A 55067-nucleotide genomic window follows, 5' to 3' on the forward strand; every position below is an offset into this window, starting at 1 on the left:
GATCAGAGCGATCAGGACGAAGTCGGTTCCGTTCATGGCTCGTCCTGGAGTTTGTCGAGGACTCGGAGGATGTCAGAGGTGTTGAGATCGCGGATGACGACAGTGTGTCCGCGGCGGTTTGCGCGGCCAATGAGCCGTCGGGCATGGCGTCGTCTCCAGGTGACTCGGACATTCGTGAAGGCGCGGACGGTGGGATCCTGGTCGTCGGTCCAGTCGAAGCGGGTGGTCTCGATTATGAGTAGGCGGCTCATGGTGTCCTCTCGGGGTAGTGTATCGAACGTGTATTCGATGGATGATCGTGTGGTGTGGGCGGAGACCCACCCGGATGCGTGCCCGGCGGGGCACTCGTGGGCGGAGCAGGGCGCCTGCCGGCCGATGCGCACCGGCGGCGAGGGCCGCCGGAGCCGCCGGGTCTGGGAGTGCGGTCAGTGCGACGGCACGGTCGAGGATGACGGGGTGTCGTGGCCGACGGTGCCGGTGCGGGTCCGGGACCTCGACCGCACTCCCCTGGCTCGGCCTCAGCAGCGGCGGTGATCACGGGGGATGTGCCAGCCCACCAGCCAGCGGGCGGCGCGGATACGCCACGGCAGGCGGTGGACGGGCTGCGGGCGGAATCGGCTCATGTGCAGATCGTTTCCAAGAGCTCGCGGATCCACTCACACAGCGGGGACCAGTCGATCGCGCCGGTGATGCGGCCGACGCCGTCCGGGACGCTGGTGTCGGGCAGGTCGCTCATGAGTGCTCCAGAAGGGCGTCGAGGTCGTGTTTCGACCGGATGGGTGGGGTGTGTTCGGCCGCACGGTGCGGCAGGCACAAGTCGGTGCCGGCGTGTCGGGTTCGGTGCCCCTTGGTGCCGGGGCCGCGGTCACAGCCGGGGACCGGGCAATGCGCGGTGCGGAATCGGTGGGTCATGCCTGTGCACTCCCCCGCACGGTGAGTTGTTCCCGGGCTCGCTGGCTGTCCGTGGCGACGGTGAGGTTGTCGGTGATCAGCGTGAGCGTGACGAAGGTCAGCCCGTGCTCGTAGTCCTGCAGGACGCTGACGCTGTCTTTCTCGACGAGCAGGGGCTTGCCGTCGACGGTGATGCCGTCGTCGTCGATGACGACCGGGTCGTGCAGGTTGTCGTGGGTGTTCACTGGTCCTCCTGGGAGTTGGTGTTGCGTGCGAAGTGCTGTGCCTGGGCGGCGGAGAGAGCCTCTGCCGGCAGCGTCAGGATCTGCAGGAGTCGGTCGCGTGCCTGCTCCTTGGTGGGGTTGTCGGCGCAGTCGATGGCGCCGACCTCCTCCTGGGCGATCTCACCCAGTGCTTCGGCGAGGATGACCAGGGCGGACATCTTGCTGCAGTCGATGGACTCGACCTTGGCGGCGAAGTGATCGCCTCCGACGAGCTGGGTGAAGGCGTCGGTCTTGCGGTAGGCCTTGAGCACCAGGACCGGTTCGGTGGAGAGTGTGGAGGGGTCGGGCTCGCCGGTGTTCATGCCTTGACCTTCCCGTCGATGTCGCAGGTGAGGCAGCGCCAGTGCCACGTCTCGACGCCGTTGGTGTCGTAGGTGGCGTGCCCGGTGGTGTACCGGCCGCAGCCGGGGCAGTTCTTCTGGTGGTGGTGGTTGCTCACGGGTGTCTCGCTTTCTCGAGGGCGTAGTCCACGGCCTCGCGGTAGGTGTCGAACAGATCGCCGTCGCAGTGGTCGTCGTCGGGGACGGACCACCAGAGGCCGGAGTATTCGCCTCGGAAGACGAGCCATCCGGCGGGGACGCCGAGTATGATGTTCAGGAAGTTCTTCGGGGGGTCGGCCGGGTGCAGCGTGATGGTCGTCTCGTAGGTGTCGGCGACGTCGATCGTCGGGGCGTCGCGCCATAGCTTCGAGGGGTCGGGTACGTCGGGCTCGACGGGGACGCCGTCGGGGTCCAGGCGCCCGAGCTGGCGGAAGTCGCTGCGGTCGGCGCTGCCGGCCGGGGCCACGAAGACATCGCCGAGGACCGGCCCGAGTCGTCGTCCGTCGTCGTAGACCGTGCGGGCGGTGGCGTGCCGGAGGGCGTCGTGGGCGCCGAGAACGGCGTCGGTCAGTCCAGGGCGCAGGTGAGGGGTCACAGGTCCACTCCCCTCTCGTCGCTGATGACCAGCCAGAGAGCGGCCGGCCCCTGTGTGTCCTTCGGGTGGATCCGCGGCATGAGCTTGGTCATGTACTCGCTGGTGTCGTCGGCGACGACCCCTGCATCGACCAGGCCGTCCCAGAGCGGTTTCGCCGTGGCGAGCAGGTTGTCCTCGTCGCGGCGGCGGCCGTCCGGTGCGACGTAGTGCAGCCGGGTGGTGATGTGCTCCAGGCCCTGCGGGATCCCCATGGAGCGGGCCCGCTGGTGGGCCTCAGCGCGCAGACCGTAGCGGTGCGGTTGTGCCTTCGCCCAGTGTCCGCGGTCGTTGAGCGACAGCGGGGGTTTGTCGTAGGACAGCGGCATCGTCCAGGTCGTCATGCTGACCACCGCTTCGCCAGGTGCCGGCGGGCCACGACCTGGGCGTAGAGCATGGCGTCGGAGTAATTGCCCATCGCTGCGCACATGACCTCCTTCCCCGGTTCGTACACCGTCCAGGCCAGGCGGTATTCATCCGAGGGCTTCCCGAACATGCCGGTGAACCTGGCGTGCACGGGCACCTGGATGACTTCCCTGCGCACTCGGGACTTCTTGCTGGGCGGTTTGTCCTGGAAGAACATGTCTCCGAAGGTCATGCGCTACCTCTCATCGGCTCGTTGGGGTCATGGTCGATCGCCGGCATCAAGTGCTTGCCGTCGAAGCGCACGGTTCGGTTCTCACGGCGTCTGCGCCACGCCTGTAGCGCCGGAGACGGCCCGGCGGGCTCGTCTGCAGGGTCGTGGTCGGATTCGGTCTCTGAGGCGGCGAGAGCGGCGCTCACGGCCTCGGCGAGTGCGTGCTCGTCGTGTGGGCAGCGCATCAGACCGGCATCGGACGTCGCCATGCCGTTGTCGTCGCACAGGGCGCAGGCGTCACGCTCGGCACGACGACGCTCCTCGGCTTCGGCGGCGCGGCGGCGGTTGTCGTCCCGGACTGCCTCGGCGGTGTGCCGGGTGGTCGCACAGCCTCGGCACGGCGGCGGGGTGTCGACTCCGGCGTGGGCCGCGCAGCGGGCCCGCCTCGGGTCAGCGATCCACTCGGCGGGGATGTCGGGGGGTGGGGTCGATTCGCTCGCGGGCGCTCCAGACCGTAACGATCCCTCCCCCGTCTTCCCCTCCCCTTCTCTGGATGGTTCTAGGGATGGTTCTAGGGATGGTTCTAGGGATGGTTTGTCGGAAACCCCCTTCCGGCCTGACTGCTCAGATTTTCCGGTCTGGATGTCAGAATCTTCCGGTCTGGATGCTGAGTTCTTCCGCCCTGGTGCAAAACTTTCCGCCCTGGATTTCGTCGCCAGGGAGGAAGGTTTTGCAGGCTCTTCGTCGGCTCTACAGACGGTCAGATCGATGTCCCAGACGACAGGTCGGTATCGCGGATCGAGGTGCCCGACGATGCGCTGGTCGCCTCGGCGGATGACTCCGCGGCTCTCCATGCTCTGCAGGTGTGTCCGGACGGTCCGGGTCGAGCACCGGGCCCGGTACGCGATCCAGGCTTGGGATGGCCAGGCGCACGTGCCGTCGTCGTGGGCGCGGTCGGCCAAGGCGTAGAGCACGGCGAGTTCGCCGTGGTTCTTCACGTCGGCGTTCTCCATGACCCAGGTCGTGACCTTGAGGCTCATGTCGAGGTACCTCCTTTCGTGAGTGTCGTGAGGATGGTGGATATCGCGGTAGCGGACGTCCTGGTGAGGACCAGGGGCCGGCCGCGCTGGCAGGTGGGGCATCCGAACCAGGCGGCGACGTCACGCGGGGTGAACTCGCGCTGGTGCCGGTGCGGGTGCCGTCGCCCGTCATGGACGGGGCGGGAGATTATGCGCGCCATGTCTCAAAAAGGCGGGTCTTCGCCGCCGTCGAAGCCGCTCCCCTGCGGTGGTGCGGAGTTCCACGGGTCGTCGTCCGGGGCGTTCTGATTGCCGAAACCGCCCTGCTGACCACCCGGCGCGCCGTTGTTCTGGTTGTTTCGGTGGTTGCTGGCCTGATTGCTCTGGTTGTGGCCCTGACCTGCGAAGTTGTTATTTCGGGGGTTCTTTTCGGTGAGGCAGGTGGCATATCGGAGTGAGGGGCCGACCTCGTCGACCTGGACCTCGAAGACGGTGCGTTTCTCGCCTTCGCGGGTGTCGTAGGAGCGCTGGCGCAGTCGGCCGGTGACGATGACGCGGTCTCCCTTGGTGAGGGAGTTGGCGACGTTCTCGGCGGCGGCGCGCCAGATGTTGCAGGCGAGGAAGAGTGCTTCGCCGTCGACCCACTGGTTGGTGTGGGAGTCGAACCGGCGCGGCGTGGAGGCGACGCGGAAGTTCGCCACGGCGGCGCCGGACGGGGTGTAGCGCAACTCCGGGTCGTCGACGAGGTTGCCGACGAGGGTGATGGGTGTGTCTCCCTGTGCCATGTCAGACCCCCTCGCGCAGGAGGATGGTGGCGAGGTTGCCGTCGATGCGCTCGGCGAGGGCGTCCAGCTCGACGCCGGGGTCGTAGTGCTCGTCGGAGGTGGTGCGGGTCTCCTGGACGATGTCCCAGAGGTGCGCGCAGGTGGTGACGATCAGCTCCCAAGCGTCATTGCTCCAGGCGACCCGGGAGATCTCCGGGACTCCCCAGCGGCTGGCCGGTGTGCGGACGACCCAGCCGAGCGGGGACCCGATGACACCCATCTGGGTCAGCACCTGGGCGGCGTCGGCGACCGGGATGCCGGGCCCGTCGGCGGCGGGAACGAGGAGCCCCAGGAGCGGGCCGGTCTTGGCCTCGACGATGTGGCAGGCGCGGGGGTCGTCGGAGAATACGCGGTTGTCGGGCCCGTGGGGTCTCGGCGCCCGCGGGCGGAACACCGCGTCCGGGGTGACGACGTGCGGGAAATGCAGCGACTCGAGCTGCGGGTTTCGGTAGCACGACTGCTCCTCGAAGTAGCCGTCATCGTGCCCGGTCTTCCCCGCCCAGTACTCGACAAGGGCGCCCTCAGCGGCGTGTCCCCACCGGAACCGGCTGGCGGCTTCCCCGGCGGGCCTCGGGGAGTCGCGCGGGTCGATCAGGTGGTCGTAGACGTCGTGGAGGGTGCGCCCGTGCGGGTCGACGCCCATGATCGCGGGGATCTTGCTGGCGGAGATGTAGGAGTCGTGCTCGGCGGTGCCCGGCCGGGGCGGGCACCTGAGCAGCTCGGAGGTGCGTGTGGGGGCGGTCATGTTCTTCTCCTGAAGTTCGTGAGGATCGTCCGGCCGGTCGGGGTCGGTGCCCAGCCGGACGAGTGCGGTGCGCCGGACCACCGGATCAGCCCGGCGGCGGCGAGGACCTTCGCCCCATCGGAGGCGGTGCGGTCCTGGGCGGTGATGGAGGTGATGCCGTCGGCGAGGTGGGTGAGGTACTCGCGGTACTGGTCGGAGTCGTCGCTCACCCCATGTGCTCCCGGTTTGCCGCCCACTGGGTCTCGATGTGACTGGCGACCCGGTGCCCGAGCTCGGTCGGACGGCCACGGGAATCCACGAGACCGCGCGCCTGCAACCCGATCGCCGTCGACCCCCTCGCACGAGTGCCGTGGTCGGCGTTGACGAGAGCCTGCTGGGCCGTCGGCGACGGCGGGACGAATTCTGCGTAGTTCGGCGTGGTGCTCATACGATTCCCTTCATCTTCGGCCAGTGCTTGTGCCTGGCCTTGGGGTTGTCGAGGACGTGCTGCGCGATGGCGGCGTGCTCCGGACAGAAACAGAACCCCCGCCCCGGGCTCAGGTGATGCCCCGGCTCGTGACAGCCGAAGTACGCACACGTGCCGTCGGAGGTGCTGATGTACTCGGCGCGCCGGGTGAGTGCCTGCCGGACGGTGCCGCGGAGGCGGTCGGCCTCGCTCATGGCCTCGTCCCAGGTGTTCTGGTTGGTCGCTCCCCAGGGGCTGACGACCTGCCACTGGCCTGTGATGCGGTTGCGCTTGACGTTGACGTAGCCGCTCATGCGACGGCCCCGGCGCGTGGTGCGGTGTAGAGCTGGCGGCCGGTGGTGACGTCGACGTAGCCGACGAGTCCGAGGGCGACGACGAGGGTGTCGAGTTTCGCGACGGTGATGCGTCGGCGCTTGCCGGTGGCGAGGTTGCGGAGGGTGTCTGGGTCGATGCGGAGGATGGCTCCGAGCTCGCTCCAGGTGGCGTGTCCAATGTCGTGGCGTCGGGCGAGCAGGCTGTCCATGCGGGAGCGGATCTCGTCGACGACGATGGGCGGGGCGGGCACGGCGGGGTTGTCTCGGGTGGGGATGCTCATGGGCGGTCGACCAGCCCGACGATGATGACGGCGGCCAGGGCGGCGACGCCGGTGATGCCGACCCAGCCCCAGGCCTGCCACGCCTGGGCGATGATCAGTCCGGCGAATCCCCCGCCGAGGATGGCGGCGACGATCCAGGCGATGTGTGCCTCGATGTAGCGGCCGAGGGGTTCGTGGACCCGGTCGCCGTCGCCGCGGCGGACGATGGCGTCGAGGAGGTCGTTATGCGGTCGCATGCGACACCTCCGTGACTCGCACCTTTTCCCCCGGCTCGTACAGGACCGTGCTCGCGCGAAGGTCGGCGCGGACGTAGGTGCGACCGTGGTATTCCAGGGCCGGCGGGGTCGGCATGATGTCCTCCCCGCGGTTGAGCTTGGCGATCAGGTCGGCGAGGTCGACGCGCAGGGCGGCGGCCCAGAGTGCGATCGCGTTGAAGCGGGCCTTCGAGGCGTCGGCCTCCATCTCGGACAGGGACGAGCTCGAGCACATCGCTTCGGTGGCGACGATGCTCTGGGACAGTCCCTTCTGCTTGCGGATGTAGGCGAGGTACTGCCCGATCTTCTGTGCGTGGTTCATGCTGCTGCCTCCGGCTGCTCGGCGGTGCGGGTGGCGGCCTCGTCGCGTTCGTTGAGGAGTTCGGTGGCCTCTGCGCGGGTGATTCCGCAGGCGGTGAGGACCTTGTTTGTCTGTACGCGGGGTTTGCGGCCGTCCTTGCGTCCTCCGAAGTCGTCGCGGCCTTCGCGGATCTGTTGGTATAGCGTGGACTCCGGGATGGTCAGCAGGTAGGCGGCGTCGGGGACCGACATCATGGCGGTTATCGTGGTAGCCACAGCCTCTGCTCCTTTCGTGGGTGGTGGGGGTTGGTGGCACCGCCGACGCGAACACGGTCCTGGCAGACTGCGTCGGCGGTGCTGGTTTGTACGGGGACGGGGCGCAGCGGTCTCCTCTCGGGAAAACTTCCGGTCCTGGGGCGCACAGCCGGGGTGATGGATCGACACCCCTTCGTTGGCTACGGCGACGACTCTGCGTGGCAGGTGTCAGACGCTTTCGACGTAGGAGCAATGCTGGACCCCTGGCGTTAGTACGCCCCGTCCCCTGTGCCCTACCCCGGTCATGAGCCGGTCCCCGGACTACTCCGGGCAGTAGGGCGAAAGGTTGGGTCTTACTTGCACTATTGAGTTCTCAAACAGCGAGGACACGTGTGGTCCTGGTACCCGGTGAGGGATCTGCACCCTCCCGGCGGATTGCTGAGTCCGTCGGGCACTGCGCTTCCGGGTGTGCCCCTGCCCGCTTCCCCACGGACAGGGACGAGGGGTCAGACGGCGATGGAGTCTGGTGCGGCCTCTTCGAGCCACGGGCCCAGGGCCGTGTCGTGGCCCATGAGGTCCGCGATGTGCAGCCGCATCGGGTCACCGACGAGTGCGCCGTGCCGCAGGGCCCCGAGGTCCTCGGTGCTGATCCACAGCGCGGCGGCCAGCTGCCGCTCGGTGCGCAGATTCCGGGCCCGGGCGATGTCGTCGAGGGCTCCGTCGCGGAACCGGTAGAGGTGCTGATCCATGTCTCCCCCTTTCCGTGGCATAGGAGTCCTGGTGCAGGTCGGTGGCGTTTTGCCTCCGCTGGTTGAACAATGCCATGCGTTGGTGGCAGATGTCAACCTCGTAATCACAACATGGGGATTCGATGGCACGTATTGCCTAGTCATGGCATATATGGCAAAATGCAACTCATGGATTACAGAGCATGGATCGCGTCCCTTCCCGGCGCGCCGACGCAGACCGAGGCGGCCGAGGCGGCGTCTGTCGACAAGAGCACGCTGTCCCGTCAACTGAAGCGGGGTGCGCTGTCCATGGAGGTCGTCTCCGCCCTGGCTCGCGCGCACGGGGTGAAGCCTGCGGACGCACTCGTGCAGACCGGGCACCTGGACGCCGAGGACGTCGAGGGCGTCGGTGTCGTTGAAGCGCTGAAGTATGCGACGAATCGGCAGCTGTTCGACGAGATCGAGCGTCGTAGCGACATGGAGTCGACGACCCTGTTCGGCAAGGGGCCCGGGGTGATCAATCCCCGCCCGGCGCTCGGCGTCGTCCCGCCGGCCTCAGATACCCCCGACGGTGTTTCCGGTGAGCAGGATAAACCTGAGAACGACACCCCCAGTGTCCATAGTGACCGGCATGATCTAGATGAGGTGCTCCGTAAGGCGAATCAGCTGAAGGGAGCAGCTCAACGCCGAACCCCACGAATCGAGGAGCCTGAAAACCCCTAACTCATGAAGAAGTTGAAGGCCAAGGCCAAGGAGCTCGGAGTGACGATCTACGAGACCAACGAGCTCCGCGGCGACCTGAACGCGATCTACATGCACGATGACCGGGTCATCCTCCTGCGAGACGACCTCGACCCCTACACGAAGCGATCCGCCCTGGCGCACGAGCTCGGGCACGCGAAGTACGGGGACGAGCACTCGGATGATCCGCGCCTGGAACGACGCGCAGACCTCTGGGCCGCACAGCTCGTCATCAGCGAGCCGGCCTACAAGGAAGCCGAGCAAGACTACGGGCCCCACCCCGGCGCGCTGGCGTGGGCCCTCGGCGTCACCCGCGACGTCGTCGAAACCTGGCGCACACTGACACTCAAGAGAAGAGAATCCTGATGAAGCTACGACGCAGCGCCGCAGCTATCGCGGCCGTCGCCACGCTCGCGCTCGCATCCTGCAGCAGCGACAGCGACGACACGGCGGGGACGACTCCCCCAGCCACCGAGACCACCCAGGCCAACGACGCCGACGAGCTCCACGCCCTGGGCGACACCGTCACCATCGGAGACACCCTGACGATCTCCGATGCAGAAGTCATCACCGACGGGTGCGAGTTCAGCGACACCCCCACCCGCGACGCGGTGAAGTTCCAGATCCTCGCCACCGTCGAGAACAACACCGGACAGGACATCGTCCAGGCCCTGTGGCCCTCCGACATCCGATTCACCGACCCCGACGGGCTGAGCGTGATCCCGAGGGACATCGCGGCCGGCGAACCGCCATGCTCCAACGAGCACCCCACCGGATTCGTCGACCTCGCCGACGGCGAGACCCGGCGCGCAGCCGTGACTCTGGAGGCACCCGCTGGCGCGACGGAGATGGTCTACTCCACGGACATGATCGACGGCGCCGAGCCAGTCCGCTGGGACGTCTCCGAAGTGATCGAGGACCTGGAGGTAACCCCGTCCACCCCGGAGACCCCGGCGCCGGATGCCGCAGAGGAGCCTGCAGCCGCCGAGCCCCTGGCGCGCGACTACCGCTGCCCGCAGACCGATAACTACGTCACCGACCCGTCAGAGTGCGAGACCCCCATAGCCGTCACGGACATCGCGCCGGACCCCGCCACGATCCCCTTCGCTGACGGCGGAACCTGCCCCGCCTACAAGTGCGGCTACGGCCACGACGAGAACGGCAACCCCAACCCCTCCAGTGGTGAGATCCAGGGCTGGTGGATGGACTGCATCGCGACGAACGACGAGGCCTACTGCCGCGAGAACGACCCCTACACCTAGACCACGAGAAAAGGCCCCCACCGCCGGGCAATGGCGGTGGGGGCCGGAGTGTCCAACACGTATACGCACGTCAGACAGGAGAATTCTAGCATGAGTGTTCAGCGACGCCCGCCGACAGGAGTGAAGCTCAAGAAGGGACAGCGTCCCAAGTGGGTGGTTCGATACCGTCCCTATCCCGGGGCGAAGGAACGGAGCAAGACTTTCACCTACGACGAGTACGACCAGCCGGAGAAAGCGGCGAAAGATTTCGACGCGGATCAGCGCTCCAAGATCGCGCGGGGTGTCTGGGTCGATCCTGCTGATAAGCGGGTCACTGTCGGCGAGCTCACGCTCGAGTGGGTGGATATGGCGCGCACCGACGGGACCAAGAAGGTGCGGACGACGTTCTACAAGAATCTCGGCGACTTGTGTGACATGCCGATCGGCGCCGTGCGAACCTCGCACGTGAAGGAGTGGTTCCGGCAGATCCGCACCGGCAGGCCGTGGGCGAACGGCAGGCCCCTGGCGGACTCCACCGCGAGGCTTGCCCTGGGGCACCTTAAGGGGCTCTTCGCCCGGGCCGAGGAGGACAGGATGATCGAGCGGTCCCCCATCCCCTCGTCGCTCAAGAAGACCGAGATGCCCGACCCCAGGGTTGAGCCCCGGGCGGTCCCCAGCCCCGAGCTGGTCCGTCGGATGTGTGCCGCAGCCGAAGCCGGCGGCACGTTCAAGAAGCCGATCTACGACCAGAAGTCACTCCGCCCCTCCCCGTGGCTGGCGATGACCATACGCCTGGGCGCGGACACCGGCCTCCGGGTCGGGGAGATCTCCGGCCTTCGATGGCGGGACGTGGACCTGGACGCCAAGATGCTGACCGTCGTCGAGCAGCGGACGGTGAACGCGCAGACGCCCGTCGGGCTGAAGACGAAGCGGTCCTACCGACAGGTCCCGCTGTCGACCCTGATGGCGCGCGAACTCGCCAACTGGAAGGCCGACATCGCCCCTCTCCCCGAGGATCCTGTCGTTCCCGGCGCGAAGGGTGGCGGCACGTCTACTGCTTCCCTGACGCGGTACATGCGGCTCGTGGCACGGCTCCTGGACGTTCCTTCGTCGCAGACCCGGTTCCATGGTCTCCGACATCTGTACGCGTCGAGCATGCTGGCGGCCGGAGAGCCGGTGACGACGGTCGCCGCCTTCATCGGCGACTCGGTGCAAACGACGAACCAGACCTACGCTCACTTCCTGCCAAGTGCAGGTGCCGCTGCCCGGGCGTCGCTGAATGCTCTTGCGGGAGCATTGCGGGATGACGCCCCCGCACTGCGGGTGGTGGAGGGCTCCTGACGCTGGTCAAGCGCGGTCAGGCGCCTATCAGTAGCGGTTTGTTGTAGAACCCGCTCAGCGCCAGGACGGACCGGTACATGCCGGGGTGTTTCGACGCCAGGTTCACCGCCGAGTACGCCCCCATGCTCAGCCCCACCACACCGGTGCGTCCCCGTCCCCCGTCCGGCACACCGAACTCGGACTCGAGGTAGTCCGGCAGTTCCGTGGTGAGGAAGGTCTCGTACTTCAGAACAGCGCCGTCGGGCGTGGCGGAGTCCCAGTCGACCCAGAAGGACCGTGGTTCGGCAGCCGGGAAGACGACGGTCGCGTCGTCCGCGGCGACATGGTCCAGCGCGCGGGCACTCCACCCGTCGCCGCCGTCGATGCCGTCGAGGAACTGCACGACCTTGTCGGTCCCCGGGGTGAGCGCCGGCTTGACCACCACGGGAACCTCCTTCTGCATGGCCTCCGACCAGACCTGACACGTCACCGAGACCCCGGTGTGGTGGCGGCAGGAGCCGGGGGTGTCGGCCGCGGCACCGGGCACACCGGCGAGCAGCGCCGCCGCAGCGGCGGCAGTGACAGCGGACAGGACTGTTCGGGTGATCCCCCCCAGGTGACGACGTCATAACGGAAAGATACATCGACACCCCCTCCGGTATGTGGCTTTCGACACATCGGACGGCGCCGCGTACCCTGACACCGCCCGACACAACCCGACATCACGCGACGGGGCACCGGACCGGTCCCCGGCAGCACCAGGAGGACGACGTGCCCGCCAGAGGCAGAAGAATCACGGCACCGAGGCTCACCGCGGTGCGCCTGCCTGAACTCACCGACGCCACGGAGGACGACCTCCACGGCACCGACCACTACGAGGCCCTGCGCTTCACCGGCACCGACCTCGGCGAACGGGACCTGACCGGTGCCGACTTCGTCGACTGCGAGTTCCGGGACGTCCAGGCCGGCGAGGCCCGGCTCCGGGCGACACGGTTCAGTGAGAGCCGGTTCGAGCGGTTGACCGCACCGTCACTGTCAGCCGCGCGGAGCGGCTGGAGCGACGTGCACCTCACCGACTCACGCCTGGGTGCGGCTGAGCTCTGCGACGCCGACCTGCGCGCCGTGCAGGTCCGCGACAGCAGACTGATGTTCGTCAACCTGCGCTCTGCCCGGTTACGGGACGTGAGCTTCTCCGGGTGCACGATCGACGAACTGGACCTCACCGACGCCAGGGCCGACCGCGTCGCCTTCGACAACTGCACCGTGCAGACGCTGCGCCTCGACCACGCTGTACTGGGCGACGTCGACCTCCGCGGACTGGAACTTGCCGGGGTCAGCGGTGTGGAGACGATGCGCGGTGCCGCCATCTCGACGACCCAGGCCGTCGACCTCGCCCCTCTCTTCGCCAGGCACCTCGGCGTGACGGTCGTGGACTGACGGTCCACAGGAAAAAGACCCTGCCCTGCAGGGACCGCCCCTTGAGGGGCGGTGTGCAGGCCAGGGCCTGTTCCTTGTGCCCGTGAGGGCCGGAAGCCTAGCGCTTCTCCTTGATCTTCGCTGCCTTGCCGCGCAGGTCGCGCAGGTAGTACAGCTTCGCACGACGGACCTTACCGCGGGTCAGGACGTCGATGTGATCGATGTTCGGGGAGTGGACCGGGAAGGTACGCTCCACGCCGACGCCGAAGGAAACCTTGCGGATCGTGAAGGTCTCACGGATACCGGAGTTCTGACGACGGATGACGACGCCACGGAACACCTGGACACGGCTCTTGGTGCCCTCGATGACCTTGACGTGGACGTCCAGGGTGTCGCCGGGACGGAAGTCGGGGATGTCGCTGCGCAGCTGTGCGGCGTCGACCTTGTCGAGATAGTGCATGTTAGTTTCCTTGCTGTGTCTTCGATCGGACAGAGGACCCACGACCTGCTCAGACGAGCGGTGCGCGTTCATGCCCACACCATTGAATTTTGGCGTCCACCCCCACCCCGGGACCGGGGAAGGGTTTACGCAACCCGCTCATTATGCCAGCTCGGACGATCAGCGGCCAAACCCGGCCCGCTTGAGCGCGTCGGCCATCGACCCGGCCGCCCGGTCCGGTGTCCGGCCACCGTCGTCGCGGCCACGTCTGCCCCGTCCTGCCGGGGAACCCTTCCCGTCCCCCTTCGGTGCGGGTCGACGCTTACCACCACCGGACTTCTTCCGGGCAGGCTCCCCAGGCTCGTCCCGGAGACGCAGACTCAGACCGATACGCTGACGGTCCACGTCAACCTCCATGACCTTCACCTTCACCACCTGGCCCGAACTGACGACATCGTGCGGGTCGGAGACGAAGGAGTCCGACATCGCCGAGACGTGGACCAGACCGTCCTGGTGCACACCCAGGTCGACGAAGGCGCCGAATGCGGCGACGTTGGTCACCGTGCCCTCCAGCACCATTCCGGGAGTCAGGTCAGAGACCTTCTCGACACCGTCGGTCAGAGTGGCGGTACGGAACTCCGGACGGGGGTCACGTCCGGGCTTGTCGAGCTCGGCGATCACGTCGGTCACCGTCGGCAGACCGAAGGTGTCGTCGGCGAAGTCGCGGGGGTTGAGTCGGCCGAGCACCGCGGTGTTCCCGACGAGCTCGGAGACCGGCACCCCGGTGGCCTCGACGATGCGCCGCACCAGCGGGTAGGCCTCGGGGTGGACCGCCGAGGCGTCCAGCGGGTCGGCCGCACCGTGGATCCGCAGGAACCCCGCGCACTGCTGGTAGGCCTTCGGCCCCAGCCGCGCGACGTCCTTGAGTTGACGACGGGTGGAGAAGGCCCCGTTGTCCTCACGGTGCCTGACGATGTTCTCGGCGAGAGTGGCGTTCACCCCGGCCACCCTGCGCAGCAACGGCGCCGAGGCGGTGTTGACGTCCACACCCACAGAGTTCACGGCGTCCTCCACCACGGAGTCCAGACCCGAGGCGAGCAGGGCCTGGTTCACGTCATGCTGGTACTGGCCCACACCGATGGACTTCGGGTCGATCTTCACCAGCTCGGCCAGGGGGTCCTGCAGCCGCCGCGCGATCGACACCGCACCACGCAGGGCCACGTCCATCTCCGGGAACTCCTCGGCGGCGAGCTCCGAGGCCGAGTACACCGACGCACCGGACTCGCTGACCATCACCGGCGTCGGACGGGCACCGGTCGCCGTGGCGACGGTCCCGGCGACCTCCCGGGCGAGCTTCTCGGTCTCCCGGGACGCCGTGCCGTTACCGACGGCCAGCAGTTCCACGTTGTGGCGGGCGCACAGGGTGGCCAGTGACGACGTCGCCGCGTCCCACCGGTTCTGCGGCTTGTGCGGGTACACCACAGCGGTGTCGAGCACCTTGCCGGTCTGGTCGATGACGGCGCACTTCACGCCGTGGGCGTACCCGGGGTCCAGCCCCAGGGTCGCCCGCTGCCCGGCCGGTGCAGCCAGGAGCAGGTCACGCAGATTACGTGAGAACACCTCCACGGCCGCCTCGTCCGCGCGTTCCTTGAGCCGCATACGAACGTCCACCCCCGAGGACACCTGGAGTTTGGTGCGCCACCCGAACCGTGCACACTCCGCGCGGAACCTGTCCGCCGCGTCCCCCCTGGGTTCCAGGCCACGGGCCAGGGCGATCATGCCCTGGTAGATCTCGTCGTCGCCGGCGTCCAGTGTCAGCTGCAGGACGCCCTCGGACTCACCGCGCAGCAGCGCCAGTGTCCGGTGGCTGGGCAGTGCGGTGAACGGTTCGGAGAACTCGAAGTAGTCGCGGTACTTCTGCGCCTCCGGAGTGTTCTCCTTGCCGGCGACCACACCGGCGGTCATCGACCCGGTGGTGTAGAACCTCTCGCGGACCTCCCCGACCAGGTCCGCGTCGGTGGCGATCTCCTCGAGCACGATCGCCCGGGCGCCCGTCAGAACAGCCTTGGGGTCGTCGAAACCCTCGGTGACGAAACCGGCCGCCAGCTCGGCGGGATCGGTGGTGCACTCCCCGAGCAGTTGTTCGACGAGAGGTTCCAGCCCCGCCTCACGGGCGATGGTGGCCTTGGTCCGGCGGGTGGACTTGAACGGCAGGTACAGGTCCTCCAGTCGCGCCTTGGTCTCACAGCCCAGGATCAGGTCGCGGAGGTCGTCGGTGAGCTTTCCCTGCTCGTCGATCGCGGCCAGCACGGTCTCCTTGCGCTCCGCCAGTTCGCGCATGTAGCGCAGGCGGGTCTCCAGGGTCCGCAGCTGCGAGTCGTCGAGCCCTCCGGTGACCTCCTTGCGGTAGCGGGCGATGAAGGGCACCGTGTTCCCCTCGTCCAGCAGTCCGACGGTCGCCCGGACCTGGGACTCGCTGACCCCGAGTTCCCTGGCGAGTGCCGTGATGATCGTTGGGTCGCTGTTTCCTGCGGTGTGTCGGACGCTCATTCCGACGATGGTAGCGCGGTCGACTGCCCGAACCAGAGTCCGGGCGACCCGTCCGGCGCCACCGGCAGGCACCCGGCGATGATCCGGGTGACATCCGTGACGCCGGGGACGCTGCCGGGGACACTGCCGGGGACACTGCCGGGCGCGGTCCCCGTCCAGTCGGCACTGACCGTCAGCCGGTGGACCTGCTCCCCGACCGGCGGCATGTCGAAGCGCTGCTGGTACTCGGCGATGAGCATGTTGTCCGGTTCGCACGACGACTCCACGCTGACCAGCTCCACGGCGACACCTGTGGCACCCCGGCTGTCCAGGGCGGACCTGATCCTCCCGGCGAGGAGGTCGGTGTGGTCGGGACGCACCAGGACGTTCATGTCGGTGAAGGTGGTCCGGGCACGGTGACGGTTGATCATGGTCGCCACGCTACCCGCGCACGGGCCCGGGCCGGTGCACCATGCAGGGCAGGTGACCCTAGAACGGGTCCCCGGCCCTGTCCCCTGTGCCCGTGTGCCCACGCTGCTCATACTCCTCCCAGAAGGCGAGGCTCTCGTCCACGGCGGCGTCCACCACCTCACGTAACCGGTGGATGGTCACAGTGGAACGCGGAACCAGGGAGCCTGCGCCCGAGGAGGTGATCAACCGGTGCGGACAGGCCAACAGCCAGTCTGTCACCGCACGCTCCACCGCACTGTCCGCGGACGGGCAGTAGGCGTTCTCCACGTCGGGGAACCGGGCGCGCCACGGGGCGTCGTCCACCGTCCACGGCGCCGCGTCGTGGCAGCCCTGCCCGTCCGGACCACCACCGACGCCGCCGGGGCCGTCACCGCCGTCACCGCCGTCACCGTCCGGACCCGACTCGCTTCCTGCGAGGTCACTCTGCCGCTGTCGATCGGCCTCCCGGTCCGCGATCCTCGCCTGCAACCCCGCGTGGCGGTCCATCCTGCGCCAGACGGCGTCCATGTGCTCCAGGGTCATCCGTCCGTCGTCGATGGCGGACCAGTACATCTCGGGCATCCTCCACGATAACTCCGAGGCGTGGCGGAAACGGGTGGCGTAGGCGGCGCCCCGGGTACGCACCATCTCAGACACGGCCGCACGCTCCGCCGCCGACCGCCCCCGCAGGCCGCTCTGGGCCATCCTCAGCTCCATCCGGTTGAACGGATAGACCGTGAGCTCCTCGACCGACGGACTGTTCACCGGCTCAGTCACTGGCATGATCAATCTCCCCCTTGACGACTCCCGTGGCCGGCGAGCTCGCCGACCCTCGGTGTCCGACAGTAGCCACGGACATCCCGCCCCCTGCCGGTGAACTCCGGTGAAACTCCGGGAGCCTGTGGACAACACCACCCCTGGGGAGAAGCTACTCCGTGGAGGCCTCCAGGACGCTGCGGTCCCGGTCGTCGAGGAGACCGTCCTGCTCCAGGGCCTCGATCAGCTCCGGACGCACCGCCGCGGTCCGCAGCAGCGACTGGTCCCGACGCCACCGGTCCACCTTCGCGTGGTTGCCTGACAGCAGCACCGCCGGCACCTCCCGGTCCCGCCAGACGCGTGGTTTGGTGTAGCTCGGCCCCTCCAGGAGACCGTCCTGGAACGAGTCCTCCTCATGGCTCCGGCGGTTGCCCAGCACACCGGGGATCAGCCGCACCACAGCCTCCGCCATCACCAGGACCGCGACCTCCCCACCGATCAGCACGTAGTCGCCGAGGGAGACCTCCTCGACCCTGTAGCGTTGCCCGGCGTCCTCGAAGACCCGCTGGTCGATGCCCTCGTAGCGTCCGCAGGCGAAGACCAGCCGCTCCTCCGTCGCCCAGCGCTCGGCGGTCTCCTGGGTGAAGGGCCGCCCGGCCGGTGTCGGCACCACGAGGACCGGCCGGTCGTCTCCCCCACCCGACCGACCGTCCGACGGCACCTCGGCGCCCGGGACGTGCGGGTGGGCGCTGTCGAGCCGGAGGCCGTCCGCCGCAGGGCCGGTGAGCGCGGCGACGTCGTCGAGCGCGGGCCCCCACACCGTCGGCCTCATCACCATGCCCGGCCCCCCGCCGTAGGGGGTGTCGTCCACCGCCTTGTGCACGTCGTGTGTCCACGACCGCAGGTCGTGGACGGCGACGTCGAGGATACCCCGCTCAATCGCCCTGCCGAGCAGGGCATGTCGCAGGGGGTCCAGGTACTCGGGGAAGATGGTGATGACGTCCAGACGCATGGTGGAAGATCCTACCCGAGCTCGAGCAGCCCCTCCGGTGGGGTCAGCACCAGTGCACCGTTGTCCAGGTCGACGATCGGGACGATGGCGTGACGGAACGGGACCAGCACCGTCGACCCCGCCGTCGGCAACGGTGCGTCGGCGTCGACCGCGACCTCGAGCAACGTCCCCGCCGGCCCGTGGGTCACCCCGCTGACCACGCCGATGTCGACCGGCTCCGGGGTGGCGCCCTCGTACGCACGGGCGTTGGCGGTGTCCTCGTCGACCTGCCCGCAGTCCAGGACGCGGAGCCCTTCGAGCCGGTGGTCGTAGAACCCGTCCTCCCCCGGGTCGACGACCGGGTCGCCGAAGAACCGCAGCCCGCGCAGCGAGTCGGCCTCGGTACGGTCCGACACCTCTTCCACCGTGACCAGCAGCCGGCCCTGGTGGGGCCGGGTCGCCGTCACGGTGAGCGTGCGCTCCCTCCCCCGCTGCCGGCCGGTCAGCACGGTGCCCACGGCGAACCGTCCCCCAGGGTCGTCGGTGGTCGGCTCGACCACCAGCTCCCCCCGCACACCGTGCGGCTTGATGACCCGGCCGATCTGGAGTTGTTCAGTACCTGACATGGAGGTCAGAGTACCGCACCGATCTCCCGGACCTAGATGACGCCCTGGGCGGCCATCGCATCGGCGACCTTGCGGAAACCGGCGATGTTGGCGCCGACCACGTAGTCGCCCTCCATCCCGTACTCCGCGGCGGTCTTCGCGGTGGTCCGGAAGATGTTGCCCATGATGTCGCGCAGGCGCTTGTCGGTGTACTCGAAGGACCAGGAGTCACGCGAGGCGTTCTGCTGCATCTCCAGTGCGGAGGTGGCCACACCGCCGGCGTTGGCGGCCTTGCCCGGGGCGAAGTCGATCTTGCGCTTGCTGAACACGCGGATCGCGTCGTGGGTGCAGGGCATGTTCGCGCCCTCGGCGACGTACTTCACGCCGTTGTCGGCGAGCTTCTCGGCGGACTCGCCGTCCAGTTCGTTCTGGGTGGCGCACGGCAGCGCGACGTCCGCCTCGACCTCCCAGACGTTGCCGCCCTTGTGGAAGGTGGCGCCGGTGGCTTCCTTGGCGTAGTCGGCGACGCGGAGGCGACGGACCTCCTTGATGTCCTTGAGAAGCTCGACGTCCACACCGTCCGGGGTGGTGACGTAACCGGAGGAATCAGAGAACGCGACGACGGTGGCACCGAGCTCCTGGGCCTTCTCGATGGCGTAGATCGCCACGTTGCCGGAGCCGGAGACGATGACCTTCGCGTTGTGCAGTCGCTCGCCGCGGGCCGTCATCATCTCCTGGGTGAAGTACACCGCACCGTAGCCGGTGGCCTCCGTGCGCACGAGGGAGCCGCCCCACTGCAGGCCCTTGCCGGTCAGGGTGCCGGACTCGTGACGGCCGACCATACGGCGGTACTGGCCGAAGAGGTAGCCGATCTCGCGGCCACCGACGCCGATGTCGCCGGCGGGGACGTCGATCTTGTCACCAATGTGGCGACCGAGCTCGGTCATGAAGGACTGGCAGAAGCGCATGATCTCCAGGTCGCTGCGCCCCTTGGGATCGAAGTCGGATCCACCCTTGCCGCCACCGATGGGCAGGCCGGTCAGGGAGTTCTTGAAGATCTGTTCGAACCCCAGGAACTTGATGATGCCCAGGTTCACCGACGGGTGGAAACGCAGGCCACCCTTGTACGGGCCGAGCACGGAGTTGAACTGAACCCGGAAACCACGGTTGACGTGGACGTTGCCCTGGTCGTCGACCCACGGGACCCGAAAGATGATCTGGCGCTCCGGCTCGGTGAGACGCTGGATCAGCCCCATGTCCGCGTAGTGGGGATCCTGGCGCAGCACGTGCGTGAGGCTGTCGAGGACCTCGGAGACCGCCTGGTGGAACTCGGGCTCACCTGCATTCCTCTGGAGGATCTGCTCGTAGTAGGTCTTGACTGTGGCATCGACGTCCATCGTGCTCCCTTCGGTGAAAACTTCTGTACCGGCGATATTTTACCTGCCGGATACAGTCCACTTAACAGGATCGCCACATCAGTGACCCATGCCACATCCCCTGACCTGCTTTATTTCGGGGTCGGCCTGCACAGGAAATACCGCCGAAACACCGGCGAAATCTGGCGTCGCCGCGCTCGCCCCTCGCATCCCACCCCCGACGGGCACCCCCTGGCCCGCATATCGTCATCACCATCTCCCCCGGGGTAACCGAAGATATGACGACGCCGCCCCCACCGTCAGTGACGGTGGGGGCGGCGTCGGGGAATGCTCACGTCCGGGCCTCGACGGCCCTACAACGCGCAGGCGGCCGGTGTCCGGGTCACCCGGACCACGCGGCGGACCCGGACCTACTCTGCCTCGGCAGCCTCGTCAGCCTTCTCTTCTTCCTTCTCAGCGGCCTTCTCGGCAGCCTCAGCCTCGGCGGCGGCCTTGGCCTCCGCCTCTTCCTTGGCCTTCCGCTTCTTCTCGGTGATGGCCTCGGCGGTCGGGGCGTCAGCGGCCTCTGCCAGGGCGGCGTTGAAGAGGTCCAGCTTGGAGGCCTTCTCCGGCTGCTGCTTCAGGGTGCCCTCGGCGCCCGGGAGGCCCTTGTGTGCCTGCCAGTCACCGGTGACCTTCAGCAGGGCGAGGACCGGCTCGGTCGGCTGTGCGCCGACGCTCAGCCAGTGGCGTGCACGCTCGGAGTCGATCTTGATGACGGACGGCTCAGCCTTGGGCTCGTAGGTGCCGATGTTCTCGATCACCTTGCCGGAGCGGCGGGTACGGGCGTCGGCGACGACCACGCGGTAGTGCGGGGTACGGATCTTGCCGAGACGCTGGAGCTTGATCTTGACGGCCATGAATGGTCCTCTTTCCTGTTGACGGTCACCGGGCAGTACTGTCACCCGCGACCGGAACCCCACGTCAGTGGAGTACACCGGCGGCGGGCCGGTTCAACCCTTGGATTTATCCTGCGCGTGACCACCGGACGACCGTGGTCGCGATCGGTGTTACGCAGACCGTTTGACACTACAGGCAGGCAGGTCACACGGACAAATCAGCAGGCGACGTCAGCGGCCCTTCCCGAAGTCCAGGTTGTCCATGTCGATGTTCTCGAAACCTTCGGGCATCTGCTGCTGCATCTTCTTCAGGTCGGCCATCGACGGCATTCCACCGCCGCCGGGCATCCCGGGCATACCGCCCATACCCGGCATCCCGGGCATGCCCTGCGGCGCCTTCGGCTGCGACGGCCCCTTCTTCGCGGGCTTGCGCTTGCCGTTCTTGCCCTTGCGGCCCTTGGGCTTCTTCTTCGTCGCAGAACGGCCCATCCCACCGCCCATGCCGAACTGGCCCGCCATCTTGCCCATCATCTTCTTGGCCTCGTGGAACCGGTTCACCAGCTGGTTGATGTCGGCGACGGTGACACCCGAGCCGGCGGCGATCCGCTTACGCCGCGAGGCGTTCAGGATGTTCGGGTTCGCGCGCTCCTCCGGGGTCATGCCCCGGATGATCGCCTGGATACGGTCGAGCTGCTTCTCGTCGACCATGTCCGCCATGTCGTTCATCTGCTTGCCGCCGGGCAGCATCTTGAGCACGTTGCCCAACGGCCCCATCCGGCGGATCATCAGCATCTGGTCGAGGAAGTCCTCCAGCGTGAGTTCACCGGAGGCCATCCTGGCCGCCGAGTCCTCCGCCTTCTTCTGGTCCATGACCTGCTCGGCCTGTTCGATCAGGCTGAGCACGTCGCCCATGCCCAGGATCCGGTTGGCCATCCGGTCCGGGTGGAAGACGTCGAAGTCCCCGAGCTTCTCACCGGTGGAGGCGAAAAGGATCGGCTTCCCGGTGACCTCACGAATCGACAGGGCGGCACCACCACGGGCGTCACCGTCGAGCTTGGTGAGCACCACACCGGTGAAGTCCACGCCGTCGCGGAACGCCTCGGCGGTCGTGACGGCGTCCTGGCCGATCATCGAGTCGATGACGAACAGCACCTCGTCCGGGTTGACCGCGTCCCGGATGTCCCGCGCCTGGGTCATGAGCGTCTCGTCGATGCCGAGACGGCCGGCGGTGTCGATGATGACCACGTCGTGCTTGGTGCGTCGGGCTTCCTCGATACCGGCCTGCGCGACGGCGACGGGATCACCGTGGCTGGTGCCCATCTCGTGGTCCAGGGAGTCCAACGAGGTTCCCGGGTCCGGGGCGAAGGTCGGCACCTCGGCACGTTCGCCGACGATCTGCAGCTGCTGCACGGCGCCGGGCCGCTGCAGGTCACAGGCGACGAGCATCGGGGTGTGCCCCTGCTTGGCCAGGTGCTTGGCGAGCTTTCCTGCCAGCGTGGTCTTACCCGCGCCCTGGAGGCCGGCGAGCATGATCACCGTCGGCGGGTTCTTCGCCAGATTCAGCCGGCGTGTCTCACCGCCGAGGATTCCCTGCAGCTCCTCGTTGACGATCTTGATGACCTGCTGGGCAGGGTTGAGAGCCTCCGAGACGACGACACCGTTGGCCCGTTCCTTGATCCGCTTGATGAAGGCGCGGACGACCGGGAGGGAGACGTCGGCCTCGAGCAGGGCCAGACGGATCTCACGGGCGGTGGCGTTGATGTCCGCCTCGGTCAGCCGCCCCTTCCCGCGCAGGCCCTTGAGGGCACCGGACAAGCGGTCGGACAAGGACTCAAACACAGTGGTAAATCTCCCTCACGCAATGACTTCTGACCCCACCACCGTACCCGGTGCACCCGGACCTGCCTACTACCGGACGTCGCCCGTCGCGATTCCGCGGCGTCAGTGCTTCTGGTGCGCCCGGTCGGCCCGTTCCGTGGCACGCTGGGCGTCGCCCTGCGCGGAGTCGAAGTCGGCGACCTCCTCGAACTCCTGGTCATTGTCGTCGGTGTAGGAGTAGGCGCTCTCGGCGTGCTGGGTGCTGTCGATGCCGGCGTGCTCGTCGTCCCCGGAGATCCTCCAGCCCATCGTGTACTTCAGAGCCAGCCCGATGACGGCGGTCACGACCGCACAGAACACGACCGCGACAAGGGCGATGACGATCTGGACGATGAAGAGCCGGAGACCGTCCGCCCCGCCACCGGTGAGCAGCCCGCGGTCGGTGGCCAGCAGTCCGACACCCATGGTGCCCCAGATACCCGCGACGAGGTGGACACCCACGACGTCCAGCGAGTCGTCGAACCGGAAACGGTACTTCAGGCCCACACCGAGTGCGGCCAGGGCACCGCCGACCGCTCCCAGGACAATGGCCGTGACCGGGGTCAGGTCGCCGGCCGCCGGTGTCACCGACACCAGCCCCGCCACGACACCGGACGCAGCGCCCAGGGAGGTGGTGTGGCCGTCCCGCACCCGTTCCACCAGCAGCCAGCCGAGCATGGCGGCACAGGTCGCCGCGGTGGTGTTGAGCCAGGCCAGACCGGCCTCACCGTTCGCGCCGAACGCGGAGCCGCCGTTGAACCCGAACCAGCCGAACCACAGCAGAGCCGCACCCAGCATGACCAGGGGCAGGTTGTGCGGGCGCGAGCCCTCCTTCATGAAGGTCCGGGACCGTCCGATGATCAGCGCCAGCACCAGGGCCGCCACCCCGGCGTTGATGTGCACGACGGTGCCGCCGGCGAAGTCGATCGGGGCGACCGCGGCCACCGTGCCGTCGTCCCCGGCGGTGGTCCCGAACATCCAGGCAGCCAGACCGTCCTCCCCGTCCGACAGCAGACCGCCGCCCCACACCATGTGCGCCATCGGGAAGTAGGCGAGGGTCGCCCACACCCCGGCGAACACCATCCAGGTGGAGAACTTCACGCGGTTGGCCAGGGAACCGGAGATGATCGCCACGGTGATCACCGCGAAGGTCAGCTGGAACCCGATGTCGATGACGTTGGCGTAGCCCTGGGCACCGGCGATGAAGGCCCCGTCAGCGTCGGTGACGGAGTCCTTCAGGCCGAAGAGCTCGAAAGGGTTCGAGAACAGGCCACCGACGGTCTGGGACCCGTAGGACATCGACCACCCCCACAGCACGTAGATCACCCCGATCAGGCCGAGGGTGCCGAAGGACATCATCATCATGTTCAGGGCGGACTTCTGCCGGGACATGCCGCCGTAGAACAGTGCCAGGGCCGGTGTCATCAGCAGCACCAGCGCAGCGGACATGAGCATCCAGGCCGAGTCGCCTGTGGCTGCCGCCATTTCCTCGGGTGTCATTTCGGGGAACTCCTCAGGGGTTACGTGGGGTCGTCTCCGGCACCTCGCGCCGGTGTCTCACGCCGAGTAGTTAACGTCCCCGATGTTTCGCCTGTTCACACCCCTTGATTTCCTACCCGTGAAAAACACCGCCGCAAGATTACGGCGGTGTTTCGGTGGCGCCCGGTTCCCAGGCACCCGGTGGCGCAGGACTACCCCAGCAGGGCGTCGACGAACCCCTCCACCTCGAAGGGCGCCAGGTCGTCGGCACCCTCACCGAGTCCGACGAGCTTCACCGGTACTCCGAGCTCCTCCTGGACCTGGAAGACGATGCCGCCCTTCGCCGTCCCGTCCAGCTTGGTCAACGCCACACCCGAGATGTCCACTACCTCCCGGAACATCCGGGCCTGAACGAGCCCGTTCTGCCCGACAGTGGCGTCGAGGACCAGGATGACCTCGTCCACCTTGGCCTTCTTCTCGACGACGCGTTTGACCTTGCCGAGCTGGTCCATGAGACCCACGGAGGTGTGCAGGCGCCCGGCGGTGTCGACCAGCACGACGTCGATGCCGTCCTCGACCCCCTTGGCCACGGCGTCGAAGGCGACGGACGCCGGGTCGGCGCCCTCCTTGCCCCGCACGGTGTCCGCGCCGACCCGGCGTCCCCACGTCTCGAGCTGGTCCGCCGCAGCCGCACGGAAGGTGTCCGCGGCGCCGAGGAGGACCGAGTGCCCCATGCCGACGAGCACACGTGAGAGCTTGCCCGTGGTGGTCGTCTTCCCTGTCCCGTTCACGCCGACGACCATGATCACCGCCGGCTTGCCCTCGTAGGGCATGGCGTGGATCGACCGGTCGAGGTCAGGCTTGCACGCGTCGATCAGGCAGGCCCGCAGCAGGGCCCGTGCCTCCGCCTCGCTGGAGACGCCCTGCGCGGTGATGCGCTCACGCAGGTCCTCGACGACAGCGAGAGTGGTCTTGGTGCCGAGATCCGCCATGAGCAGGGTGTCCTCGATTTCCTCCCAGGCGTCCTCGTCGAGGTCGCCGGCTGAGAGGATGCCGAGCACGCCCCGTCCGATGACGTTCTGCGACTTGGCGAGGTTGCCGCGCAGTCGGCCCAGCCTGCCCTCCACCGGGGCGATGTCCTCGACCGGTTCCGGGGCCGGCTCCGCCTCCGGAGTGGGCTCCGCCTCTTCTTCGAGCTCGGGCTCTGGCTCCGGCTCCGGAGTGGGCTCTGGCTCCTCTTCGGGTTCGGGCTCTGTCTCTGTCTCCGGGGTCGGTTCCGGTTCCGGTGTGGGCTCGGGTTCCGGCTCCGGCTCCGGCTCAGCCACTGCCTCGGGTTCAGGAGCTGGCTCGGGCTCAGGCTCAGGCTCAGGCTCAGGGGCCGGTTCAGGCTCCCGCACAGGCTCCGGTGCGGGCGAAGGCTCAGGGACCGGCGGGGTGGCCGGGGCCTCTCCCCCCAGGTCCTGCCCGGGAAGCACCTCCGGCTCCTTCTTCTCCACCCCGGCCGCGGTACCGGCGCTGAAGTTGAATCCGCCCTGGGCCTGGTAGTTCCCGGACGACGGCTTCTTCTCCTCGATCTCCGTCTTCTTCTCGAAGGAGATCTCCTTCTGCTTTCCCCGGCGCAGGCCGAGGACGATGAGGAGAGCGACGATGACAATGACCGCGACGGCGGCTATGACTATCCAGATAATCGGGTCCATGCCACCAGTGAACCAAATGTCGTCCCGCCCGTGTGCCGGAGGGCCGTGATTGCACGTTCCGCATCCGCCGTCACCACGATGCAGGGGAACGTCCCGGGTCTGGAGTCCTCAGCTCACCCGGGCACCCGAAGAGCGACCTGAGCCGTCAAGGTGGCAGCACCCGTGAAGGCCCCGCCACGCTACTCGCTGATCACCGAGTCGATCGCCGCCTCAGAAGCAGCCTCCGAAGCGGCCGCATCGACGGCCCCGCCATCCGCCTCGTCGTCCACTTCGTCGGGTCCGTAGACGCCGAGCACCATCGCATCCGCGGCCACGAGGTCCCCGGTGACCAGGTCCGGGACGATGCGGGCGATCTCCGCCCAGCCCGGGTACGCCGAGGAGAGCTGCCCGGTGGACCCGAGGCGCCCGTGTGCGTGCATCCGGGCGGCGATCGCCAGGATCATGCTGATCACCGGCGTCAGTGCCCACCGGTTGTCCGGGTTGTCGGTGTCGACGTTGTCGAGCTTGTCGAAACGCACCCGGGCGGACGTGTACAGCTGGCGGTTGGTCTGCCGGATTCGCCGCAGCAGTGCCAGTGCCACGCGCAGAAGCCCCGGGTCGGCGAGCACCTGGCCGAGCTCCTCACGGTGCCGGAACGTCTCGAAGACCGCGATCAGCCGCGAGTTCTCCTCCGACAGCGCCCCGGGGACCACCTGCGATCCGGCGAAGAAGGTGCTCAGCACCGCCTCCTGCTGCTCCGGCGAGAGCTGTGCGATCTGCACCGTGGTCGCGTCGATGCAACTGGTCTCCAGGGTGGCGTCGCGCCCGGTCTCCACGGTCTGGGACAGCGGTGCCCCGCCGATGGAGGAGAGCCGCCGGCCGATCTCGCGGCGCGCGGCGGTGTCGTCGTCGTCCGTGGCGGCGAGCTCGCCGAGGATCTCCAGTGCGGCGATCCAGGCGACTCCCGGCCGCGGGTCCGGCGTGGTCGAGCGCAGCGAGGCGTGCACCAGGCCGGACAGGATGAACTGGGCGGGCCGGTCGGTGGACGGGACCAGCGAACGGGACATCGCCCGCAGGGCCTCGCGCGGGTGGCGCGCCAGTGCGGCGTGCATCGCGGCACCGGCGTCTGCGGTGGCCTCCCCGGTCAGCCACCCGGCGAGCACGTCCCACAGGACGGTGAGGACGTCGGTGTCCTCGGGAAGTTCCTCGGAGTCGCCGGCGAGGTAGGCGGCCAGCTGGGTCCACGGGCCGCCGTCGTCGGGACGGGCGTGACCGGGGACGTCCACACGCAAGGCGCCGGGTCCGGGCGAGGCGGCCGGGTGCAGCGGGCTGAACCGGTCACGGTTGTGGAACTGGACGCTCAGTGGGCCGGCGTCGGTGAACTCCGGCGGCAGCTCCGCGACGCCCGCGCTGAAGGACAGCACGCGGGCGGACATCCACGGTGCGGTCAACGGCCACACCCACGCCGGCGAGTCGGTCCGTGGCTCGACGGTCAGTGTGGCGGGCCCGCCGGTGCCGGCCGGGGCCGTGTAGGTCAGTGTGCGTTTCTCCGCGGGCCGCATGGTGACCAGTCGCACGCTGTGGCTGCGTCCGTCGGCGATGAACTCCAGCTCACAGGATCCCTCGGTCAGCTGGGGCAGCGAGGCCTTCACCGAGGACAGCGACACCGACCAGGTCACCTGGTCGACGGTGCCCAGCCGCAGGGTGCGGACAGGGGCGCCGTGACGGTCACGGATGACCAGCCGCGGCGACTCGACCGGGAGGCCCGGGCGGATCCGGAACCGTGCGGCGGAGTTGATCTCCACTGCCGGGGCGGTGAGCGCCTCGGTCCGCCACATCGGGTCCTCCCCGACGAGCGGCAGCTGGAAGCGCAGGCGGGGCGGTTCCACGACGAGGGGCAGGGCGTCTCCGGCGTCGGTCTCTGCGATGACCTGGACGGACTTCTCCTCCGCGGTGATGTCCACCGACTTCGGGATATAGAGCTCCTTGTCGCCGGGGAACAGCGACACGGTCACCGGGGTCAGGCCGGCCGCCAGGCCGAGCCGTGGGCCCGCCGGGGCCTCGATGTCGAGGCCCTCGACGATGGCGAACTCGTGGCGGAAGGACTCGTTACGCGGCCCGCGCAGGCGGACGAGGTACTCGCCGACCCAGGGGGTCTCGTATGCCTCCGGGTCGAAGACGTCGAACATCCCGCCTTCGGCGGGGACCTCCAGCGGCTCCTCCTCGGTGACCTCCTCCCCGGTCTCGTCGGGCCCGGCCCAGGAACTCACCGAGAGGAACCAGATCTCCGGCGCCCCTGACACCGTCGGGGGGAAGACCGCCTGCAGGCTCGAGGCGTGCACGGGCAGTCCGCCGAGGGTCCGGATCGCCGGCAGGACGTCCTCCGGCTCACGGAACCACACACGCTGACGGGCGTCGACACAACGCACCGTCCCCATCGGCGGACGTGCCACGCCGGGGCGGTCGACGTGCAGGGACGTGGCGTCCGAGAGATCGAGGTCGCGGATGACCCACCCGTCCCACGCCTTGACCGGCCACTCCCCCAGCACCGGCAGTTCCCGGTCGGCGACCGGGTCCACGGCCGTGGAGTCCTGAGGGCAGACGACGAGCACGCGTGAGTGGTGCAGGGACACACGGTCGGTGAGTTCCTTGCCGCGACGGGTGAAGACCATGACCGGGTCGGCGTCGTCGACCACAGGCAGCACCCAGGACTCTCCGTGGGTGAGGTCACGCACGCCGATCTCGCGGACCGGGCGGCGGACAGGCAGGTCAAGGGTCTCGGTGACCGGACGGCCCGGCGCGTCGGAACGGCGGGTGCGGAAGCCGGCGGGTCGGCCGTCGACGTCGACGTGCCAGCGGACCTCTCCCGCTGCGGCGTCGTTCTCCGTGCCGCCGGAGGTGCCTGTTACCCCCGTGGACCCTGTGACCCCTGCGCCGTCGCCCCCTCCGTCGGCGTCCCCGGCACCGCGGACGGTCTCCAGGGGCTGTTCGGGGAGGCGCAGGACGACGCGCTGACGGGCGAGGTCGAGGGCCAGACGCGGACGGTCCTCACGGGTGCCCACCCCCACGCGGTGGCGCCGTGCCGTCGTCCCGGCGGGACGTTCACGCAGTTCCTCGATGACGTCCTCGAGCACCAGGGGCACCACGCGTGCCTCCTCGCCGGCGTCTGCCAGGGTGTTGACCCAGTGGTCGGGGTGTTCGGCGGCGAGCTGGACGACCCTCACCACAGGGGTGATCAGCCGGACCGCCAGGTCCGGCAGTGCGGCGCACAGGGGCCCTGCCTGGAGAGACTCCTCGGCGAGGATCGCCACCACCGCGGCCGCCTCCTCTGCGGGGGTGGGCAGGGCGTCGTCGGCGAGCCGGCGGGTGTCGATGAGCTCGATGAGCTCCGGGACCCAGTCGGTGGCGATGCCGACGTGGGCGAAGAGCCGTCCCTTGTCGCCGTCGGAGCCGGCGGCCGCGGCGTCCATGGGGTCGAGGCCGGCACGGGTCAGGATCTCGGCGTAGTCGATCAGGGCGACTCGTTCCGGGGTCGGCTCCAGGCCCAGGCCGGACCAGAACTCGGACTCGAGCTCCCCGACGACGTTGAGCCGTGCGGCGCGGAACAGCAGCGTGGTCGCGGTCAGGGCCGGGCAGGTCCGCAGCAGGGCGTCCTCGTCGGCCCCGGCACGGACCTGCCGGGAGAGGAACTCCCCGAAGAATATGGTGATGCGTTCCAGTTCGTCTCCGGTGATGTCGAGGTCCACGAAGACTGCGGGGTCACCGCTCAGTTCGCTCAGGCGTCGGGCAAGGTCGATCTGCGTGCTGGACGCCCAGGCGAGGAGATTGTCGGACAGGTCGGCGATGGGCCCCTGTGAGGGGCTCTGTGCGGGGCTCGAGGTGTTGCTCACGTCGAGCCATTCTAGGTGGGGTCGACAGGTTCGGCTGGTTTGGGGTCCATGCGTTGGGAGATCACCCTCGTGACCCCGTCGCCGCGCATGGTCACCCCGTACAGGACGTTGGCGACGTCCATGGTCGGCTTCTGGTGCGTGATGACGATGAGCTGCGAATCCTCACGGAGTTCCTCGAACAGGGCGATGAGCCGACGCAGGTTCACGTCGTCCAGCGCGGCCTCCACCTCGTCCATGACGTAGAAGGGACTGGGCCGGGCACGGAAGATCGCGACGAGCAGGGCCAGGGCGGTGAGCGACTTCTCCCCGCCGGAGAGCAGGGAGAGTCTCTTGACCTTCTTGCCCGGCGGCCGGGCCTCGACCTCGATACCGGTGGTGAGCATGTCGTCGGGGTCGGTGAGGATCAGGCGGCCTGCCCCTCCGGGGAACAGTGTGGCGAACACCCGGGGGAACTCGTCCTCGACGTCGTTCCAGGCCTCGGTGAACAGCGCGAGGATGGTGTCGTCGACGTCCTTGATCACCCCTTCGAGGTCGTTGCGGGCCTTCTCGACGTCGTCGAGCTGGGTGGCCAGGAAGCGGTGGCGTTCCTCGAGAGCGGAGTACTCCTCGAGTGCCAGGGGGTTGACCTTGCCCAGGGAGCGCAGGGACTTCTCGGCGGCCTTGAGCTCGCGGGTGGCCTCGTCACGGTCGAAGTCCTCTCCGGGGGCCTCCTCCAGCAGCTGGGCGGCGGTCATGCCGAGCTGGTCCATGGCCTGCTCCAGGGCTTGTTCGATGCGAAGCTGCGCCTGGCTGCGGGCGATCTCGGCGGTGTGGGCGGTGTTGGTGAGGTGGTTGAGTCGCAGGGTCAGGGTGTTGACCTTGTCCTTGCGTTCGTTCAGGGCCGCCTGCCACCGGCGGTGTGCCTCGTCGGTGCGGGCACGGGTGTTCTCCGCACGCTGCAGTGCGTCTCGGATCCGCAGGTCGACGCGACGGGCCTGTTCGGCGACGACGCGGGCGCGTTCACGGGCGGCCCGGCGTTTCGCCGCGGCGCGGTTGAACTGTTCCCGGGCCGCGGCCTCCTGGCGTGCCTGGCGTCGCAGGGCGTCCGCCCGACCCCGGTGGTTGCCGGCGCGTTCCTCGGCGGTGCGCAGCGCCAGCCTCGCCTCCATCTCCATGGCGCGGGCCTGGGCGAGTGCCTGTGAAGTGGCGTCGCGTTCGGCGGTGGACGGCTCGTCGGAGGTGCCGTCGGTCTCACCGTCGGCGTCGAGTCTGGCGAGCCGGTCGGCGATCTCGTCGGCCTCGGCGGCGAGGGCGTCGCGCCGTTTCTCGGCCTCGTCCCGCTGGGCGACGGCCTTGTCGAGGAGCCGTCGTGCCTGCCCGGCGGTGCGTTCGGCGGCCTCGACGCGCTGCCGGGCCGCGGTGAGGCGGGTGCGGTGGTCGCGCACGGCGGCGGTGGCCCCGGCGGCGGAGGTGCGCAGTTCCTCCGCGGCCTGTTCAGCACCACGGAGGGTGGCCTGCAGGTCGGCCAGTTCCGAGGTGCGTGCGTCGATCTCCGCGGTGGCCTGGTCGATCCTCGCGGACAGCTCCACCGGGGTGGTGCCGCCGGATCCGGCCGCGACCCATCCCGCGCCGACGACGACTCCGGCCGGGGTCACGGCGCGCAGCCGGGGGTCCGCGTAGACGACGCGGCGGCCTTCGGCGACGTCGGCGACGGCGACGACGTCGACGAGCAGTGCCGTGACCGCGGGCACGACGGCGTCGGCGACGTCGACGTGGTCAAGCAGCCAGTCGGCCGGGCCGTCGCCGCTGTCGAGGCGCCAGGACTCGCCGGCGGCACCGGCACCGTCGCCGGCCAGGAGCACGGTACGCCCTTCAGCCGCGTCGACGAGGGCGTCGACTAGCGTGTCTATCGTGTCGGCGTCTTCCCCGGCGAGTCCCGTGGGCAGCACCGCGGCCACGGCCCTCTCCCAGCCGTCACGGACGGTGAGCAGTTCTGCCAGCGGCCGCAACGGGTCCAGTCCCCTGTCCTCGGCGGCGCGCACGGCGACTGCGGCGCCGTCCGACGGGCGCAGCCGGTCCCGCCACGCCTCCACTGAGGCCTCCAGTGAGGCGATGGTGCGCTCCAGGTCGCGTTCGGCGGCGCGCAGCTCGGCGACCCGGTGTTCGGCGACGGTGGACTCCTCGGCCGCGCGTTCTGCGGCGTCCTCCAGTCCGGAGCCCCGGTTCTGAAGGTCGGCGAGGGCGTCGGCGGCGTCGGCCTCCTCCGTCCCGGTGGTGGCCTCCAGCGACTCTCGCTGTTCCTCGACCGACTGCTCCAGTCGGGCGATCTCCTCCTCCGCGGCGGCGCGGCGTTGCTCGATCGACTCCTGCTGTGCCAGCAGCCGCACGATGCCCTCCCGGCGGTCGGCGATCGCCCGGACCTGGGCCAGGTGCTCCTGCTCCGCCGCGCGGGCGGCCTCGTCGCGGGCGGCGACGTCGTCACGGATGCTCTCCAGGCGTTCGGTGGCGACCTCGACCTCCTCGTCGAGCAGCGCCTGCTCCTCCTCCGCCTGTTCAGCGCGGGCGGTGAGTTCCTCGGGGTCCTGGCCGGTCCAGGTGCCGTCGGCGCCGGAGTCCTGTGCACGGTCGGAGGCGATCCGCAGGGTGGCGGCGTTCTTCTCGGCGACGGTGGACAGCCGGAACCACAGGGACTTCGCCGACTCCGCCTCCTCCAGGGCGGTGCGCAGCTCCTCCTCGGTGGTCGCCAGCTCGCCCGTGTGCTCCTCGAGCGCGGAGCGCTGCTCGGCGATGTCGGCCTCCAGGACGCTGGCCTGGGCGTCGGCGTCGTTGAGTTCGTCGGAGAGCCGGCGGACCTTGTCGGCGGTGAGCAGCAGCCGGTTGGACCGTATGGTGGCCTGGACCTGCTCGGCGCGTTGGGCAGCCTCTGCCTGGCGGGCCAGCGGTTTGAGCTGTTTGGCCAGTTCGTCGGTGAGGTCGTGCAGGCGGTCGAGGTTGCCCTGCATGGAGACGAGTTTGCGTTGCGCCTTCTCCTTACGGCGCCGGTGCTTGAGCACGCCGGCGGCTTCCTCGATGTAGGCGCGCCGCTCCTCGGGACGGGACTCCAGGATCTGGGCCAGGCGGCCCTGGCCGACGATCACGTGCATCTCGCGGCCGATGCCGGAGTCGGAGAGCAGCTCCTGGATGTCCATCAACCGGGCCTTGGAACCGTTGATCTCGTACTCGCTGGCACCGTCCCGGAACATCCGGCGGGTCACCGAGACCTCGGTGTAGTCGATGGGCAGGGCGCCGTCGGCGTTGTCGATGGTCAGGGTGACCTCGGCGCGGCCGAGTGCCTTGCGGTCGCCGGCCCCGGCGAAGATGACGTCCTCCATCTTGCCGCCGCGCAGTGTCTTCGCCCCCTGCTCCCCCATCACCCAGGCGAGTGCGTCGACGACGTTCGACTTGCCCGATCCGTTCGGCCCGACGACCGCGCAGATACCCGGTTCGAGTTTCAGGGTCGTCGCCGACGCGAAGGACTTGAAACCCTTCAGGGTCAACGACTTGAGGTGCATGGGCGTGGATTTTACCTCAGCGGGTGTCGAACCCCGTGTAGTCGCCACGCGGCCCCGTCACCGAATCCACCACGTGGTCCACGTGCCCGGGGGTGTCCCCGGAGCGCAACCAGTCCAGCAGGGCGCCAGTGGCGTCCCCGGACCCCTCGGCGACCACCAGCACCCGTCCGTCGGGGTAGTTGGACGCGAAGCCGACGAGGCCGAGTTCCAGTGCCTTCGACCGCGTCGCCCAGCGGAAGCCGACCCCCTGGACCAGTCCGTGGACCCACGCGGTCAGGCGCGTGGTCGGGGCGTCGGTGTGCTGTGCGCGGCCGGTCATGGGGCCAGTTTACCCGCGAAGGGTCTGCGCGGGCACGGCCTCGAAGGTGTCGTCCTTGTCGTCCCAGCACTCGACGTTCTTCAGCTCGGGCAGCATGCTGCGGCGGAAGACCGGGTCGAGGCCCTGCTTCTTCTGGGCGGTGTAGTTGCGCAGCAGCTTCAGTGCGACCGGGCACAGCGGGATGATGGCGCACAGGTTGACCACCACCATGATCGCGGTGAATGTGTCTGCGAGCGCCCAGATCACCGGGACGTCCACGATGGCGCCGAGGAAGACGCACACCACGACCAGCACGCGGAAGCCGAACATGACCGTCGGGTTCTTCGTGAAGTACTCGACGTTGGACTGCGCGAGGTAGTAGTTGCCGATCACCGAGGAGAAGGCCAGGAAGAACAGGATGAACGTGACGGCGTGGATGCCCCACGTGCCCACCTGGGAGGCCATGGAGTCCTGGGTGAGGCTGGCGCCCTGGACGTCCTCTCCGAACGGCGGGTTCGACAGCAGGATGATGAAGGCCGTGACGGAACAGACGATGAGGGTGTCGAAGTAGACGCCGAGGGTCTGGACGAGTCCCTGCTTCACCGGGTGGGACACGGCCGCGGTACCGGCGGCGTTGGGCACCGAGCCCTGGCCCGCCTCGTTGGAGAACAGGCCACGGCGCATGCCGTTCATGAAGGCGGCACCGACAGCGGCACCGGCGACCTCGCGGAAGCCGAGGGCGTGTCCGACGATCTGGGCGAAGACGCCCGGGATCTCGGAGAGGTTCATCAGCACCACGACCAGCCCGAGACCGATGTAGGCGACCGCCATGAACGGCACGATGACCTGGGTGAAGGAGGCGATGCGCTGCACACCGCCGAAGACGATGACCGCGGTGAGTGCCGCCACGGCGAGCCCGATGAAGACCTTGAGGGTCATGCCGTCGTTGTCGGCGGAACGGCCCATGGACTCGACGATGGAGTTCGTCTGCAGGGCGTTGTTGATGAACCCGAAGGTCAAGGTGATGACGATGCCGAAGATGACGGCCAGGACGGGCTTGTTGAGCCCGCGGGTCATGTAGTAGGCCGGGCCACCACGGTAGGCGTTGTTGGCGTAGTCACGGGTCTTGTAGAGCTGCGCGAGGGTCGCCTCGACGAAGGAGGTGGCGCCGCCGAGGATGGCGATGATCCACATCCAGAACACCGCTCCGGGACCGCCGAGTGTGATGGCGACCGCCACACCGGCGACGTTGCCGGTGCCCACCCGGGAGGCGGCGGAGATGGTGAACGCCTTGAACGGCGAGATGCCCTTCTTCGTGGCCGCCCCGGGGTCGCGGCGGAGCATCTCGTCGTCCTCGTACGGTGCTTCGGCGACCGCGCCGAACATCTGGGGAAACAACCGCAGCTGGACCAGGACCGTGCGGACACCGAAGTACAGGCCGGCGCCGACGAGAGCCCAGACGACGACGCTCCACACGCCGTCATTCATGGAGGTGATGAAATCCGTCATTTTTCGGACGTTACTGCGCGGCACCGCGAAGTCTGGCACCGACCCCCCTGAAAGGTGCGACACGTCACGTCGGGGGACTCAGCACGTTACGCGCATGTTACGTGCGTGTTTCGTCGAGGGCGAGGTCACCCGGGTCCGATCCTGCTACTCTTCTCCCCGACAGCGTCGGCGTTGAGAATAGTGTGAGAAGACCTCGAGAAGACAGGGACCGCACCATGGACAGCACAGGCTCGGCCGGCAACACACTGACCCCACTCGTCGTTCCGCCCACGAGCCAGTGGCAGACCTACTTCGTGTTCGGCTTCTTCCTCGTCGGAGGTATCGCCATCACCGTCACGACGAAGGACATCACGCCCGGCTACGTCGCGACGATCTTAGGGGTCGCCCTGCTCCTGGCCTATCTCTCCGTCCACCGGAGGCTGGGTCCGCAGGCCATGCCCCGTTGGCTCACCGCGACGGTGCGTGAGGAAACCGGCATGTTCCGGGTCTCCACCGTCGCCTTCCCGAGCCTGTTGTCCGCCTTCGCGCTCGCCTCAGGCGTCTGGCTGCTGGCGGATTTCGCGGACTCGTCGGCGATCGAGATCCTGCTCTTCGCGACACTCGCCGTGGGTGGCCTGTCGACCTTCGGGGGCAGTGCCGTGTGGCTCACCGAGGGCGGGGTGCTGCGCAAGCGGGTCGGGCTGTTGTACCGCCAGAGCGTCCCGGTCTCGGACACCACGGCCTTCGAGGTGAAGGGCGGTGCGCTGAGGATCACCGGCCAGGGGGACGGCTCAGTCACCACCCGCTTCGTCGGGATCCCGGTACCGGTGCGCACACTGACCGTCACCCCCAACACCGCCCTCGGGATCAATGTCGCCGGCGTCTACCACCGGCTCCAGCCGCTGTGCGACCCTCACCGGTACGGTCAGCGCATCGTCTGACACACCGGGCAGTAGTGGCTCGACCGGTTCATCCACTGTTCCCGCACCATCGCGGTGCCGCATCTCAGGCAGGGTTCGCCCTCACGCCCGTAGGCGTTGAGTGACCGTGAGAAGTAGCCGGACGCCCCGTTGACGTTCACGTAGAGGTCGTCGAAGGACGTCCCGCCGGCCTCCAGGGCACGGGCCATCACCTGCTGTGCCGCCGTGAGGACGCGCAGGACGTCCTGCTGCCGCATGGCGCTCGCCCGTTTCCGTGGGTGTACACCGGCGTCCCAGAGTGCCTCGTCGGCGTAGATGTTGCCGATCCCGGAGACGACGCTCTGGTCCAGCAGAACCCGCTTGACCTCGGAACGCCGCCGGCGCACGGCCCTGGCCGTGCTCACCGGGTCGAACTCGGGGTCCATGGGGTCGAGGGCGATGTGCGGCACAGGGTCGGCGCCGGTCAGTTCCCACCGGCCGAAGGTCCGCTGGTCCACGAAAGTGAGCTCCAGGGGCTCTCCGGAAGCGGTGACAAGCTGCGAACGGATCCGGACGTGCGGCGACACCACGGTCCCGGGAGCCCCGAGCAGCATCTGACCGGACATGCCCAGGTGGACCAGCAGGTTCCCCCGCTCCCCCAGGTCCAGCCACAGGTACTTGCCGCGACGGCACACGCCGACCACCGTGGCGTCACGGAGCCCGGCGACGAGCGCCTCCGCACCTCCGTCCTGGCCGCGGACGGCCCGCGGGTGCAGCACCTCGGTGTGCCGGAATCCGGCACCCAGGACGTGCCCGGCCAGTCCACGCCGGACCACCTCGACCTCAGGGAGCTCAGGCACGGCTCAGCTCAGGGCCTTGTATGCCTCACGGGCGGCCTGGTGCTCGGCCTCCTTCTTCGTGTGCCCGGTCCCCTTCCCCCGCACCGTCCCGCCCACGGTGACCGTGGCGTGGAAGGTCTGGTCGTGGGCCGGCCCCTCCGCCTCCGAGGCGTACACCGGGTCACCGGGGATCCGGAGGTCGCTGAGCTTCTCCAGCAGCACTGTCTTCCAGTCCATCGTCAGGCCGGTGGACGGCGCGGTGGTGATCCGGTTCTCGAAGATCCGCAGTACAGCCTCCCGGGCCGTCCCGAACCCGTGGACGAGGTAGATCGCCCCGAGCATCGCCTCCACCGAGTCGGCGAGGATCGAGTGCTTGTCACTGCCGCCGGTGAGCATCTCACCACGTCCCAGCAGGATGTACTCCCCCATCCCGAGCTCGCGGGCCACGTCGGCCAGGGCGTACATGTTGACCACCCCGGCACGCATCTTGGAGATGTCGGCCTCGGAGCGCTCCGGGAACTGCACGTAGAGCTGTTCGGCGACACTGAGCCCCAGTACCGCGTCGCCGAGGAACTCGAGCCGCTCGTTGTTGGGCAGGTTGCCGTTCTCGTTGGCGAAGGACCGGTGCGACAGTGCCAGGCGGAGCATGTCGTCCGGCAGGTCAACCCCCCATGCCTCCAGCAGCGGGGCGTGGTCGGTCTTCGAGTAGGCGGCGTCGAGTGCCGCCTCCCCGGTGAGACGGCGCTTACGTGCCATCAGTTGCCCCCCTTCTGCTCGGGGAACTTGTCGGCGAGGGCGGCCCACCGCGGGTCCACGGTCTCCTCCTCGCCGGAGATCCCGTCCGGAGCCGGGGTTGCGTCGGAGCAGGTCTGGCCGTAGTCCTCGCACACCGGGTTGAACGGGAGGTTCAGTCCCGCTTCGTCGACCAGCAGCTGGGTGATGTCCACACGGTCGTCCTGGACCATGTGCGGCTCATCGCCCTCCTCGGCGTCGTCCCCGGAGATGAAGTCGGGGGTCGTACCGAAGACGTCGCTGACATGGAGCGAGACCTCCTCGCTGATCCCGGTCAGGCAGCGGGAGCACTGGCCGCTGACCCGGGCGTGGGCCGTGGCGTCCACCAGCAGCGACTCGCCCAGGTTGGTGATGTCGGCCACGACCTCGACCTGTTCCCCCTCGGCGACGCCGAGCATCTCACCGCCCAGGCGGACCGGAGAGGCACCGGAGGTCGTCACATGGTGGGGTGTCCCGACGGACACGAGCGGCTCACGGACATCGAGGAGAAAAGGATCGTTACTCACACCATGTTTCTACCCTCGACACCGGGGGTTGTGCGAATCAGTCCCGGTAGCCGTCCCGGTACTCCTCCCGGTACTCCTCGCGGTAGTCGCCGCGCGGGTCCCGTCGACCGGACTCGCGTCCCGCCGTGTCGCCGTGGCGCACCCCGGAGACACCGGCCCCCTTGCGCAGGGCGGAACGGTCACGGGACACGGTGCGCAGCGTCCCGGTGAGCGACTCCTCGAACTGCGCGAGGGTGGAGTCGACGTAGTGGTCGCATTCACGCCGCAGCCGGTCGGAGTCGGAGTGGGCGGACTCGACGATCCGGCGGGCCTCCTCTTCGGCGACCCGGACGACCTCGGACTCACTGACCAGGCGCTGCTGCTCGGCGATGCCCTCGTTGACCGAACGGTCGTAGGACTCGTTGCCGGCGGTGACGAGACGCTCCGCCTCGGCCTCCGCACGCGAGACGGTCTGCTCGTACTCCGCACGTGCGTCGGACACCAGGCGGTCCGCCTCGGACTCCGCCCGGGCCACGGTGGAGTGGGCACGCTCCTCGGCGTCGTTGACCATGTCCTCGGCCTGCCTACGTGCCTCCTCGAGGATCCGGTCGCGCTGCGCCTCCGCGTCGCGGACCAGGGTGTCCGCCTCGTCCTCGGCGTTGGCGATGATGCCGTCGCGGTGATCGAGGACGTCCTGGGCGTCGTCCATCTCGACCGGGATGGCGGTGCGGACCTCGTCCAGCAGGTCCTGGACCTCGCGGCGCGGGACCATGCAGTTGGACGTCATCGGGACGCCGTACGCCTGGTCGACCATGTTCTGGAGATCATCGAGGCCCTGGAAAGTCTTGTACATGCGTCCCAGCATGCCAGAAATGGTGCGCACGGTACGGATGTGACACGCAGGGGCAGGTCGTCAGGGGTGGGACACCCTCACTGGCCGTACTTGTCGGCCACCGCGGCAGCGACGTTCTGCGGCAGCAGGCCGTTCACGTCCCCTCCGTACCTGGCCACTTCCTTGCAGATCGTGGAGGAGACGTAGCCGAACTGCGGGTTGGTCAGGAGGAAGAAGGTCTCCACCCCCGACAACCGCTGGTTCATCTGCGCCATCGGCAGCTCGTACTCGTAGTCGAGAGAGCTGCGCAGCCCCTTGACCATCGCCGGGATGCCGTTGTCGGTGAGGTAGTCCACCAGGAGCCGGTCCCAGGTGTCCACGGTGATCCGGTCGGCCTCCGGCGCACCGCTGTCCTCGAGCGCCTCACGGATGAGCGTGACCCGCTCCTCGGCGGTGAACAGGCCGGACTTGTTGGGGTTGTAGGTGACCAGGACGGTCACCTCGTCGAAGTTCCGCGCGGCTCGCGTGAAGATGTCGAGGTGACCGTTGGTGACGGGGTCGAAGGACCCGGGGCAGCAGACTCGCATGGGCTAGATCCTACCTCTCGTCCGCCTCCGGCCGTCCCCGCCAGATCGCCATGTCCATCCGGGCGATGCCGTAGGTGCGCTTCTTCAGCTTCTGGTTCGTCTTCTCGAAACCCTGGGGCCACGTGACCTCCGCTGAGTCGACGTGCCGTTCGACGACGACCACGGCGTCCTTCATCAGGGCCGGCACCAGAGCGGCGACCATCGCGTCGACCGCCTCGTCACTGAGCTCGTAGGGCGGGTCGGCGAGCACCATGGAGAACCTGTCGGGAGGCACGGTGGCCAGGAAACTCGACGCCTTGGACTCGACGACGTGCACATCGGGGTGACCGACCACGTCGGCGTTGGCCCGGATCGTCTCGCAGGCCCGGTGGTTGTCGTCGACGAGGGTGACCTCCGCCGCCCCGCGGGAGCCTGCCTCGAGACCGAGTGCCCCTGAGCCGGCGAAGAGGTCCAGCACGACCTCCCCCTCGAAGCCGAACCGGACCTGGAGGGAGGAGAACAGCCCCTCCCTGGCACGGTCGGAGGTCGGACGGGTGACGTCACCCGGGACGCGGAGTTTCCGGCCGCGGGCGGTGCCGGAGATGATGCGGGTCACCGTGGATCAGGCCTCCCTGAGGTCCAGCAGCAGGTCGCCGCCGTCGACACGGGCGAAGTCCTCCACGGCGCCACGGTGCACCACACCGGGGCCTGGTGCGTTGACGGCGCTCTCCAGCTTGGTGGCCTCGACGACGGCGAGGCGGTCACCGGTGGCGACGGTCTGGCCGTCCTCGACGGCGAATCTGACGATCCCGGCAAAGGGGGCGTGAATGTCCATGCCCCGGAGTCTATCGCGTCGGTCAGCTGCGCTCGATGTACTCCTGGTCGCCCTCGGTGAAATCCGCCACCAGGGCCCTGGCCAGCGCCTCGTCGTAGGCCACGAGGTCCTCAGCGTACCGTCGGGCCTCGGCGACGATCTCCGCGTCGGTGGCCAGGTCGAGCAGGCGGGCACGCCGTACCCGCGCACCGGACTGGCGCTCCCCGAGCACGTCGCCCTCTGTCCTGGTCCGCAGGTCGAGTTCGGCCAGGGCGAAGCCGTCCGTCGTCGCTGCCACGGCCTCGAGCCTGCGGTAGGACGCCACGGCGGCCGGCGTCGTCTCCTCGGCGTCCGGGTTGATCATGGTGGTGAGGAAGCACAGGGACGCGTCGCTGCCACGGCCCACCCGTCCCCGCAGCTGGTGGAGCTGGCTGACGCCGAAGTTCTCGGCGTCCATGACCACCATCACGGTGGCCTCGGGGATGTCGACCCCGACCTCCACCACGGTGGTGGACACCAGGACGTCGATCTCACCGGCGGCGAGGTCCTCCATGACCTCGGACTTCTCCGCCATCCTGCCGTGGAGCCGACCGATCCTCAGTCCCTGGAGCGGCCCCGCCTCCAGGCGGTCGGCGACGTTGTCCACCCCGCCGAACCCCTCGATCCTCGGCACCACCACGAACACGCGGTGACCGCCGGCGACCTGCTCGCGGATCACGGTGAACAGTCGGTCCACCCAGGCCGGCTTCCACATCGGCACCACGTGGGACGACACCTCGCCCCGACCCACCGGCGAGGTCTCCAGGGTGCAGACCGAGAGGTCACCGAACATCGTCATCGCCACGGTGCGCGGGATCGGGGTCGCCGTCATCACCAGCAGGTGCGGAGTCCGGTCAACCGGGGACTCCTCGCGCAGCTTGTCGCGCTGCCGGACCCCGAAGCGGTGCTGCTCGTCGACGACGACCATGCCCAGGTCGTAGAACTCCACGGCGTCCTGGATCACCGCGTGGGTGCCGATGACGATGTCGCTGGTGCCGGAGACGATGTCCAGCAGGGTGTCGCGGCGTTCGGAGACCGGCTGGGACCCGGTGAGCAGGGAGACCGTCACCCCGGTGCCGGCGAGCAGCCCGGTGAGGGTCCGGTGGTGCTGGGCGGCCAGTACCTCGGTGGGGGCCAGGAACGCGCACTGGGCCCCGGAGTCCACCACCCGCAGCATCGACAGCAGCGCCACGACCGTCTTCCCTGAGCCCACGTCGCCCTGCAGGAGCATGCTCATCGGCGTCTCGGAACCCATGGCCTCCCCGATCGTGCCGAGCGCCGCCTGCTGGGCGTCGGTGAGGTCGTAGGGCAGCGAGCGGGTCAGGGCCGCGTACCGGGAGTCGTCCCCGACCGGCACCACGGCACGGCCCTGGCGGGCGGTGGTGTCCGCCCGACGCAGCGCCATCACCAGCTGAAGGGCCAGCGCCTCATTGAAGGTCAACCGGGTCCGGGCGTCGGCGGGCCCGTCCTCCGGTGGCCGGTGGATGTCGTGGAGGGCGGTGGCGAATCCGACCAGGGGGCGTCCCCCGACCTCCGGCCACGACGGCGCCCCGGTGACCTCGGTCGGGGCGGGCAGCATGTCCGAGGGCCGCCCCATCGCCTCCAGAACGTGGCCGGTGACCGCCATGACCTCCGCCCCGGTGGTGCCGGTGCGGCGGGGGTAGGTGGGCAGCCACGGAACGGACAGCAGCTCCTGGGCGGCGCGCATCCCCCCGGCGACCTCGACGATCGTCTCCAATGGACCGAAGGCTCCGAACGCCGCCTCGTAGGCCTCTCCCTCGAGCGGTCTGCCGTCCGGGCCGGGGCCGGGGTGCAGGGTGATGTAGCTGGGGTTGCGCAGCTGCCACTCGTCGCGGAAGAGCCTGAGCTTTCCGGACAGCATCAGCTTCGCCCCCACGGTGACGAACGGCTGGTGGCTGCGTGCCGCCCCGAACAAGGCCGAGGAGAAGTCCTCGCCGTTCACCCGGAAGCGGAACGCGAGGATCTCCCGGGGCCCTTTTCTCCCGCGGTTGTCCTGCAGCTGGACCCAGGTGACCTCGCCGAGACAGGTCAGCAGTTCGCCTTCGACCAGGGCGTCGGTCCAGCGTTCCCCGGGCACCGGGGCGGGGCCGTCCCCGGTCATCGCCCCGGTGCCGCTGGTGTGGACGTAACCCGTGGGGAAGTTCATCAGGGCCTCACCGAGGGTGGCGAGTCCGGGCTTTCCGGCGAGTTTACGGGCGCGCTCCGGGGAGATGACCAGGCTCAGCGGCCGCGGATCGTCCCACCCGAGCATCTACTCCACCCCCACCTGGACCCGGCGCCCCAGACCAGACACACGGTAGCAGTGCAGTTCCACCGACGGATGCCGCTCCCGCAGCGACTCGACGGCCTCGGCGAACGGGTCGACCCCGTCCAGACCCTCCCGGCCACCGTCGTAGAGCACGGTGACCAGTTCACCGCCCTCGGCGAGGAGTCCCTCGACGAGGGAACGCAGGTCGTCGGGGCCGCCGTCGGTCTCCCGCCAGCGTTGCGCCGACACCGCGTCCGCCATCTCCTCGGCGTTCTCGTCCAGGTCGGCGGTGGGGCTGTAGACCGCCAGCGCCGCCAGACCACCGACGAAGGACTCGGTGTCCACCACAGTGGCCTCCCCGGTCGACGACGACAACCGGCCGAAGAGCTCGGTGGTGTCCTGCCCGTTCGTCAGCACGATGCAGCCGGTGCCGCGACGCTCGAACTCGGCGACGATCGTCCGGGTGTCCCCGGCGGTCGCCCCGGCACCGGCGAACATCTCGCGCAGTCCCCCCTCCGGCGCCAGTGCCAGCACGGGGGCGGACGGGCGCGACGGTTCGGGCTCCTCCACCACCGGCAGAACCTCCAGGACGAGGTCGCTGACCTCACCGGTACGGTAGGCCAGCTCGATCAACGGTCCACCCTCCGCCGTGTGCACGTGCACCCGCCAGGAGCCGTCGGACTCCCCGGGCACGATGACCACGCTGTTGCCCCGGAGGTTCAGCTGTTCACGCAGGACGTCGAGCTGCCCTTCCTCCGCCCGGTAGGTGAACATCACCTCGATCTCGGCGGTGGGGCCGGTGCGCTCCGACGGAGGGTGTGCGGTGTGGGCACCGTGTGTGCCCTCTGCGCCGCCAGCGGGACCTGCGGCGGCGGGGACGGTGGCCGGACCTGCGGCGGAGGCGCGTCGGTTGTCCTCGGGACCGTCCCGCTCAGGCACCGGGGAGTCGACGGCGTCGACCAGGGCGTCCAGGATCACCACGAGACCACGCCCACCGGCGTCGACGACCCCGGCGGACGCCAGTTCCGGTAGCTGCCCCGTGGTGGCGGCGAGTGCCTCCACCGCGGCGTCGCGGGTGGCCCGGACGACCTCACCGGCGGTGGCGGTGGCCTGGTCACCGGCCCCGAGGCTCTCCGACGCCTGTTCGGCCGCGGCGTGCAGCACCGTGATGATCGTCCCCTCCACCGGGGCCGACACCGCCCGACGCACCAGCTTCTCCGCCCGGTGCAGCATCCCGGGCAGTGCCGCGACCGGGAGTTCGTCGCGGTGAGACCCGGCGGCGGAGTCCGCCAGGGCCCTCAGGAACTGGCTCAGCACCAAACCGGAGTTGCCGCGGGCGCCGGTGACGGCACCGGCGGCGAGGGACGAGGCGATGTCGGCGACGCTCGTCCCGGTGTCCACGGCGGAGCGGGCGTCCCCGTGGTCCTGGTGCATGCGCTCGACCGCGGCCTCCATGGTGGCGGTCATGTTCGACCCGGTGTCGGAGTCCGGGATCGGGAAGACGTTGAGTTCGTTGATCTCGTCCTTGTGACGTGCCAGACCGGCGGCGGCCTGCTCCGCCCACCAGGCCACGTGTGCTCCGCTCAACATGGCGTCCCCTGCCCGCCGGTGCCACGGTCCTGTCCGGACAGGTCCCAGTTCACCGGGGTGGCGCCCTGCTCCACGATGAGTTCATTGGCCCTGGTGAACGGGCGTGAGCCGAAGAACCCCCGGTACGCCGACAACGGTGAGGGGTGCGGTGACAGGATGCACCTGTGGCGGCCGAGGACCCCGGCCGTCTCCTGGGCCTGACGGCCCCAGAGGATGCCCACCACGGGGCGCTGCGCCAGATGACCCACCACAGCCCCGGTGATCTCCTCCCAGCCGTGTCCCCGGTGACTGTTCGCGTCACCCGCACGCACGGTGAGGACCCGGTTGAGCAGCATCACACCGGCGTCGGCCCACGGTGACAGGTCCGCCGACTCCGGCCGGGGCAGACCCAGGTCGGACTCGTACTCGGTGTAGATGTTCACCAGGGACTTCGGCAGCGGCCGGGTCTGCGGCGACGAGGCGAACGACAGTCCCACGGCATGCCCGGGGGTGGGATAGGGGTCCTGCCCCAGGATCAGGACGCGGGTCTCGTCGGCCGGCCGCGACAGGGCGCGGAAGATGTTCTCCGGGGCCGGCAGGACGGGTTCTCCGTCGGTGATCCGCGCGGCGGTCCATTCCGCCGCGGCCTCCACGGCCGCGGCGTCCAGTTCAGCACGCCAGGACGGGTGGATGGTCGCCAGGATCCGTCCGGCGATGACGTCGGTCTCAGACAAGGGAATCCCATCCCCCGGTGTAGATCGGCGGCTGGCCGTCGACGGTGACGACGGCGCCGTCACCGGTACCGGCTCCTGCCTCCCGCACGGTGCCCAGGGTGCGGTATCCGGCGGGGACCTGCTGGGCGGTGGTTCCGACCAGGGTGTGGTCCTCTCCCCCGGTGAGCACCCACTCCCACGGGTCCACGCCCAGCACCTCTCCGGCGTAGTACAGCTGGGCGTCCGGTGTGAGCGCGGTGCCGTCGAGGTCCAGAACAACCCCGGACCGCGTCGCCAGTGAGCCCAGGTCGCGCAGCAGCCCGTCGGAGTTGTCCGTCATCGCCGACACCCCGGCCGCGCGCGCCACCGAACCGCGCCCCACCACAAGCTCCGGCGCACAGTGCCGCCGCACCAGGTCCTGCAGGACGGCGTCCTCCGGGACGGCGTCCCGGGACCCGAAGTACCGCAGCACCGCTTCACCGGCGGCGGAGTGGCCGATGACCCCACTGGCGATCACCTCGTGGCCGGGACGGGCCCCGTCGATGGTCATGGCGGGGTCCGGCCCCGCCAGCACCCCCACGGCGGTCAACGACACCACCAGCTGGGTCGAGGAGACCACGTCGCCGCCGACGAGCTCGACGGCCCACGGTGCGGCGCACTCCCCCACCCCGCGGGCGATCTCGGAGACCACGTCGACCTCCAGGTCGGCGGGTGCGGCCAGGGACATCAGCACCGCGGTGGGACGCCCACCCATCGCCTGGATGTCGGCGAAGTTCTGGGTCACCGCCTTGGCACCCACCTCGAACGGGGTGGACCAGTCGAAACGGAAGTGCACGCCCTCCACCAGGACATCCGTCGTCGCGAGGTGACGGGAGTTCGGCGGCGCCGGGTCGAGCACCGCCGCGTCGTCACCGTTGATCTCACTCGGGGCGGCCGCGCGGATCGCGGCGATCGTCGCCGCCTCACCCGCCTGCGCCACGGTGAGCTTCCCTGGTGCCTTACCCGTCATCGGTCTCCTCGTATCGTCACACACCGCACACACCGCGACTGGCCGACAGCGGAACCTCCCACTGCCCCCGGTGATCGGGACTTCCGCCCCGGGGGCCGTAGAATCATCCGCATGTCTTCACGGTCTAAGGTCACCGATCAGGGTAGCAGCACCACCGGACACGGAACCGTCCGACGCAGGGGAGCCGTCCTGGCGCTCGTGATCGCGGTGGTGTTCGTCGTCTTCGTCCTCGTCGGGGCGAAGATCCTCGTGGACCGCAGCGTCTACACCCCGGTCGCGATGGGCCCGGTCGACGCACCGGCCGCCGACAGCGACACCTGCGCCGCGGTCATCGACGACCTGCCCGGCCGTCTCGGGGACTACCGAGACGTCGGCGTCGCCGACCCGGCACCGGAGGGGACCGCCGGCTACCGTGACAGCGGTGGAACGGAACTGTCGCTGCGGTGCGGGGTCAGCGTCCCCGCGCAGTACACGGAGCTCAGTTCCGTCGAGGACAGCGGCGGAGAACAGTGGCTGCAGGTCGCCGACGCCACCCCCGGCTCCGACCTGACCACCTGGTACTCCGTGGGCCACTCCCCCGTCGTCGCCGTGACCACCGAGGGCCGGCTCACCTCCGGCGACCTCGCCGGCCTGGGCGAGGTGACCACCCGCCACGGCGACGGAGACGACGCCCCCGCACCTGCCCCCGCACCGCTGGCGGACCTGCGCACCCGCGACAGCGGCTCCTGCGGCGCCCTGGAGGACGCGCTGCCCGACACACTCGGTGAGTACCGGCGGCTCGACCCCGGCACGCTCGCCCCTGAGGCCGCGGAGTCCGTCGAGGGTGCCCTGGTCTGGGTCGCCGAGGGCCGTGAACCTGTGGTTCTGCGGTGCGGTGTGGACCTGCCGGACAGCTACGAGGCCGGCGCCCAGCTCACCCAGGTCGACGACGTGCCCTGGTTCCAGGACACCGCACTGGCCGAGGGCTCGACGGCGGGCGTCTGGTACTCGATGGGCTACGCCGACACCGTGGCGGTCTCACTGCCGCTCGACGCCGGCAACAGCGTGCTCACCGCCGTCTCCGAGGCCGTCGACGGCAACCTGGAGCGCACCGCCGAGCAGTGACCCCGGCGCAGCTACGCCGCCAGGGCCTGCGCGATGAGGATGTCCAGCAGGTCGGCGTACTCCACCCCGCTGGCGGCGAACATCTTCGGGTACATGCTGATCGGGGTGAACCCCGGCATCGTGTTCGGTTCGTTGAGCACCGGGCCGTCCGGTGTCACGAAGAAGTCGACCCGCGCCAGCCCGGAGCAGCCCAGCGCACGGAACGTCTCCACTGCCAGCCGACGGATCTCCGCCACCTGCTCCTCCGGCAGCGGTGCGGGGATCTCGTAGGTGATGATGTCGTCGAGGTACTTCGTGTCGAAGCCGTAGAAGCCCTCCGGACCGTCCTCGGTGCCCTTCAGCATGGAGGGGTAGGACGCCTGGACCGTGCCGTCCGGGTACTGCAGCACACCGCACTCGACCTCGGGCCCCTGCAGCATCGCCTCGACGAGCACCTTGTCGTCGGCCGCCAGGGCGGTCTCGAGGGCGGCCGGGAAGTCGTCCCAGTCACTGACCTTGGAGATCCCGATGGAGGACCCGCCCCGTGCCGGCTTGACGAAGACCGGCAGCCCCAGCGACTCCTTCTCCTCCTCCGTGAGCACCCGGCGTTCGGTGACGATGACCTCGTCGCCGACCGGGATGCCGGCGTGCCTGGCGACGGCCTTGGTGTACTGCTTGTCCATGCACGTCGCCGAGGCGAAGACGCCGTTGCCGACGTACGGGACGTGCGCCAGCTCCAGCAGGCCCTGGACCGTGCCGTCCTCTCCGTTCACCCCGTGCAGGACGGGGAAGACGACGTCGACCTCGGCGTAGAGGGAACCGTCGCCGAAGCGCAGCTGGCCACCCCGCCGACCCCCCATGTCGAAGGTGACGGCCCTGCCACGGGCCACCTCAGGAAGCTCACGCCCGTGGGCGCTCAGCTGCTCCACGTCCGTGGTGCCCTTCACCCACACGCCGTCGCGGGTGATCCCCACCGGCACGATCTCATAACGTTCAGGGTCCAGGTGGGACATCACGGCACCGGCGGAGATGCAGGACACGCTGTGTTCGGTGTTCTGACCTCCGTAGAGCACCGCCACAGTGGTACGGGTGTGTCCTGCGGAGGTGTCGCCGGCCGGGGTCACGGGAATATTCACGGGGAGATTCACGGAGTCCAAGTGTAGCCGCCTCCGTGGTGTGCCTGACACGGCACCGGTCACTCGGCCTTCTTGGTGCGCCCCATCAGGTCCCGGATCGCGGTCGGCACGTCCCCGCCGTGGTGGCACACCCGCACGACCTCGCGGGTGATGGGCATCTCCACACCGTGGGCCTCGGCGAGTTCGGCGACCGACATGCTGGAGATCACACCTTCGGCGACCTGCCCCTTCGTCGCCGTGCTGGCCTGTTCCAGGGTCTCGCCCATGCCGAGCCGTTCACCGAAGGTGCGGTTGCGCGACAGCGGGGAGTTGCAGGTCGCCACCAGGTCACCCATGCCCGCCAGCCCGGCCATCGAACGCTCCTGTCCGCCGAGCGCCACCGTGAGCCGGGTTATCTCGGTGAGCCCACGGGTGATCACCGTCGCGATGGTGTTGTGCCCCATCCCCATGCCCGCGGCCATCCCGCAGGCCAGCGCGATGACGTTCTTGCACGTTCCGCCGACCTCACACCCGATGACATCGTCATTGGTGTACGGACGGAAGTAGGCCGTGGCCAGTGCGGACTGGACCATCCGTGCGCGCCGGTCGTCCGTGCAGGCCACCACCGAGGCCGCCGGCTGCTGCTGCGCCACCTCGACGGCGAGGTTCGGCCCCGACAACACCGCGACCCTGCCCGGCTCCACCCCGGCGACCTCCGCGATGACCTCGCTCATGCGCAGACCTGTGGAATGCTCGATTCCCTTGGCCAGGCTGACCAGTGTGGCGTCGGACGGAATGAGGTCACGCCACCGCTCCAGGTTCGAACGCAACGACTGCGACGGGACGCCGAGGAAGACGACGTCCGCACCGGCGAGCGCCTCAGCGGCGTCCGTCGTGGCAGTGACAGAGTCCGGGAGCACCGCCCCGGGGAGGTAGGTCGAGTTGCGGTGCTCACCGTTGATCTCATCGGCGATCTCGGCACGTCGCGCCCACAACGTCACCGACGGACACGCCGGAGCTGTCCCGCCGGCGGCGCCCGACCGCGCAGCCGAGGCACCGGCCGTGACAGCTTCCGTGTCCGCGCAGACCTTGGCCACCGTCGTCCCCCAGGAGCCAGACCCCATCACCGCTACCCGAACCATGCTTGTGTGCTCCTCTGTCTCGTCTGTGCCGATCTGTGCCGATCTGTGCCGATGGTGCCGACTACGTTCTCCTCGACCGCCACCGGTATTCTGGTGGGCGGAATAAGTACCGGCACTTCTGCTCCCCAACATTGAACCATGACGCACCCGGTCCGCGGTGACGGCTCGACCGGACCGGTGCGCTCGGGAAGGCGTCACCCTTGATCAGTCACACCGGCACCGGAGACCTGTCAACCTCGCTGGCGTCGAGAAACCTCGACCGGGACGCGTCCGCCCGCCCCACCGGGACGACACCGGCACCCCTCGGCCACGTCGCCCGGATCGGGAGCACCCCGGCCGAGGAGTTCGAACGCCCCGTCTTCGCCGCCGGTGCCGTGCTCTGGCGGCACACCGGCTCCCACGGTCCCGGCACCCCGGAGTCCGCGGGCGGTGAGAACGGTGACGAGATCGAGATCGCCGTGATCCACCGTCCCCACTACGACGACTGGTCCCTGCCGAAGGGCAAGGTGGACCCCGGCGAGAACATCGTCGTCACCGCCACCCGCGAGATCGCCGAGGAGACCGGCTACTCCCCCTCGCTCGGATGGCTCCTCGGCTACATCCACTACCCGCTGGGCAACAGGACCAAGGTCGTCTACTACTGGACCGCCGAGGTGACCGACGGGAGTTTCCGGGACAACGACGAGGTCGACGAACTGCACTGGCTCTCCCCCGCCGACGCCAGGGCGAAGGTCAGCTACGACGCCGACCGCGAGGTGATCGCCGCCGCCGAAGAGGTCCTCGCCCTGGGCTGCACCCGGCGGGTGCTCTACGTGCGCCACGCCAAGGCGATGAATCCGGACAACTGGAACGAGGACGACGACCTCCGCCCGCTGACCAAGAAGGGCCGCCGCCAGGCCGACGCCCTCCCCACCGTCCTGGAGGGCTACCGCCCCCGCTCCGTCTTCACCGCGGCCCCCGAACGCTGCCGTGCCACGGTGGAACCGACGGCCGACGCACTGGGGCTGGACATCGAGACCGACGTCAACCTCGGCGACGCCGTCCTGCGGCACTCCGCACGCACCGTCATGGAGGCGCTGGTGCAGGCCAGCTCCGCCCCGGTGAGCGTGGTGTGCTCCCAGGGCGACGTGATCCCCGCCGTCGTCTCCGGACTGGCAGAGGACGCCGGCTTCGACATCGAGGACCTGCGCACCAAGAAGGGCAGCGTCTGGGTCCTGCACTTCGGGGCGGACGACACCCTGCTCGGCGCGGACTACCTCGCCTCGCCGCTCCCCGTGCGCTGAACGGCGACCGGCTCCCACGACACGCCGAACCGGTCACGCCCTGCACTGTCCAGGCCGAGTTCGCGACGCAGCACCTCGGCCTGCACCGGGGTGTCGCAGAGCACCCGGAAGGTCACCGCGTCGGTGAAGGTGAAGGGCTGCTCCACCCCGGAGTCCATCGCCGCGACCCACAGGCCCGCCAGTTGTGCGTCGGCGAACATCACCGACCCCTCGACGGCCGGGCCGGTGTTCGCGTGGTAGGCGACCAGCGCCCCGGCACGTGTCGGTCCGACAGCACCCCCACCGAAAACCTCACCGAAGACCCGTGTCCAGGTGTCCAACGCCTCCCCCGCCATGTTCTGCGCCTCCCCGCAGAACAGGAAGGACGGGAGGACCGCCGGCCGGGGCCTTCCGGCAGGGTCGGTGAGCATCAGCTGCCAGCTGACCCCGAAGGTGTCGAGCACCCAGCCGTACCGGGGGCTGAACGGGTACTCTCCCAACGGCATGAGCACCGTCGCCCCGTCGGCGACGAGCCCGTCCCACACGGTGTCCAGGACGGCACGGGCCCGGGCGGAGGCGGCACGCCGGTCGTCCTCACCGCCGTCGACGGACCAGCCGAAGAACACCGGGTCGATGTTGACCAGGAAGTTCGTCGCCGGGGAGATCCCGGCGGCCCCGGGACTGTCAGCGGCGTCGGTGAGATGCACGCGTAGTCCGGCGACGGTGAGCTCCACCCCGTCGTCGGTGCCTGCCGTCCCGGCGGCGCCGAGTTCGAGGCCCGCCTCCTCGAACGGACGGAAGACGTCGGTGTAGAAGCGGGCGGCCCCGACCACGCCGTGGTCACCGGTCTGCAGTCGGATACGCGGGATGATGTGCTGGTGGCTGTCCATACCCCCAGAGACTACGGCACTTTCCCCGGGGATATCACCTGTACATCACCGGGATGCCGCCCCGGCACGCTACCGGATGACGGGCTTGAACGAGGGCCTCGACTTCTCGAACGTCTCGATCGCCGCCTCGTCCTGCAGGGTGATGCCGATGTCGTCCAGCCCGTTGAGCAGGCGCCACCGGGTGTCGTCGTCCACCTCGAAGGTGAAAACGTGCTCGCCGAGGGTGGCGGTCCGGGTCTCGAGGTCCACCGTCATCTCCACACCCGGCTGCTGGTCGATGAGCTTCCAGATCAGCTCGATGTCCTCCGCGGGCATGGTGGCGGCCAGGAGACCGTTCTTTGCCGTGTTACCGCGGAAGATGTCGCCGAAGCGGGGAGAGAACACCACGCGGAACCCGTAGTCCAGCAGCGCCCACACCGCATGCTCGCGGGAGGAGCCGGTGCCGAAGTCCGGCCCGGTGACCAGCACAGTGGAGTTCACGAAAGGTTCCTGGTTGAGCACGAACCCGGGGTCCCTGCGCCAGGCCTTGAACAGGCCGGACTCGTAGCCGGTCTTGGTGACTAGCTTGAGGTACTCCGCCGGCACGATCTGGTCGGTGTCCACGTTCGACCGTCGCAGGGGGCACGCCACCCCGGTGTGGGTGCTGAACTTCTCCATGTGGTCCTACTCTCCCTTCCCGGCGCTCTCGGCCGGCAGATCGGCGGGGCTAGCCAGATGCCCCAGGACGGCCGTGGCCGCGGCGACCGGCGGCGAGACCAGGTGGGTGCGTCCCCCCTTACCCTGACGTCCCTCGAAGTTGCGGTTCGACGTGGAGGCCGCACGCTCACCCGGGGCGAGCTGGTCGGGGTTCATGCCCAGGCACATCGAGCACCCGGCGGTACGCCATTCGGCGCCTGCGTCGAGGAATACCCTGTCGAGCCCCTCGGACTCCGCCTGGGTCTTCACCGCGGTGGACGACGGGACGACGATCATGTGCACCGACCCGGCGACACGACGCCCCCGCAGCACCTCCGCCGCGGCACGCAGATCCTCGATCCGGCTGTTGGTGCAGGACCCGAGGAAGACGGTGTCGATGCTGATCTCGCGCAGCGGGGTGCCCTCCTCGAGCCCCATGTACTCCAGGGCGGACTCCGCCGAGATCCGTGCGGTCTCGTCGGTGATGTCCTCCAGGTAGGGCACCGAGGCGTCCAACGGCAGCCCCTGCCCCGGGTTGGTGCCCCAGGTGACGAACGGTGTCAGGGCGGATCCGTCGATCTCCACGACGGTGTCGTAGGTGGCGCCCTCGTCGGTGGGCAGTGAGCGCCAGTACTCCACCGCGTCATCCCAGTCCTGCCCGGTGGGTGCGTAGCGGCGGCCCTTGAGGTACTCGAAGGTGACCTCGTCCGGGGCGATCATCCCCGCCCGGGCGCCGGCCTCGATGCTCATGTTGCACATGGTGAGACGGCCTTCCATCGACATCGCCCGGATGGCCTCGCCGCGGTACTCGATGATGTGGCCCTGTGCGCCGCCGGTGCCGATCTCAGCGATGATCGCCAGGATGAGGTCCTTGGCCGTCACCCCGGGCCTGAGCTGACCGGTGACCTCGACCGCCATGGTCTTGAACGGTGCCAGCGGCAGTGTCTGCGTGGCCAGCACATGTTCCACCTCGCTGGTCCCGATGCCCATCCCGATGGAGCCGAAGGCCCCGTGGGTGGAGGTGTGCGAGTCGCCGCAGACGATGGTCATGCCCGGCTGGCTCGCGCCGAGCTGGGGGCCGACGGTGTGCACGATCCCCTGGTCGCCGTCGCCCATGGAGTGCAGCACCACACCGAACTCCTCGCAGTTCCTGCGCAGCGTCTCGACCTGCAGACGGGAGACCTTGTCCTCGATCTCCAGCAGGTTGCCGGAGTGGACGCCTAGGGTCGGGACATTGTGGTCCTCGGTGCCCAGGGTCAGGTCCGGACGCCGCAGCGGACGGTTGTTCTGGCGCAGACCGTCAAAGGCCTGCGGGCTGGTGACCTCGTGGATCAGGTGGAGGTCGATGTACAGCAGGTCCCGGCCGCCGTCCTTCCCCCTCGTCACGACATGGGCGTCCCACACCTTCTCCGCGAGCGTCCGCGGCGGGGTGGGCGTCGACCCGTCGGGGTGCGTCTGCCGGGTCACAGCATTCACGGTTCTCTCCTCAGTCTCCACGGTCTCCACGTTCGCCGCGGTGTCCACTGCCTCCGGGGGTCGTCTCGGCGCCCCGGAGGTTCCTACGCTGCCCCGCCCGTCGCTGCGTGGCAGCCTGGAAGTTCCACTGGTTGGAATGTATAGTATCAGATCATGGGAAACCCCACCTACACCGAGACGCCCTCCCCGACCTCCGCACCGGTGGCCTCGACGACGACCAGCGGCATCCAGGTCCTCGACCGCGCGCTGCTCATCCTGGGCATCGTCGCACGGCGGCCGCACAGCCTCTCCGAGCTGTGCGAGACCACCGGCCTGCCCCGCGCCACCGCCCACCGGATCGCGGTCGCGTTGGAGAAGCACCGCATGGTGACACGCCTGGAGGACGGTCAGTGGACCGCAGGCCCCGCCCTGGCGGAGCTGGCGCCGAAGTCGTCCACACGGCTCGACGAGGCCGCCGAACACGTCCTCCCCGACCTGGTCGAACGCACCGGGGAGGCCGTGCAGATCTACAAGCTCTCAGGACGCGAACGCGTCTGCATCGCCACCGCGGAACCACGCCAGGGGCTCCGTGACACCGTACCAGTGGGCAATCGCCTGACCCTCACCGCAGGGTCCGCGGCGAAGGTCCTCGTCGCCTACTCCCCGAAGGTGTTCCAGGACGACATCCTGCCGGAGGCCACGTACACGGCAGAGGACCTGGAGCTCGTCCGCGCCGGCCAGATCGCCGAGTCCGTCGGGGAGCGCGACGCGGCCCTGGCCAGCGTGTCCGTACCGGTACGCGACGCCTCCGGCGTCATCGCCGCCCTGTCGATCTCCGGGCCGGCCGAGCGCATGGGCCCCTCACCGGCGGCACGTCACCGTGAGTCGCTGCAGCACAGCGCCGCCGAACTCGAGCGCTACCTGCGCTGACCGACGCCACCGGCCGTCCGTCCGGACCCCGCGTCCGGCGCAGGCCGCACCCCGGAACGCAGAGAAGCCCGGTCCGAGGACCGGGCTGATCGTGCTGTTGTACCCCGTACGGGATTTGAACCCGTGTTACCGGCGTGAGAGGCCAGCGTCCTAGGCCGCTAGACGAACGGGGCAAGGACTACCACATCATTGACCAGCAGGACGCGCTGTCCTCGCTGTGCAACGGGGAGAACTATATAGGACTGACCGCAGAAGCACATAATCACCGCCCTGACGTGCACTGACTCTCCTCAGCCGCCACTGACGCCCGGCGGCTAGGCTGAGAGCCATGACCCCGCTCACCGCCGACCGTCTCCGCGGACTCCGGCTCACCGCCCAGCTCCTGGCCCCGAGCACCGCCCGCCCGCCGTTCACCGGCGCCGCCGGCGACCTCGTCCGGGCCACCGCCTCGCACATGCTCGCCGTGCAGGCGCAGAACCTCCCCGCGGCCGTCACGGCCCTGTCACTGCGCAGCGGGCTGCCCGCTCTCACCGAGGACGCGTTGGGCGGCGCCGGGATCGTCCGCAGCTGGTCCCAGCGCGGCACCCACCACCTCCTCGCCGCCGAGGACGTCCGGTGGGTGACCAGGCTGTGCACTCCCCGGGTCCAGGCGGCGTCGGCGAAGCGCCGGGGCAGCCTCGGGCTCTCCGACGCCGACGTCGACCGGTGCCGGACGGCACTTCTCGAGGCGCTCTCCACCGACCCTGCTCCCCTGCCCCGCACCGCGGCCTACCGGATCTTCGCGGAGGCCGGCGTCGACCCGGACGGGGGCCGCGGACAGCACATGCTCCGTCACTTCGG

General features: G+C 69.1%; 61 protein-coding genes and 1 tRNA gene (2 of these 62 cut by a window edge). 11 read left to right on the forward strand and 51 right to left on the reverse strand.

Annotation, left to right across the window (positions count from 1 at the left end; genetic code table 11):
• Positions 1 to 36, reverse strand: partial view of a hypothetical protein gene (locus tag Q0A34_RS09975; protein WP_291479844.1) — the start only. Its footprint begins 429 nt before the window's first position; 36 of the gene's 465 nt are visible here — the first part of the coding sequence; its start codon is at positions 34 to 36; the stop codon falls past the left edge of the window.
• 252 nt (positions 37 to 288) lie between these two features.
• Here Q0A34_RS09975 and Q0A34_RS09980 point away from each other — a divergent pair, with 252 nt between their 5' ends.
• Positions 289 to 534, forward strand: a complete 246-nt coding sequence (locus Q0A34_RS09980) for a hypothetical protein (RefSeq protein ID WP_291479845.1) — start codon at positions 289 to 291, stop codon at positions 532 to 534.
• Positions 535 to 908: 374 nt separating this feature from the next.
• Here the strand turns inward: Q0A34_RS09980 and Q0A34_RS09985 are convergent, their stop codons facing one another.
• The 17 genes from Q0A34_RS09985 to Q0A34_RS10065 form a co-directional block, all read right to left on the reverse strand.
• Entirely contained in the window at positions 909 to 1136 is a 228-nt protein-coding gene (locus Q0A34_RS09985) for a hypothetical protein (protein ID WP_291479846.1), read from the reverse strand.
• The gene (locus Q0A34_RS09990; RefSeq protein WP_291479847.1) at positions 1133 to 1477 is read right to left on the reverse strand and encodes a hypothetical protein; all 345 of its coding nucleotides are present in this window, start codon (positions 1475 to 1477) and stop codon (positions 1133 to 1135) included. The genes Q0A34_RS09985 and Q0A34_RS09990 overlap by 4 nt, the downstream gene beginning before the upstream one ends.
• Complete coding sequence (locus Q0A34_RS09995; protein ID WP_291479848.1) at positions 1474 to 1614, reverse strand: hypothetical protein; 141 nt, start codon at positions 1612 to 1614, stop codon at positions 1474 to 1476. The genes Q0A34_RS09990 and Q0A34_RS09995 overlap by 4 nt, the downstream gene beginning before the upstream one ends.
• The gene (locus tag Q0A34_RS10000; protein ID WP_291479849.1) at positions 1611 to 2090 is read right to left on the reverse strand and encodes a hypothetical protein; all 480 of its coding nucleotides are present in this window, start codon (positions 2088 to 2090) and stop codon (positions 1611 to 1613) included. Before Q0A34_RS10000 ends, Q0A34_RS09995 begins: the two co-directional genes overlap by 4 nt.
• Positions 2087 to 2470, reverse strand: a complete 384-nt coding sequence (locus Q0A34_RS10005) for a hypothetical protein (RefSeq protein WP_291479850.1) — start codon at positions 2468 to 2470, stop codon at positions 2087 to 2089. Before Q0A34_RS10005 ends, Q0A34_RS10000 begins: the two co-directional genes overlap by 4 nt.
• Positions 2467 to 2724, reverse strand: a complete 258-nt coding sequence (locus tag Q0A34_RS10010) for a hypothetical protein (RefSeq protein ID WP_291479851.1) — start codon at positions 2722 to 2724, stop codon at positions 2467 to 2469. The genes Q0A34_RS10005 and Q0A34_RS10010 overlap by 4 nt, the downstream gene beginning before the upstream one ends.
• Positions 2721 to 3743 (reverse strand): helix-turn-helix domain-containing protein, encoded by a 1023-nt coding sequence (locus Q0A34_RS10015; protein WP_291479852.1) that lies wholly within the window; start codon positions 3741 to 3743, stop codon positions 2721 to 2723. The genes Q0A34_RS10010 and Q0A34_RS10015 overlap by 4 nt, the downstream gene beginning before the upstream one ends.
• A 203-nt stretch (positions 3744 to 3946) precedes the next feature.
• Entirely contained in the window at positions 3947 to 4507 is a 561-nt protein-coding gene (locus Q0A34_RS10020; protein WP_291479853.1) for a single-stranded DNA-binding protein, read from the reverse strand.
• 1 nt (position 4508) lies between these two features.
• Positions 4509 to 5291: a hypothetical protein gene (locus Q0A34_RS10025; protein ID WP_291479854.1), complete on the reverse strand. Its 783-nt coding sequence runs from the start codon at positions 5289 to 5291 to the stop codon at positions 4509 to 4511.
• Positions 5288 to 5500 (reverse strand): hypothetical protein, encoded by a 213-nt coding sequence (locus Q0A34_RS10030; protein WP_291479855.1) that lies wholly within the window; start codon positions 5498 to 5500, stop codon positions 5288 to 5290. Before Q0A34_RS10030 ends, Q0A34_RS10025 begins: the two co-directional genes overlap by 4 nt.
• A complete protein-coding gene (locus tag Q0A34_RS10035) occupies positions 5497 to 5718 on the reverse strand; it encodes a hypothetical protein (protein ID WP_291479856.1) in 222 nt (73 codons plus the stop codon). The genes Q0A34_RS10030 and Q0A34_RS10035 overlap by 4 nt, the downstream gene beginning before the upstream one ends.
• A complete protein-coding gene (locus Q0A34_RS10040; protein ID WP_291479857.1) occupies positions 5715 to 6050 on the reverse strand; it encodes a hypothetical protein in 336 nt (111 codons plus the stop codon). The genes Q0A34_RS10035 and Q0A34_RS10040 overlap by 4 nt, the downstream gene beginning before the upstream one ends.
• Complete coding sequence (locus tag Q0A34_RS10045; RefSeq protein WP_291479858.1) at positions 6047 to 6352, reverse strand: hypothetical protein; 306 nt, start codon at positions 6350 to 6352, stop codon at positions 6047 to 6049. Before Q0A34_RS10045 ends, Q0A34_RS10040 begins: the two co-directional genes overlap by 4 nt.
• Positions 6349 to 6588: a hypothetical protein gene (locus tag Q0A34_RS10050; protein WP_291479859.1), complete on the reverse strand. Its 240-nt coding sequence runs from the start codon at positions 6586 to 6588 to the stop codon at positions 6349 to 6351. The genes Q0A34_RS10045 and Q0A34_RS10050 overlap by 4 nt, the downstream gene beginning before the upstream one ends.
• Positions 6575 to 6928, reverse strand: coding sequence for a helix-turn-helix transcriptional regulator (locus Q0A34_RS10055; RefSeq protein ID WP_291479860.1), 354 nt, complete (start codon positions 6926 to 6928; stop codon positions 6575 to 6577). The genes Q0A34_RS10050 and Q0A34_RS10055 overlap by 14 nt, the downstream gene beginning before the upstream one ends.
• Complete coding sequence (locus Q0A34_RS10060) at positions 6925 to 7182, reverse strand: hypothetical protein (protein WP_291479861.1); 258 nt, start codon at positions 7180 to 7182, stop codon at positions 6925 to 6927. Before Q0A34_RS10060 ends, Q0A34_RS10055 begins: the two co-directional genes overlap by 4 nt.
• Before the next feature lie 485 nt (positions 7183 to 7667).
• Entirely contained in the window at positions 7668 to 7910 is a 243-nt protein-coding gene (locus tag Q0A34_RS10065) for a hypothetical protein (RefSeq protein WP_291479862.1), read from the reverse strand.
• 168 nt (positions 7911 to 8078) lie between these two features.
• Here Q0A34_RS10065 and Q0A34_RS10070 point away from each other — a divergent pair, with 168 nt between their 5' ends.
• The 4 genes from Q0A34_RS10070 (at position 8079) to Q0A34_RS10085 (ending at position 11212) form a co-directional block, all read left to right on the forward strand.
• Positions 8079 to 8612 (forward strand): helix-turn-helix transcriptional regulator, encoded by a 534-nt coding sequence (locus Q0A34_RS10070; protein ID WP_291479863.1) that lies wholly within the window; start codon positions 8079 to 8081, stop codon positions 8610 to 8612.
• Positions 8613 to 8615: 3 nt separating this feature from the next.
• Entirely contained in the window at positions 8616 to 8996 is a 381-nt protein-coding gene (locus Q0A34_RS10075) for an ImmA/IrrE family metallo-endopeptidase (protein ID WP_291479864.1), read from the forward strand.
• Entirely contained in the window at positions 8996 to 9892 is an 897-nt protein-coding gene (locus tag Q0A34_RS10080) for a hypothetical protein (RefSeq protein ID WP_291479865.1), read from the forward strand. Before Q0A34_RS10075 ends, Q0A34_RS10080 begins: the two co-directional genes overlap by 1 nt.
• Positions 9893 to 9982: 90 nt before the next feature.
• Positions 9983 to 11212, forward strand: a complete 1230-nt coding sequence (locus tag Q0A34_RS10085; RefSeq protein WP_291479866.1) for a site-specific integrase — start codon at positions 9983 to 9985, stop codon at positions 11210 to 11212.
• A gap of 16 nt (positions 11213 to 11228) precedes the next feature.
• On the opposite strand, the gene Q0A34_RS10090 is transcribed toward Q0A34_RS10085, so the two are convergent.
• Positions 11229 to 11654, reverse strand: coding sequence for an alpha/beta hydrolase-fold protein (locus Q0A34_RS10090; protein WP_291479867.1), 426 nt, complete (start codon positions 11652 to 11654; stop codon positions 11229 to 11231).
• A 308-nt stretch (positions 11655 to 11962) separates the two neighbouring features.
• Here Q0A34_RS10090 and Q0A34_RS10095 point away from each other — a divergent pair, with 308 nt between their 5' ends.
• The gene (locus Q0A34_RS10095) at positions 11963 to 12628 is read left to right on the forward strand and encodes a pentapeptide repeat-containing protein (RefSeq protein ID WP_291479868.1); all 666 of its coding nucleotides are present in this window, start codon (positions 11963 to 11965) and stop codon (positions 12626 to 12628) included.
• Positions 12629 to 12725: 97 nt separating this feature from the next.
• On the opposite strand, the gene rplS is transcribed toward Q0A34_RS10095, so the two are convergent.
• From rplS to Q0A34_RS10170, 15 genes are all read right to left on the reverse strand, one after another.
• Positions 12726 to 13067, reverse strand: coding sequence for a 50S ribosomal protein L19 (rplS, locus tag Q0A34_RS10100; protein ID WP_244805169.1), 342 nt, complete (start codon positions 13065 to 13067; stop codon positions 12726 to 12728).
• A 159-nt stretch (positions 13068 to 13226) separates the two neighbouring features.
• Positions 13227 to 15596: a Tex family protein gene (locus Q0A34_RS10105; RefSeq protein ID WP_291479869.1), complete on the reverse strand. Its 2370-nt coding sequence runs from the start codon at positions 15594 to 15596 to the stop codon at positions 13227 to 13229.
• A complete protein-coding gene (locus Q0A34_RS10110; RefSeq protein WP_291479870.1) occupies positions 15593 to 16006 on the reverse strand; it encodes a hypothetical protein in 414 nt (137 codons plus the stop codon). The genes Q0A34_RS10105 and Q0A34_RS10110 overlap by 4 nt, the downstream gene beginning before the upstream one ends.
• Before the next feature lie 58 nt (positions 16007 to 16064).
• Positions 16065 to 16808, reverse strand: coding sequence for a hypothetical protein (locus tag Q0A34_RS10115; protein ID WP_291479871.1), 744 nt, complete (start codon positions 16806 to 16808; stop codon positions 16065 to 16067).
• A gap of 145 nt (positions 16809 to 16953) precedes the next feature.
• Complete coding sequence (gene trmD / locus Q0A34_RS10120; protein WP_291479872.1) at positions 16954 to 17793, reverse strand: tRNA (guanosine(37)-N1)-methyltransferase TrmD; 840 nt, start codon at positions 17791 to 17793, stop codon at positions 16954 to 16956.
• Between the two features lie 11 nt (positions 17794 to 17804).
• The gene (gene rimM / locus Q0A34_RS10125) at positions 17805 to 18398 is read right to left on the reverse strand and encodes a ribosome maturation factor RimM (protein WP_291479873.1); all 594 of its coding nucleotides are present in this window, start codon (positions 18396 to 18398) and stop codon (positions 17805 to 17807) included.
• Between the two features lie 32 nt (positions 18399 to 18430).
• Positions 18431 to 19774, reverse strand: a complete 1344-nt coding sequence (gene gdhA / locus Q0A34_RS10130) for an NADP-specific glutamate dehydrogenase (protein WP_291479874.1) — start codon at positions 19772 to 19774, stop codon at positions 18431 to 18433.
• A gap of 389 nt (positions 19775 to 20163) precedes the next feature.
• Positions 20164 to 20652 carry a 30S ribosomal protein S16 gene (gene rpsP / locus Q0A34_RS10135; protein ID WP_291479875.1) on the reverse strand — a complete coding sequence of 163 codons (489 nt, stop codon included), beginning with the start codon at positions 20650 to 20652 and terminating at the stop codon, positions 20164 to 20166.
• Between the two features lie 210 nt (positions 20653 to 20862).
• Complete coding sequence (ffh, locus tag Q0A34_RS10140; protein ID WP_291479876.1) at positions 20863 to 22470, reverse strand: signal recognition particle protein; 1608 nt, start codon at positions 22468 to 22470, stop codon at positions 20863 to 20865.
• A gap of 102 nt (positions 22471 to 22572) precedes the next feature.
• Positions 22573 to 23988 carry an ammonium transporter gene (locus Q0A34_RS10145; protein ID WP_291479877.1) on the reverse strand — a complete coding sequence of 472 codons (1416 nt, stop codon included), beginning with the start codon at positions 23986 to 23988 and terminating at the stop codon, positions 22573 to 22575.
• 191 nt (positions 23989 to 24179) lie between these two features.
• Positions 24180 to 25664, reverse strand: coding sequence for a signal recognition particle-docking protein FtsY (gene ftsY, locus Q0A34_RS10150; protein ID WP_291479878.1), 1485 nt, complete (start codon positions 25662 to 25664; stop codon positions 24180 to 24182).
• A gap of 179 nt (positions 25665 to 25843) precedes the next feature.
• A complete protein-coding gene (locus Q0A34_RS10155) occupies positions 25844 to 29533 on the reverse strand; it encodes a hypothetical protein (protein WP_291479879.1) in 3690 nt (1229 codons plus the stop codon).
• 11 nt (positions 29534 to 29544) lie between these two features.
• The gene (smc, locus tag Q0A34_RS10160) at positions 29545 to 33063 is read right to left on the reverse strand and encodes a chromosome segregation protein SMC (RefSeq protein ID WP_291479880.1); all 3519 of its coding nucleotides are present in this window, start codon (positions 33061 to 33063) and stop codon (positions 29545 to 29547) included.
• A 16-nt stretch (positions 33064 to 33079) separates the two neighbouring features.
• Positions 33080 to 33382 carry an acylphosphatase gene (locus tag Q0A34_RS10165; protein WP_291479881.1) on the reverse strand — a complete coding sequence of 101 codons (303 nt, stop codon included), beginning with the start codon at positions 33380 to 33382 and terminating at the stop codon, positions 33080 to 33082.
• A gap of 9 nt (positions 33383 to 33391) precedes the next feature.
• On the reverse strand, positions 33392 to 34870 hold the full coding sequence (locus Q0A34_RS10170) for an alanine/glycine:cation symporter family protein (RefSeq protein ID WP_291479882.1): 1479 nt from the start codon (positions 34868 to 34870) through the stop codon (positions 33392 to 33394).
• Positions 34871 to 35085: 215 nt separating this feature from the next.
• On the opposite strand from Q0A34_RS10170, the gene Q0A34_RS10175 reads away from it, so the two are divergent.
• Complete coding sequence (locus Q0A34_RS10175; RefSeq protein ID WP_291479883.1) at positions 35086 to 35790, forward strand: hypothetical protein; 705 nt, start codon at positions 35086 to 35088, stop codon at positions 35788 to 35790.
• Here the strand turns inward: Q0A34_RS10175 and mutM are convergent.
• From mutM to Q0A34_RS10230, 11 genes are all read right to left on the reverse strand, one after another.
• Entirely contained in the window at positions 35775 to 36608 is an 834-nt protein-coding gene (mutM, locus tag Q0A34_RS10180; protein WP_291479884.1) for a bifunctional DNA-formamidopyrimidine glycosylase/DNA-(apurinic or apyrimidinic site) lyase, read from the reverse strand. The genes Q0A34_RS10175 and mutM overlap by 16 nt on opposite strands.
• A 3-nt stretch (positions 36609 to 36611) precedes the next feature.
• Positions 36612 to 37343, reverse strand: coding sequence for a ribonuclease III (rnc, locus tag Q0A34_RS10185; RefSeq protein WP_291479885.1), 732 nt, complete (start codon positions 37341 to 37343; stop codon positions 36612 to 36614).
• Positions 37343 to 37885: a YceD family protein gene (locus Q0A34_RS10190; protein ID WP_291479886.1), complete on the reverse strand. Its 543-nt coding sequence runs from the start codon at positions 37883 to 37885 to the stop codon at positions 37343 to 37345. Before Q0A34_RS10190 ends, rnc begins: the two co-directional genes overlap by 1 nt.
• 37 nt (positions 37886 to 37922) lie before the next feature.
• Entirely contained in the window at positions 37923 to 38717 is a 795-nt protein-coding gene (locus Q0A34_RS10195; RefSeq protein WP_291479912.1) for a DivIVA domain-containing protein, read from the reverse strand.
• A 77-nt stretch (positions 38718 to 38794) separates the two neighbouring features.
• The gene (gene coaD, locus Q0A34_RS10200) at positions 38795 to 39283 is read right to left on the reverse strand and encodes a pantetheine-phosphate adenylyltransferase (protein ID WP_291479887.1); all 489 of its coding nucleotides are present in this window, start codon (positions 39281 to 39283) and stop codon (positions 38795 to 38797) included.
• 10 nt (positions 39284 to 39293) lie between these two features.
• Complete coding sequence (locus tag Q0A34_RS10205; protein ID WP_291479888.1) at positions 39294 to 39878, reverse strand: RsmD family RNA methyltransferase; 585 nt, start codon at positions 39876 to 39878, stop codon at positions 39294 to 39296.
• A gap of 6 nt (positions 39879 to 39884) precedes the next feature.
• Entirely contained in the window at positions 39885 to 40097 is a 213-nt protein-coding gene (locus Q0A34_RS10210; protein WP_291479889.1) for a biotin/lipoyl-containing protein, read from the reverse strand.
• A gap of 22 nt (positions 40098 to 40119) precedes the next feature.
• A complete protein-coding gene (locus tag Q0A34_RS10215; RefSeq protein WP_291479890.1) occupies positions 40120 to 42387 on the reverse strand; it encodes an ATP-dependent DNA helicase RecG in 2268 nt (755 codons plus the stop codon).
• Positions 42388 to 43974 carry a DAK2 domain-containing protein gene (locus Q0A34_RS10220; protein WP_291479891.1) on the reverse strand — a complete coding sequence of 529 codons (1587 nt, stop codon included), beginning with the start codon at positions 43972 to 43974 and terminating at the stop codon, positions 42388 to 42390.
• Positions 43968 to 44687: a uracil-DNA glycosylase gene (locus Q0A34_RS10225; protein WP_291479892.1), complete on the reverse strand. Its 720-nt coding sequence runs from the start codon at positions 44685 to 44687 to the stop codon at positions 43968 to 43970. Before Q0A34_RS10225 ends, Q0A34_RS10220 begins: the two co-directional genes overlap by 7 nt.
• Positions 44680 to 45675, reverse strand: a complete 996-nt coding sequence (locus Q0A34_RS10230) for a thiamine-phosphate kinase (RefSeq protein ID WP_291479893.1) — start codon at positions 45673 to 45675, stop codon at positions 44680 to 44682. The genes Q0A34_RS10225 and Q0A34_RS10230 overlap by 8 nt, the downstream gene beginning before the upstream one ends.
• Before the next feature lie 111 nt (positions 45676 to 45786).
• Here Q0A34_RS10230 and Q0A34_RS10235 point away from each other — a divergent pair, with 111 nt between their 5' ends.
• The gene (locus tag Q0A34_RS10235; RefSeq protein WP_291479894.1) at positions 45787 to 46779 is read left to right on the forward strand and encodes a DUF3515 domain-containing protein; all 993 of its coding nucleotides are present in this window, start codon (positions 45787 to 45789) and stop codon (positions 46777 to 46779) included.
• A gap of 11 nt (positions 46780 to 46790) precedes the next feature.
• On the opposite strand, the gene Q0A34_RS10240 is transcribed toward Q0A34_RS10235, so the two are convergent.
• Both Q0A34_RS10240 and Q0A34_RS10245 read right to left on the reverse strand, forming a co-directional pair.
• Positions 46791 to 47906 carry a D-alanine--D-alanine ligase family protein gene (locus tag Q0A34_RS10240; RefSeq protein ID WP_291479895.1) on the reverse strand — a complete coding sequence of 372 codons (1116 nt, stop codon included), beginning with the start codon at positions 47904 to 47906 and terminating at the stop codon, positions 46791 to 46793.
• 47 nt (positions 47907 to 47953) lie between these two features.
• Positions 47954 to 49015, reverse strand: coding sequence for an NAD(P)H-dependent glycerol-3-phosphate dehydrogenase (locus Q0A34_RS10245; RefSeq protein WP_291479896.1), 1062 nt, complete (start codon positions 49013 to 49015; stop codon positions 47954 to 47956).
• A 200-nt stretch (positions 49016 to 49215) separates the two neighbouring features.
• Here Q0A34_RS10245 and Q0A34_RS10250 point away from each other — a divergent pair, with 200 nt between their 5' ends.
• Positions 49216 to 50298, forward strand: a complete 1083-nt coding sequence (locus tag Q0A34_RS10250; RefSeq protein ID WP_291479897.1) for an NUDIX hydrolase — start codon at positions 49216 to 49218, stop codon at positions 50296 to 50298.
• Here the strand turns inward: Q0A34_RS10250 and Q0A34_RS10255 are convergent.
• The 3 genes from Q0A34_RS10255 to leuC form a co-directional block, all read right to left on the reverse strand.
• Complete coding sequence (locus tag Q0A34_RS10255) at positions 50268 to 51167, reverse strand: VOC family protein (protein WP_291479898.1); 900 nt, start codon at positions 51165 to 51167, stop codon at positions 50268 to 50270. The two genes, Q0A34_RS10250 and Q0A34_RS10255, sit on opposite strands and share 31 nt — an antisense overlap.
• Positions 51168 to 51236: 69 nt before the next feature.
• The gene (leuD, locus tag Q0A34_RS10260) at positions 51237 to 51824 is read right to left on the reverse strand and encodes a 3-isopropylmalate dehydratase small subunit (RefSeq protein WP_291479899.1); all 588 of its coding nucleotides are present in this window, start codon (positions 51822 to 51824) and stop codon (positions 51237 to 51239) included.
• Positions 51825 to 51830: 6 nt separating this feature from the next.
• The gene (gene leuC, locus Q0A34_RS10265; protein WP_291479900.1) at positions 51831 to 53318 is read right to left on the reverse strand and encodes a 3-isopropylmalate dehydratase large subunit; all 1488 of its coding nucleotides are present in this window, start codon (positions 53316 to 53318) and stop codon (positions 51831 to 51833) included.
• 153 nt (positions 53319 to 53471) lie between these two features.
• Between leuC and Q0A34_RS10270 the strand changes: the two genes are divergently transcribed.
• A complete protein-coding gene (locus Q0A34_RS10270; protein WP_291479901.1) occupies positions 53472 to 54227 on the forward strand; it encodes an IclR family transcriptional regulator in 756 nt (251 codons plus the stop codon).
• Positions 54228 to 54327: 100 nt separating this feature from the next.
• Here the strand turns inward: Q0A34_RS10270 and Q0A34_RS10275 are convergent.
• A tRNA-Glu gene (locus Q0A34_RS10275) sits at positions 54328 to 54400 on the reverse strand.
• A 155-nt stretch (positions 54401 to 54555) separates the two neighbouring features.
• Between Q0A34_RS10275 and Q0A34_RS10280 the strand changes: the two genes are divergently transcribed.
• On the forward strand, positions 54556 to 55067 hold the 5' portion of the coding sequence (locus Q0A34_RS10280) for a winged helix DNA-binding domain-containing protein (RefSeq protein ID WP_291479902.1). 499 nt of this gene lie beyond the right edge of the window; only the first 512 of its 1011 coding nucleotides appear in the window; its start codon is at positions 54556 to 54558; its stop codon lies beyond the right edge, outside the window.

This window comes from Corynebacterium sp. (assembly GCF_022712195.1).
In the GTDB taxonomy this organism is placed as follows: domain Bacteria; phylum Actinomycetota; class Actinomycetes; order Mycobacteriales; family Mycobacteriaceae; genus Corynebacterium.

Coding starts and splice junctions, on each gene's coding strand:
- Q0A34_RS10055 (WP_291479860.1), bottom strand. CDS start 6,928: ATGAACCACGCACAGAAGATCGGGCAGTACCTCGCCTACATCCGCAAG.
- Q0A34_RS10035 (WP_291479856.1), bottom strand. CDS start 5,718: ATGAGCACCACGCCGAACTACGCAGAATTCGTCCCGCCGTCGCCGACG.
- Q0A34_RS10015 (WP_291479852.1), bottom strand. CDS start 3,743: ATGAGCCTCAAGGTCACGACCTGGGTCATGGAGAACGCCGACGTGAAG.
- Q0A34_RS10005 (WP_291479850.1), bottom strand. CDS start 2,470: ATGACGACCTGGACGATGCCGCTGTCCTACGACAAACCCCCGCTGTCG.
- Q0A34_RS10230 (WP_291479893.1), bottom strand. CDS start 45,675: ATGACGGGTAAGGCACCAGGGAAGCTCACCGTGGCGCAGGCGGGTGAG.
- Q0A34_RS10075 (WP_291479864.1), top strand. CDS start 8,616: ATGAAGAAGTTGAAGGCCAAGGCCAAGGAGCTCGGAGTGACGATCTAC.
- Q0A34_RS10025 (WP_291479854.1), bottom strand. CDS start 5,291: ATGACCGCCCCCACACGCACCTCCGAGCTGCTCAGGTGCCCGCCCCGG.
- coaD (WP_291479887.1), bottom strand. CDS start 39,283: ATGCGAGTCTGCTGCCCCGGGTCCTTCGACCCCGTCACCAACGGTCAC.
- Q0A34_RS10175 (WP_291479883.1), top strand. CDS start 35,086: ATGGACAGCACAGGCTCGGCCGGCAACACACTGACCCCACTCGTCGTT.
- Q0A34_RS10085 (WP_291479866.1), top strand. CDS start 9,983: ATGAGTGTTCAGCGACGCCCGCCGACAGGAGTGAAGCTCAAGAAGGGA.
- smc (WP_291479880.1), bottom strand. CDS start 33,063: ATGCACCTCAAGTCGTTGACCCTGAAGGGTTTCAAGTCCTTCGCGTCG.
- Q0A34_RS10020 (WP_291479853.1), bottom strand. CDS start 4,507: ATGGCACAGGGAGACACACCCATCACCCTCGTCGGCAACCTCGTCGAC.
- leuD (WP_291479899.1), bottom strand. CDS start 51,824: ATGGAGAAGTTCAGCACCCACACCGGGGTGGCGTGCCCCCTGCGACGG.
- Q0A34_RS10245 (WP_291479896.1), bottom strand. CDS start 49,015: ATGGTTCGGGTAGCGGTGATGGGGTCTGGCTCCTGGGGGACGACGGTG.
- Q0A34_RS10170 (WP_291479882.1), bottom strand. CDS start 34,870: ATGACGGATTTCATCACCTCCATGAATGACGGCGTGTGGAGCGTCGTC.
- rpsP (WP_291479875.1), bottom strand. CDS start 20,652: ATGGCCGTCAAGATCAAGCTCCAGCGTCTCGGCAAGATCCGTACCCCG.
- Q0A34_RS10255 (WP_291479898.1), bottom strand. CDS start 51,167: ATGGACAGCCACCAGCACATCATCCCGCGTATCCGACTGCAGACCGGT.
- rimM (WP_291479873.1), bottom strand. CDS start 18,398: ATGTCAGGTACTGAACAACTCCAGATCGGCCGGGTCATCAAGCCGCAC.
- Q0A34_RS10165 (WP_291479881.1), bottom strand. CDS start 33,382: ATGACCGGCCGCGCACAGCACACCGACGCCCCGACCACGCGCCTGACC.
- Q0A34_RS10210 (WP_291479889.1), bottom strand. CDS start 40,097: ATGGACATTCACGCCCCCTTTGCCGGGATCGTCAGATTCGCCGTCGAG.
- Q0A34_RS10220 (WP_291479891.1), bottom strand. CDS start 43,974: ATGTTGAGCGGAGCACACGTGGCCTGGTGGGCGGAGCAGGCCGCCGCC.
- gdhA (WP_291479874.1), bottom strand. CDS start 19,774: ATGGACGTCGATGCCACAGTCAAGACCTACTACGAGCAGATCCTCCAG.
- Q0A34_RS10010 (WP_291479851.1), bottom strand. CDS start 2,724: ATGACCTTCGGAGACATGTTCTTCCAGGACAAACCGCCCAGCAAGAAG.
- Q0A34_RS09980 (WP_291479845.1), top strand. CDS start 289: ATGGATGATCGTGTGGTGTGGGCGGAGACCCACCCGGATGCGTGCCCG.
- Q0A34_RS10070 (WP_291479863.1), top strand. CDS start 8,079: ATGGATTACAGAGCATGGATCGCGTCCCTTCCCGGCGCGCCGACGCAG.
- Q0A34_RS10215 (WP_291479890.1), bottom strand. CDS start 42,387: ATGCTCGGGTGGGACGATCCGCGGCCGCTGAGCCTGGTCATCTCCCCG.
- Q0A34_RS10195 (WP_291479912.1), bottom strand. CDS start 38,717: ATGTACAAGACTTTCCAGGGCCTCGATGATCTCCAGAACATGGTCGAC.
- ftsY (WP_291479878.1), bottom strand. CDS start 25,664: ATGGACCCGATTATCTGGATAGTCATAGCCGCCGTCGCGGTCATTGTC.
- Q0A34_RS10235 (WP_291479894.1), top strand. CDS start 45,787: ATGTCTTCACGGTCTAAGGTCACCGATCAGGGTAGCAGCACCACCGGA.
- Q0A34_RS10045 (WP_291479858.1), bottom strand. CDS start 6,352: ATGAGCATCCCCACCCGAGACAACCCCGCCGTGCCCGCCCCGCCCATC.
- Q0A34_RS10115 (WP_291479871.1), bottom strand. CDS start 16,808: ATGCCAGTGACTGAGCCGGTGAACAGTCCGTCGGTCGAGGAGCTCACG.
- rnc (WP_291479885.1), bottom strand. CDS start 37,343: ATGGCACGTAAGCGCCGTCTCACCGGGGAGGCGGCACTCGACGCCGCC.
- Q0A34_RS10110 (WP_291479870.1), bottom strand. CDS start 16,006: ATGATCAACCGTCACCGTGCCCGGACCACCTTCACCGACATGAACGTC.
- Q0A34_RS10050 (WP_291479859.1), bottom strand. CDS start 6,588: ATGCGACCGCATAACGACCTCCTCGACGCCATCGTCCGCCGCGGCGAC.
- Q0A34_RS10090 (WP_291479867.1), bottom strand. CDS start 11,654: ATGCAGAAGGAGGTTCCCGTGGTGGTCAAGCCGGCGCTCACCCCGGGG.
- Q0A34_RS10105 (WP_291479869.1), bottom strand. CDS start 15,596: ATGAGCGTCCGACACACCGCAGGAAACAGCGACCCAACGATCATCACG.
- Q0A34_RS10080 (WP_291479865.1), top strand. CDS start 8,996: ATGAAGCTACGACGCAGCGCCGCAGCTATCGCGGCCGTCGCCACGCTC.
- Q0A34_RS10065 (WP_291479862.1), bottom strand. CDS start 7,910: ATGGATCAGCACCTCTACCGGTTCCGCGACGGAGCCCTCGACGACATC.
- Q0A34_RS10270 (WP_291479901.1), top strand. CDS start 53,472: ATGGGAAACCCCACCTACACCGAGACGCCCTCCCCGACCTCCGCACCG.
- Q0A34_RS10040 (WP_291479857.1), bottom strand. CDS start 6,050: ATGAGCGGCTACGTCAACGTCAAGCGCAACCGCATCACAGGCCAGTGG.
- trmD (WP_291479872.1), bottom strand. CDS start 17,793: ATGCGTCTGGACGTCATCACCATCTTCCCCGAGTACCTGGACCCCCTG.
- rplS (WP_244805169.1), bottom strand. CDS start 13,067: ATGCACTATCTCGACAAGGTCGACGCCGCACAGCTGCGCAGCGACATC.
- Q0A34_RS09990 (WP_291479847.1), bottom strand. CDS start 1,477: ATGAACACCGGCGAGCCCGACCCCTCCACACTCTCCACCGAACCGGTC.
- Q0A34_RS10145 (WP_291479877.1), bottom strand. CDS start 23,988: ATGACACCCGAGGAAATGGCGGCAGCCACAGGCGACTCGGCCTGGATG.